This window comes from Hymenobacter cavernae (assembly GCF_014641455.1).
GTDB classification, from domain to species: domain Bacteria; phylum Bacteroidota; class Bacteroidia; order Cytophagales; family Hymenobacteraceae; genus Hymenobacter; species Hymenobacter cavernae.
In genome coordinates, this window is record NZ_BMHT01000005.1 from 57672 (window position 1) to 115342 (window position 57671).

Annotated in this window: 49 protein-coding genes (2 of these 49 cut by a window edge); 17 read left to right on the plus strand and 32 right to left on the minus strand. The window is 57.6% G+C overall.

Annotation, left to right across the window (positions count from 1 at the left end; genetic code table 11):
* The 3 genes from pheT to radC form a co-directional block, all read right to left on the minus strand.
* Positions 1-1785, minus strand: the 5' portion of a protein-coding gene (gene pheT, locus IEX74_RS13870; RefSeq protein WP_188814615.1) for a phenylalanine--tRNA ligase subunit beta. It extends 636 nt beyond the left edge of the window; only the first 1785 of its 2421 coding nucleotides appear in the window; it begins with the start codon at positions 1783-1785; its stop codon lies off the left edge, out of view.
* Positions 1786-2119: 334 nt separating this feature from the next.
* Positions 2120-2737, minus strand: a complete 618-nt coding sequence (locus tag IEX74_RS13875; protein ID WP_188814616.1) for a DUF1684 domain-containing protein — start codon at positions 2735-2737, stop codon at positions 2120-2122.
* A 133-nt stretch (positions 2738-2870) separates the two neighbouring features.
* On the minus strand, positions 2871-3614 hold the full coding sequence (gene radC, locus IEX74_RS13880; protein ID WP_188814617.1) for a RadC family protein: 744 nt from the start codon (positions 3612-3614) through the stop codon (positions 2871-2873).
* A gap of 1 nt (position 3615) precedes the next feature.
* On the opposite strand from radC, the gene IEX74_RS23375 reads away from it, so the two are divergent.
* The 6 genes from IEX74_RS23375 (at position 3616) to IEX74_RS13905 (ending at position 8087) form a co-directional block, all read left to right on the plus strand.
* Positions 3616-3738, plus strand: a complete 123-nt coding sequence (locus IEX74_RS23375) for a hypothetical protein (RefSeq protein WP_262892039.1) — start codon at positions 3616-3618, stop codon at positions 3736-3738.
* An 89-nt stretch (positions 3739-3827) separates the two neighbouring features.
* Positions 3828-5057, plus strand: a complete 1230-nt coding sequence (locus tag IEX74_RS13885; protein WP_188814618.1) for a metallophosphoesterase — start codon at positions 3828-3830, stop codon at positions 5055-5057.
* Positions 5058-5252: 195 nt separating this feature from the next.
* The gene (locus tag IEX74_RS13890) at positions 5253-5906 is read left to right on the plus strand and encodes a hypothetical protein (RefSeq protein WP_188814619.1); all 654 of its coding nucleotides are present in this window, start codon (positions 5253-5255) and stop codon (positions 5904-5906) included.
* A gap of 123 nt (positions 5907-6029) precedes the next feature.
* Positions 6030-6710, plus strand: a complete 681-nt coding sequence (locus IEX74_RS13895; protein WP_188814620.1) for a carboxypeptidase-like regulatory domain-containing protein — start codon at positions 6030-6032, stop codon at positions 6708-6710.
* Between the two features lie 61 nt (positions 6711-6771).
* Complete coding sequence (uvsE, locus tag IEX74_RS13900) at positions 6772-7686, plus strand: UV DNA damage repair endonuclease UvsE (RefSeq protein ID WP_188814621.1); 915 nt, start codon at positions 6772-6774, stop codon at positions 7684-7686.
* A gap of 35 nt (positions 7687-7721) precedes the next feature.
* Positions 7722-8087, plus strand: coding sequence for a hypothetical protein (locus IEX74_RS13905; protein ID WP_188814622.1), 366 nt, complete (start codon positions 7722-7724; stop codon positions 8085-8087).
* Positions 8088-8191: 104 nt separating this feature from the next.
* Here IEX74_RS13905 and IEX74_RS13910 read toward each other — a convergent pair whose 3' ends face one another.
* Both IEX74_RS13910 and IEX74_RS13915 read right to left on the minus strand, forming a co-directional pair.
* Positions 8192-8587: a hypothetical protein gene (locus tag IEX74_RS13910; RefSeq protein ID WP_188814623.1), complete on the minus strand. Its 396-nt coding sequence runs from the start codon at positions 8585-8587 to the stop codon at positions 8192-8194.
* A gap of 142 nt (positions 8588-8729) precedes the next feature.
* Positions 8730-9161, minus strand: coding sequence for a hypothetical protein (locus tag IEX74_RS13915; protein WP_188814624.1), 432 nt, complete (start codon positions 9159-9161; stop codon positions 8730-8732).
* A gap of 257 nt (positions 9162-9418) precedes the next feature.
* Between IEX74_RS13915 and IEX74_RS13920 the strand changes: the two genes are divergently transcribed.
* Both IEX74_RS13920 and IEX74_RS13925 read left to right on the plus strand, forming a co-directional pair.
* Positions 9419-11032: an arylsulfatase gene (locus IEX74_RS13920; protein WP_188814625.1), complete on the plus strand. Its 1614-nt coding sequence runs from the start codon at positions 9419-9421 to the stop codon at positions 11030-11032.
* Between the two features lie 23 nt (positions 11033-11055).
* Positions 11056-11973, plus strand: coding sequence for a hypothetical protein (locus IEX74_RS13925; RefSeq protein WP_188814626.1), 918 nt, complete (start codon positions 11056-11058; stop codon positions 11971-11973).
* Positions 11974-12026: 53 nt separating this feature from the next.
* Here IEX74_RS13925 and IEX74_RS13930 read toward each other — a convergent pair whose 3' ends face one another.
* The 15 genes from IEX74_RS13930 to IEX74_RS14000 form a co-directional block, all read right to left on the minus strand.
* Positions 12027-13163, minus strand: a complete 1137-nt coding sequence (locus tag IEX74_RS13930; RefSeq protein WP_229755296.1) for a formylglycine-generating enzyme family protein — start codon at positions 13161-13163, stop codon at positions 12027-12029.
* A 68-nt stretch (positions 13164-13231) separates the two neighbouring features.
* The gene (locus IEX74_RS13935) at positions 13232-14236 is read right to left on the minus strand and encodes a pectinesterase family protein (protein ID WP_188814627.1); all 1005 of its coding nucleotides are present in this window, start codon (positions 14234-14236) and stop codon (positions 13232-13234) included.
* Entirely contained in the window at positions 14236-15186 is a 951-nt protein-coding gene (locus IEX74_RS13940) for a pectinesterase family protein (RefSeq protein ID WP_188814628.1), read from the minus strand. The genes IEX74_RS13935 and IEX74_RS13940 overlap by 1 nt, the downstream gene beginning before the upstream one ends.
* On the minus strand, positions 15183-16001 hold the full coding sequence (locus tag IEX74_RS13945; protein WP_229755297.1) for a rhamnogalacturonan acetylesterase: 819 nt from the start codon (positions 15999-16001) through the stop codon (positions 15183-15185). Before IEX74_RS13945 ends, IEX74_RS13940 begins: the two co-directional genes overlap by 4 nt.
* 138 nt (positions 16002-16139) lie before the next feature.
* Complete coding sequence (locus IEX74_RS13950) at positions 16140-16922, minus strand: rhamnogalacturonan acetylesterase (protein ID WP_188814629.1); 783 nt, start codon at positions 16920-16922, stop codon at positions 16140-16142.
* A gap of 257 nt (positions 16923-17179) precedes the next feature.
* Positions 17180-18196 (minus strand): zinc-binding alcohol dehydrogenase family protein, encoded by a 1017-nt coding sequence (locus IEX74_RS13955; protein ID WP_188814630.1) that lies wholly within the window; start codon positions 18194-18196, stop codon positions 17180-17182.
* A gap of 130 nt (positions 18197-18326) precedes the next feature.
* Positions 18327-19115, minus strand: a complete 789-nt coding sequence (locus tag IEX74_RS13960; RefSeq protein ID WP_188814631.1) for an SDR family oxidoreductase — start codon at positions 19113-19115, stop codon at positions 18327-18329.
* A gap of 5 nt (positions 19116-19120) precedes the next feature.
* Positions 19121-19954 carry an amidohydrolase family protein gene (locus tag IEX74_RS13965; protein WP_188814632.1) on the minus strand — a complete coding sequence of 278 codons (834 nt, stop codon included), beginning with the start codon at positions 19952-19954 and terminating at the stop codon, positions 19121-19123.
* A 121-nt stretch (positions 19955-20075) separates the two neighbouring features.
* Positions 20076-20930, minus strand: coding sequence for a fumarylacetoacetate hydrolase family protein (locus IEX74_RS13970; RefSeq protein ID WP_188814633.1), 855 nt, complete (start codon positions 20928-20930; stop codon positions 20076-20078).
* 270 nt (positions 20931-21200) lie between these two features.
* The gene (locus IEX74_RS13975; RefSeq protein WP_188814634.1) at positions 21201-21965 is read right to left on the minus strand and encodes an SDR family NAD(P)-dependent oxidoreductase; all 765 of its coding nucleotides are present in this window, start codon (positions 21963-21965) and stop codon (positions 21201-21203) included.
* Positions 21966-22227: 262 nt separating this feature from the next.
* Complete coding sequence (gene pelA, locus IEX74_RS13980; RefSeq protein WP_188814635.1) at positions 22228-24267, minus strand: pectate lyase; 2040 nt, start codon at positions 24265-24267, stop codon at positions 22228-22230.
* A gap of 73 nt (positions 24268-24340) precedes the next feature.
* Positions 24341-25762 (minus strand): glycoside hydrolase family 28 protein, encoded by a 1422-nt coding sequence (locus IEX74_RS13985; RefSeq protein ID WP_188814636.1) that lies wholly within the window; start codon positions 25760-25762, stop codon positions 24341-24343.
* Positions 25763-25963: 201 nt separating this feature from the next.
* Positions 25964-27766, minus strand: a complete 1803-nt coding sequence (locus IEX74_RS13990; RefSeq protein WP_229755298.1) for a RagB/SusD family nutrient uptake outer membrane protein — start codon at positions 27764-27766, stop codon at positions 25964-25966.
* Positions 27766-30987 (minus strand): SusC/RagA family TonB-linked outer membrane protein, encoded by a 3222-nt coding sequence (locus IEX74_RS13995; protein WP_188814637.1) that lies wholly within the window; start codon positions 30985-30987, stop codon positions 27766-27768. Before IEX74_RS13995 ends, IEX74_RS13990 begins: the two co-directional genes overlap by 1 nt.
* Before the next feature lie 497 nt (positions 30988-31484).
* On the minus strand, positions 31485-33143 hold the full coding sequence (locus IEX74_RS14000; protein WP_188814638.1) for a glycoside hydrolase family 43 protein: 1659 nt from the start codon (positions 33141-33143) through the stop codon (positions 31485-31487).
* 294 nt (positions 33144-33437) lie between these two features.
* Between IEX74_RS14000 and IEX74_RS14005 the strand changes: the two genes are divergently transcribed.
* Positions 33438-34328 carry a DNA/RNA non-specific endonuclease gene (locus IEX74_RS14005; protein ID WP_188814639.1) on the plus strand — a complete coding sequence of 297 codons (891 nt, stop codon included), beginning with the start codon at positions 33438-33440 and terminating at the stop codon, positions 34326-34328.
* A gap of 171 nt (positions 34329-34499) precedes the next feature.
* Here IEX74_RS14005 and IEX74_RS14010 read toward each other — a convergent pair whose 3' ends face one another.
* Positions 34500-34784, minus strand: coding sequence for a hypothetical protein (locus IEX74_RS14010; RefSeq protein WP_188814640.1), 285 nt, complete (start codon positions 34782-34784; stop codon positions 34500-34502).
* 561 nt (positions 34785-35345) lie between these two features.
* Between IEX74_RS14010 and IEX74_RS14015 the strand changes: the two genes are divergently transcribed.
* Together IEX74_RS14015 and IEX74_RS14020 are read left to right on the plus strand one after the other, a co-directional pair.
* Positions 35346-35753: a hypothetical protein gene (locus IEX74_RS14015; RefSeq protein ID WP_188814641.1), complete on the plus strand. Its 408-nt coding sequence runs from the start codon at positions 35346-35348 to the stop codon at positions 35751-35753.
* A gap of 224 nt (positions 35754-35977) precedes the next feature.
* Entirely contained in the window at positions 35978-38524 is a 2547-nt protein-coding gene (locus tag IEX74_RS14020; protein WP_229755299.1) for a right-handed parallel beta-helix repeat-containing protein, read from the plus strand.
* A 64-nt stretch (positions 38525-38588) separates the two neighbouring features.
* Here IEX74_RS14020 and IEX74_RS14025 read toward each other — a convergent pair whose 3' ends face one another.
* On the minus strand, positions 38589-40307 hold the full coding sequence (locus tag IEX74_RS14025; RefSeq protein ID WP_229755300.1) for an FG-GAP-like repeat-containing protein: 1719 nt from the start codon (positions 40305-40307) through the stop codon (positions 38589-38591).
* A 284-nt stretch (positions 40308-40591) separates the two neighbouring features.
* Positions 40592-41254: an HAD family hydrolase gene (locus tag IEX74_RS14030; protein ID WP_188814644.1), complete on the minus strand. Its 663-nt coding sequence runs from the start codon at positions 41252-41254 to the stop codon at positions 40592-40594.
* A 490-nt stretch (positions 41255-41744) separates the two neighbouring features.
* Here IEX74_RS14030 and IEX74_RS14035 point away from each other — a divergent pair, with 490 nt between their 5' ends.
* A complete protein-coding gene (locus IEX74_RS14035) occupies positions 41745-42170 on the plus strand; it encodes a response regulator (RefSeq protein ID WP_188814645.1) in 426 nt (141 codons plus the stop codon).
* Between the two features lie 53 nt (positions 42171-42223).
* Here the strand turns inward: IEX74_RS14035 and IEX74_RS14040 are convergent, their stop codons facing one another.
* The 4 genes from IEX74_RS14040 to kaiC all read right to left on the minus strand — a co-directional run bounded on the left by IEX74_RS14040 (position 42224) and on the right by kaiC (position 46359).
* Positions 42224-43942, minus strand: a complete 1719-nt coding sequence (locus IEX74_RS14040; RefSeq protein ID WP_188814646.1) for a PAS domain-containing sensor histidine kinase — start codon at positions 43940-43942, stop codon at positions 42224-42226.
* Positions 43935-44264 carry a circadian clock KaiB family protein gene (locus IEX74_RS14045; protein ID WP_188814647.1) on the minus strand — a complete coding sequence of 110 codons (330 nt, stop codon included), beginning with the start codon at positions 44262-44264 and terminating at the stop codon, positions 43935-43937. Before IEX74_RS14045 ends, IEX74_RS14040 begins: the two co-directional genes overlap by 8 nt.
* Before the next feature lies 1 nt (position 44265).
* Positions 44266-44565, minus strand: coding sequence for a circadian clock KaiB family protein (locus tag IEX74_RS14050; RefSeq protein ID WP_188814648.1), 300 nt, complete (start codon positions 44563-44565; stop codon positions 44266-44268).
* An 84-nt stretch (positions 44566-44649) separates the two neighbouring features.
* Complete coding sequence (gene kaiC / locus IEX74_RS14055; protein WP_188814649.1) at positions 44650-46359, minus strand: circadian clock protein KaiC; 1710 nt, start codon at positions 46357-46359, stop codon at positions 44650-44652.
* Positions 46360-46927: 568 nt separating this feature from the next.
* On the opposite strand from kaiC, the gene IEX74_RS14060 reads away from it, so the two are divergent.
* The 3 genes from IEX74_RS14060 (at position 46928) to IEX74_RS14070 (ending at position 48068) form a co-directional block, all read left to right on the plus strand.
* The gene (locus IEX74_RS14060; protein WP_188814650.1) at positions 46928-47362 is read left to right on the plus strand and encodes a BLUF domain-containing protein; all 435 of its coding nucleotides are present in this window, start codon (positions 46928-46930) and stop codon (positions 47360-47362) included.
* An 82-nt stretch (positions 47363-47444) separates the two neighbouring features.
* The gene (locus IEX74_RS14065) at positions 47445-47711 is read left to right on the plus strand and encodes an antitoxin VbhA family protein (RefSeq protein ID WP_188814651.1); all 267 of its coding nucleotides are present in this window, start codon (positions 47445-47447) and stop codon (positions 47709-47711) included.
* Between the two features lie 78 nt (positions 47712-47789).
* Positions 47790-48068 (plus strand): circadian clock KaiB family protein, encoded by a 279-nt coding sequence (locus tag IEX74_RS14070; protein ID WP_188814652.1) that lies wholly within the window; start codon positions 47790-47792, stop codon positions 48066-48068.
* A 50-nt stretch (positions 48069-48118) separates the two neighbouring features.
* On the opposite strand, the gene IEX74_RS14075 is transcribed toward IEX74_RS14070, so the two are convergent.
* Together IEX74_RS14075 and IEX74_RS14080 are read right to left on the minus strand one after the other, a co-directional pair.
* Entirely contained in the window at positions 48119-50029 is a 1911-nt protein-coding gene (locus tag IEX74_RS14075) for a PAS domain-containing sensor histidine kinase (protein WP_188814653.1), read from the minus strand.
* Between the two features lie 73 nt (positions 50030-50102).
* Positions 50103-50555, minus strand: coding sequence for a BLUF domain-containing protein (locus IEX74_RS14080; protein WP_188814654.1), 453 nt, complete (start codon positions 50553-50555; stop codon positions 50103-50105).
* A gap of 282 nt (positions 50556-50837) precedes the next feature.
* Here IEX74_RS14080 and IEX74_RS14085 point away from each other — a divergent pair, with 282 nt between their 5' ends.
* Positions 50838-51281, plus strand: a complete 444-nt coding sequence (locus IEX74_RS14085; protein WP_188814655.1) for a DoxX family protein — start codon at positions 50838-50840, stop codon at positions 51279-51281.
* Positions 51282-51439: 158 nt separating this feature from the next.
* On the opposite strand, the gene IEX74_RS14090 is transcribed toward IEX74_RS14085, so the two are convergent.
* From IEX74_RS14090 to IEX74_RS14100, 3 genes are all read right to left on the minus strand, one after another.
* Positions 51440-52945, minus strand: a complete 1506-nt coding sequence (locus tag IEX74_RS14090; RefSeq protein ID WP_188814656.1) for a M28 family peptidase — start codon at positions 52943-52945, stop codon at positions 51440-51442.
* A 175-nt stretch (positions 52946-53120) separates the two neighbouring features.
* Positions 53121-55322, minus strand: coding sequence for a penicillin acylase family protein (locus IEX74_RS14095; protein WP_188814657.1), 2202 nt, complete (start codon positions 55320-55322; stop codon positions 53121-53123).
* Positions 55323-55511: 189 nt separating this feature from the next.
* On the minus strand, positions 55512-57383 hold the full coding sequence (locus IEX74_RS14100) for a M1 family metallopeptidase (RefSeq protein WP_188814658.1): 1872 nt from the start codon (positions 57381-57383) through the stop codon (positions 55512-55514).
* A 203-nt stretch (positions 57384-57586) separates the two neighbouring features.
* Between IEX74_RS14100 and IEX74_RS14105 the strand changes: the two genes are divergently transcribed.
* Positions 57587-57671: the 5' end (the start) of a YitT family protein gene (locus IEX74_RS14105; protein ID WP_188814659.1), read on the plus strand. It continues 800 nt past the right edge of the window; 85 of the gene's 885 nt are visible here — the first part of the coding sequence; its start codon is at positions 57587-57589; its stop codon lies off the right edge, out of view.

A 57671-nucleotide genomic window follows, 5' to 3' on the forward strand; every position in this document is an offset into this window, starting at 1 on the left:
GTCGGCTTGCAGGTGGTAGGTTTTGCCAAACTCGTACAGCTTCAAGTCGCGCTGACGGCGGTTGAGGTTGTAGCGAATTACTTCCAGGCCCGAGTGTAACACGCTGGGGCGCATCACGTTCAGGTCGGCGCTGTTGTAGTTCAGCACGCGCACCAGCGTTTCGTTCGGCTCGCCTTCTTTCTCGAAATACTGCGAGTTGGTGAGCGAGTTGGTGATGATTTCGGAGAAGCCTTGCCCGCTGAGCAGCCGCGCCGTATTCTGACGGATAACTTCCGGGTCAGGGTTCGGGAACTTAGCCAGGAACGAAGCCGAGTTGAAAGGTTGCAGCGCCACGTTGTTGTAGCCGTAGATGCGCAGGATTTCCTCGATTACATCGGCCTCGCGCGTTACATCTACCTTGTGCAGCGGTACGGTCAGATTCCAGTCCTCAGCACTTTCCTCGCTGATCTGAATATCTAGGTCCGTGAGGATCTGGCGAATACGCTCGGGTTCAATGTACTGACCAACTAAGCGCTCCACGCGAGCCAGGCGCAGGCGCACCGTAGCGGGCTGAACCGGCGCCGGGTACTCATCTACCACGGGCGCGGCGATGGTAGCCCCGGCTACCTCTTGCAGCAGCAAGGCAGCGCGTTGCAGCGCCACCGGCACCATGTTGGGGTCGGTGCCACGCTCGAAGCGGAACGACGCATCGGTTTTGAGCTGGTGCGTTTGGGAAGTGCGGCGCACGGCAGCCGGCGCGAAGTAGGCGCTTTCCAGGAACACGCGGGTTGTGGCGTTGCTCACGCCGGAGGTTTTGCCACCGAATACACCGGCCAGCGCTATCGGAGCACCATTAGCATCCGCAATAACCAGATCATCAGCCTTCAAGGTGCGCTCGACACCATCCAGCGTCACGAACTTCTCTCCTTCCGCAGCGCGCTTCACCCAGATCTGGCCGCCGGTAATCTGGTCGGCGTCGAAGGCGTGGAGGGGCTGACCTAGCTCATGCAGCACGAAGTTGGTCACGTCGACCACGTTGTTGATGGGCGACAGATCAATGCTGCGCAGGCGGCGCTGCAACCATTCCGGCGACGGACCAACCTGCACGTTTTCGAGCAGCAAACCGGCGTAGCGGGGGCTAGCTTGCTCATCTTCAATGGTTACAACGATGTTGCTGGTGGCAGTGTCGGGTGCTTGGAACTGGCTCACGTCCGGCAAGTGGCAAGGCTGCTGAAGCAGGGCGCGCAGCTCGCGGGCTACGCCGTAGTGCGAAGCGGCATCGGCGCGGTTCGGCGTGAGGCCAATTTCGAATACCGAGTCCGAACCTAGGCCGAAGTAGTCGGCGGCGGGCGTGCCGTTGGGCAGCGGCGTATCCAGCACCATGATGCCGGCGTGGGAGGTACCCAGGCCGATTTCATCCTCAGCGCAGATCATGCCCTCGGAAGCCGCACCGCGGATTTTCGACTTCTTGATCTTGAACGGCTCGCCTTGCGACGGGTAGAGCATAGCGCCTTCGAGGGCCACCACTACTTTTTGGCCAGCAGCTACGTTGGGCGCGCCGCACACAATCTGGCGCGGGGTGCCGTCGCCCACGTCTACGGTTGTGAGGCTGAGTTTGTCGGCGTCGGGGTGTTTTTCGCGGGTTAGCACTTCGCCGAGCACCACGCCGCGCAGGCCGCCCGGCACGCTTTCCAGCTCCTCAATGCCTTCCACTTCCAGCCCGGAGCCGGTGAGCAGCGCCCCGATTTCAGCGGCAGATTTATCGGTAGGAATGAGCGTACGGAGCCAGTCGAGGGAGATTTTCATCAGTTATCATTTAACATTTACCAATTACCATTTACCAATTAACATTGATCATTTATCCGTTACCATTTACCTCGCTCCGGCTAGTATGAAAGCGTGGTACTTGATAACTGTTAAATGGTAGATGTTAATTGGTAAATGGTAATTGAAAACGTCGCAAAGGTACAGATTTGCGCAGCCGCTGAAAAAGGGCCGTTGCGGGAGGAAGTTTGATATTGTAGAATCGTGTAGGCGGCGCGTTCTTGCCCTCGCCGCCTACACGATTCTATGCAGGCTGTTCAACGATTGAATATTCAGGCCTTAAATGTTCAACGATTGAACGTGCCATGGCGCGTTCCTACTCGTGAAATGACTTTTCGCCGGCTTTGATGGCGACTTTCAGCCGGTTGTCGGCGGGCGGCACGGGGCAGGCGTAGTCGTTGTTGTAAGCGCAATATGGGTTATAGGCCGCGTTGAAATCGAGCATGATTTCCTGATCGTCGGACCTAGGTTTGGGCGCGTCGAGGTAGCGGCCGCCGCCGTAGGTATCGAAGCCGTTGGTTTTGTCGGTGAAGGGCACGAAGAGCGTGGTGTCTTTGCCGTCGGCTTTCAGCAGGCAGGTGAGCTGCTGGGGCTGGTTGTCGAGCGTGAAGGAAGCGCGGCCCCAACGCAGGTACTTTTCGGCCTTGCCGTCGGTGAGCTGAATGAGCACGGTATCGTGCGCGACGAGTGGCTCCCACTTGGCCATGAAGCGGTAGGCTTTATCGGGCGCGAAGTAGCGCAGGCTGTCGAAGGTGGCACGCTGAGCAGTCAGCAGCGGCGAGGTATTGCCGCGGCGGAAAGCGTCGTTCTTCTCGGCCCTAGCTTTCCTGATGCCGGCAGCATATTGGTCGTTGCCCAGAACTAGGTCTTGCAGGAAGTAGCCGAAGATAAGCAGCAGCCCTAGGCCGATGAGGAGTTTGGGGTTGAGTTTCACGCGGCAAAGGTACACAAGCGCATGTAGCACAGTGTAACGCGAAGCCTGCGCTTCGCGCCTCGTTGAACGACTGACACCTAGGTTATAGCAACGATTTCGTTCAACGATACGCGAAGCGGGAGCTTCGCGCTACTCACAAGATTCCTTCGTCGGCGAAACTGTAATAACCTAGGTCGGTGTAGATGAGGTGGTCGAGCACGGGTAAATCCAGGAACTTGCCGGCCTCTTTCACTTTGCGCGTCAGGGCAATGTCGGCGGCGCTGGGGTTGCGGTTGCCGCTCGGGTGGTTGTGCACCAGGATGATGGAGCTGGCCAGCTGCTCCAGCGCGTGTTTGAAGATCAGCTTCGGATCGGCGACGGTGCCGGCCACGCCGCCCATACTGATGGGCTGCTTGCGCATCACCACGTTGGCGCGGTTGAGCAGCACCACCCAAAATTCCTCGTGGGGCAGGTCTTGCAGGTTGGGGCGCACGAGGTTGTAAATATCTGATGAGCAAGTAATAGTGGTGCGCTGCGCGGCCGCGCTTTCCTTGCGGCGCCGACCTAGCTCCAAGGCCGCCATGATGGTAATGGCTTTGGCCTCGCCGATGCCTTTGTGGCGCATCAGCTCCTTCACCGACAACCTGGCCAGCTCGTTCAGATCGTTTTGCACGGCATTCAGAATGAGCTTGGCTACATCCACGGCCGAAAGCTTGGCGGTGCCGGAGCCGAGCAGAATAGCCATCAGCTCAGCATCTGACAGGGCGGCGCGGCCTTTTTGCAGGAGCTTCTCGCGGGGCCGATCTTCCTCCGCCCAGCTCTTGATGCTGAAGCTGGCCGGCGCCTGATACGGCCCCGCTGGCGTTTCTTCTTCCGATAAAAGATCAACCGAATTCATTGTGCCCTGTTGTTGTTACCTGATTAGCGCCGCCCCAATGTACTTGCGGGAGTGGCGGCACGAACCTAGCTTCAACAACAGTGGTGCCATGAAGCCCGTTTGCGGACCTAGGTTCCTCTTCTAAAATAAAGTAAACTTTCTCCTCATCCGTCTACTCTCGACGTAAGGCGTTCCGGAAGCTGTTTTCGGCGCCGCAGGCTCCTCGTTTTTTCTATGTCACGCATTTTCTCTCCTTTGATACTCGTCGGCCTGGTGCTGGCCGAGTGGTATGGTTTACAAGCAGTTCGCGCCTTAATACAGGCTAGCTCGCCAACCGGGCGGCGCCTCACCACCGTTCTCTACCTGGTAGTCACGATTGGCATTTGGTTCCTGGGTATCTGGGGCATGATGGCCCGGCGCAACATACACGCCACCTACAAAGCGTACTTCGGCGGACTGCTGCTCGCCATGATTGCCGCCCAGCTGCTGATTGCGCTGCCGCTGCTGCTGGAAGACGTGGTGCGTCTGGGACGCTTCATTACCAGACAGTTCACGCAGCCTAGCGGCGTATCTGGTCCGGCCATTACGCGTAGCACGTTTATCAGTCAGCTGGCGCTGGTGCTAGGTGCTATTCCGTTCTTCGGGCTGCTCTGGGGCATGTTCAAAGGCGGCACCGACTACCAGATAAAGCGGGTCATACTGCGCTTTCCGAACCTGCCGGCCTCGTTCGACGGCCTCCGGATTGCCCAGATTTCCGACCTGCATACCGGCTCTTTTCAGTCGAAAGAACCGCTACAGCGGGCCGTGGCAATGATTAACAAGCAGAACGCCGACCTCGTGTTCATGACCGGCGACCTGGTGAATAACTACGCCCAGGAAGTTGAGGAGCACATTGATACGCTGGCCGGCATCAAGTCAACTCACCCGATCTTCTCCATTCTCGGCAACCACGATTATTCCGACTACGTGCAGTGGGAAAGCGCTGAGGCTAAACGTGCTAACCTGGACCGACTGAAGAACAACCACGCGAAAATTGGTTGGCGCCTGATGCTCGACGAAAGCCACACGCTGGAGCGCAACGGCGAGAAAATCGCCATTATCGGGGTGCAGAACTGGGGTACCAAATTCGCCAAGTATGGCAACCTAGCGAAGGCGCACGCCACTTCCGGTGATGCTCCGTTCAAGATCCTGCTCTCTCACGACCCCACGCACTGGGACGCCCAGGTGCGCGACTATCCCGACATCGACCTGACGCTTTCGGGCCACACGCACGGCGCGCAATTTGGTGTTAATCTGCCGTTTATGAAGTGGAGCCCCGTGCAGTATGTATACGAGCAGTGGGCCGGACTGTACCAGAAAGGCCAGCAGTACCTGTATGTGAATGTGGGGCTAGGTTTTCTGGGCTATCCGGGCCGGGTGGGTTTCCTGCCCGAAATCACGCTGTTTGAGCTGCGTCGGGCCTAGGTTTTAAGGTACCGAAATCATCCTACAACCTAGGTATAGGATAAAAAATTGCGACGAAAAAAGGCCGCTGGCAGAGTGCCAGCGGCCTTTTTCTGTTTCATGATTTCCTTCGGAGTAACTCCCGTTAAAACTCAGCCGTATATCCGCCAACGCTAATACAACTAGCGTTTTTTCTGTTCTTACCTCCTCTCCCTCATGAAAAAGATGATTCTGCTGCTGTCGTGCGCCGGGGCGCTAACGATGGCTTCCTGCTCGCAGGAAAAAACAACCGACACCGCCACTACCACCACCACGACGGACGCAACGGCCACCGCTTCCACGGACAATGATGCCGTGTATCACACTCGTGCTCAGCGCATTGCTCAGCGCATGGCCTCGGATATGAAGATCACCGATACGGCCGTGGTGTCGCGCATCGAGAACACCTACTACAACCGTTCGCGCCGTTTGGGCGAGCTGCAATCGAAGTACACGTCGGATACGACCGGCATGTCGGCGGATATGCGCGGCGTGTACACGGATACGGACACCGAGTTTAAAGGCATCTTCACTGATCCAACTCAGTATTCGGCCTACGAGAGCAGCCGCTCGACCTACGACGAGTCGAACTACATGGACGACAACAGCATGTCGGCTTCCGCCGATCAGTCGTCGGACGACGCTTCGGGTGTGGTAGTTGACAATTCTACGCCGATGAAAGTGAAGGACGAAGCCGGCAACAAGCTGAAAGTAAAGAAAGACGGCGACGTGAAACTGAAAGACTCGGAAGACAACAAGCTTAAAATGGACGCCGACGACGGCACCATCAAAGCCAAACCAGCCGACGGCAAGAAGCAGAAAGTAGAGTAATTCGCGCTTTTGGTCGGTATTTTCTGCCAACGAAGCCCGCACCTGCAACGGTGCGGGCTTTTTTTGGTTCTGTAGTTCGTTACCTTGCGTATTGGTTACCTTTATTTGCTTGTGCTGAATCGTTTGCTTCCCTTTTTCCCGGCTAGCTTACCGCGTTGGGTTTACCTAGTGCTGCCGTTGCTGTTGCTGGCTTCCGTTGCCGCTACAGCACAGGTGCGCGTCACGGGGAGCGTCTCGAATGCCTCGGATGGCAAACCCGTTCCGGGCACCACTGTGCGCATCAGCCGGACCAAGCAAGGCGTTATTGCCAATGCAGAAGGCGAGTTCAGCATCGACGTCGACAGCCCCTCCGACACGCTGGTATTTAGCTCCGTTGGGTTTCAGACGCAGCGGCTGCCGCTGGGGCGCACGGGTCTTTCACAGCTCATTATACAGATTAAGCTGGTGCCGGGCAACGTGCTGCTGGGCGAGGTGCGTGTGGAAGAAGGCCGCGCCGACCGCAGCCAGATTAATAAAGCCTTACGCAACATCCGGCGGCCTTCTACGGCCCCCACAAGCGCCGTGAAGCGCTTACCCAAGCCCCCGCCCCTTTTCCCGGTCGACTCTACCGCCCCGAAAGCGCCCAAAGTCACGATTCAGAGCCCGGTCAGCTTGATTTATGACCAGTTTTCGAAGGCGGGCAAAGAGCGCCGCAAGCTGGAAGAGCTGCAAGCCGCCGATGCCGCCCGGCTGAAAGCCGAGCAGGCCCGCAAAGAACGGGAGCGGTACAACCGCAACTTCAAAGATAACCGCGGCTACGAGTGATGTAGCGCGAAGCCTGCGCTTCGCGCTACAACCTCACCGGGCGCAGGCCGTAAGCCTAGGTATGAGAATCGGCTATCCTTGCGTCAACGAAACGCTTGACTGTACTTCCTCCTCCACATTCCGGCTGGCCTCTTACACCGATGAGCGCGTGGTGCAGACGGTGGCGACCAACCTAGCTTGCCTTCAGCGCATTCTGGAGTACAACGTGGAGCGCGGCCTGCTTTTTTTCCGCATTAGCTCGGGCATTGTGCCGTTTGGCTCCCACCCCATCAACACGTTTCCATGGCAGCACCGCTTCGCCTCGGAGTTTCGCCAGATCGGCGACTACATCAAGGCCAACAACATGCGCGTGTCGCTGCACCCTGATCAGTTCGTGGTGCTCAACTCGCCCGACGAAGGCATTGTGCAGCGCAGCATCGCGGAGCTGGTGTATCAGGGCAGCATGCTCGATCTGATGGAGCTGGACTCGACGGCCAAGCTGCAAATCCATGTCGGTGGGCTTTATGGCGACCGGGACCTGGCTATCAGCCGGTTTATTGCCACCTACCAAACCCTGCCCGAAGCCGTGCGTGTGCGCTTGGTGATTGAAAACGACGACCGGCTTTTCAGCCTGCAAGATTGCCTGCGCGTGCACGAAGCCGTGGGTATTCCCATTCTCTTCGACAACTTCCATCACGAGTGTCTCAACCACGGCGAGCCGATGGCGGAGGCCTTAAAGCTAGCAGCTGGTACCTGGCACCCTACCCACGACGGTTCGCTGATGATGGACTACAGCTCGCAGCAGTTTGGCGAACGGAAAGGCAAGCATACTACCTCCTTGGAGGAAGACCTGTTCCGGGAGTTCCTGCCGAACGTGGGCGACCTGGAGCCGGACATCATGCTCGAAATTAAAGACAAAGAAGCTAGCGCCCTGCGCGCTGTGGCTATTCTGCGCGAGCTAGGTCGGGTGCCGGCGCTGCCGGAGCCCGCGGCTTAAACTTCCTTTTACTTAGTTAATCCCCTACCTTCCTCATGGCTGACGACCAACAAAATGTAAGCGGTGCCGTCCACCTGGCCCAAACTGTTCATGCCTTGCAGCGGGGCCTGACCAGCATCCCGCTTAGTGATGCGATTACTAACATTGATACCTGGTTCGACCAGCTCCAGCGCAGCGGAGTTCCGGAATTGCAGAACGTGGCCCGTGAGCTAGGTAATCTGCAATCGTTGCTGAGTGCCGGTAACGCTGGCCTTGACGCAGGCGCAATTGGGGCTTCCCTAAGCCTGCTAGGTTCGCAAGCAACGGAGTTGGCTGTGCACGCCGACCCCGACGCGCAAGCCGAACTCCGTTCCCTCGGTGACCTGCTCTTGCAGGCGGGCGCTTCGCTCGCGCAACAGTAGCCGGCCCAAGTACCTTACTACAAAGCCCCAACTGTGTGCTACACAGCTGGGGCTTTTGCTTATGGCTAACCTAGGTTGTAGCGGCCAGTAACCAAGTGATGAAGCTAGGGTTGCGGTGGAGTTGCTGGCTGGGTGGTAAGGTTACTACGGGTTGACTTACCGGTTTGTGCCTTTGGAGTAGCGCTTGCTTTAGGAGCTGGCTTTGGGCTGCGCGCCGGATTCGATTGAGCATTTTTGGGTACTGCTATGTCGCCGGTACCGGTAGCGGCTTTTTGTATTTTGGCGTCGGTAGCCGTTTGGTCGCGCATATCAATGGTGGCCGGCTTGACCGAGCGTTGCATTACGGCCGGGTTTTGTTTAGTGGGTGGCCCCACGGGCGGCACGGCAGATTGAGGCAATGCCGGGTTAACGCCATTCTGAGTGGGCACAGTCGGTATATTCTGCGCGTGAGCCACAAGGCCACTGATCAGCAATGCTAGGGCTAAATACATCGTTTTCATTGTCGTAGAGCAGATTATTTATCATAAAAGCTGGTATACGCACTTAGCCTCTTCAACGGCTACCTTATTGACCATCAAACAAAAGGCCTCCGCTGTCGAATGACAACGAAGGCTTTTCAAAGAACCTGATTGCTCAGATTGCTTACATCGTCGAAGAAGACGACGACTTCATTTTGCCTTTGCCGGATTTGCCCGACTTCTTCATTTTCTTGTCGCTGCTCATCGAGCCCGAACCCGAGCTCATCGAGCCCGAAGTAGAGCTCATGGTGCCCGAACCGGAAGTAGTGCCCATCGAGCCCGAAGTAGAACCGCTAGTGGTACCCATTGAGCCCGAAGTTGTGCCCATCGAACCCGACGTAGAGCCGGCCGTAGTGCCGTAGGTGGTAGTGCCCGAAGTGGTCGAGCCAGCCGTGGTGCTCATCGTGCCCGAAGTAGTACCCGTTGAGCCAGAAGTGCTGCTCATTGAGCCCGCTGTAGTGCCGGCTGAACCTGAAGTGGTGCCGGTAGTAGTCTGAGCAGAGGCAGTAGTGATACCAGCAGCGAAAAGAGCAGCGAAGATGAATGTAGTTTTCATGTTGAGAGGTTGTGTTGAGAGAGGTTGGTGGAAGACACTCCGTCTTATGTAGGGCCATCTACGGCGAATCTGTGCGGTATGTTGGCTAATGCCATGATTTTGTTCAACTCCTAAGATTGGTTTGGCCGCAGCACCTTGTATTGAAGTAATTCAAAAACAAACTTTTACCGGTTGTTTCGTCCTGATTACAGCGTTTCCGTGCTGGAATGGTGCGTAGTACTTATACTTGCCAGTCTCTGAACTGCTAACCAACCTCTATGCTTTCTAAAAAGCTACTGCCGCTGGCGCTCCTCCTGGTTTCGGGCTTGTCGCTGAGCCTGGCTCCGCCTACCCAACCTGCCGCCAAGAAGCCCAACATCGTCATCATCCTGGCCGACGACATGGGCTATTCGGACATTGGCTGCTTCGGCTCCGATGCACGCACGCCCAACCTGGATGCGCTGGCGACGGGCGGCCTCAAGATGACCAACTTCTACAATGCCTCGCGCTGCTGCCCGAGTCGGGCGTCGTTGCTCACGGGGCTCTACCAGCACCAGGCCGGCGTGGGCGATATGGTGAACACGCGCCCGCAGCCCGCTTACCAGGGCTACCTCAATAAGAACTGCGTGACCATTGCCGAGGCGCTGAAAGTGGGCGGCTACAACACCTTCATGGCTGGCAAATGGCACGTAGGCCAAGCGCCCGAGCACTGGCCGGTGAAACGCGGCTTCGACCACTATTTTGGCCTGATCGATGGGGCCAACAGCTATTTCGAGAACCGCCCCTACCGGCCCAATCAGAAGCTGACGATTGCGCTGGATGACAAGCCCTACACGCCCGGCCCCGGCTACTACTCCACCGACGCCTACACTGACCACGCCCTGGAGTTTATTGACCAAAGCAAAAGCTCGGGCAAGCCGTTCTTCTTGTACCTAGCTTACCAAGCGCCGCACTGGCCCTTGCATGCGCGGCCGGAGGACATTGCCAAGTACAAAGGCAAGTTTATGGCCGGGTGGGACAAGCTACGTGAGCAGCGCTTCCAGCGTCTGCAAAACCTAGGTGTCGTTAATAAGAATACGAAACTCTCGCCCCGCGACGAGCGCGTGCCTGCCTGGGAAAGCCTGAGCCAGGAAGAAAAAGTGCGCTGGGACGAGAAAATGGCCGTGTACTGCGCCATGATTGACCGCATGGATCAGAACATCGGCAAGCTGCGGCAGAAGTTGCGCGACCTAGGTCAGGACCAGAACACGGTCATTATGTTCCTGTCGGATAATGGCGGCAGCAGCGAGAGTATCAAAGGCAACGGCTTTCTGCCCGAAATTATCGAGGCCAACAAGAAGCCGTCCAGCGACCCTAGCTCGTTTACGGCCTACGAGTTTCCGGGCGCCAACGTGAGCGACGTGCCGTTCCGTTTTTTCAAACACTGGACTTACGAAGGCGGCACCGCTACGCCGTTCATTGCCTATGGCCCTGGCATCGTGAAGCCCGGCCGCACCGACGCCACGCCCGGCCACCTCATCGACCTGATGTCCACCTGCCTGGACCTGGCCCAGGTGACTTATCCTAAAACCTATAACTCCAACCAGATCAAGCCTACCGAAGGCCTCAGCCTGGTGCCGGTGTTCAAAGGCCAGTCGTGGAGGGGACACAATGCCTTGTTCTTCGAGCACGAAGGCAACCGCGCCGTGCGCCAGGGCAAGTGGAAGCTGGTATCGGAGTTCCCCGCCAACAAATGGCAGCTCTACGACCTAGAGGCCGACCGCTCGGAGCTGCACGACCTGAGCGCCACCAATCCGCAGAAGGTGCAGGAGTTAACGGCTATGTACGACAAGTGGGCCACGCACGCCGAGGTTATTCCCTTTGAGAAGCTGAGCAAAGCGGGCGAGTATTAAGAAGGCTTAACTCCTTATTAGGAATGCGGTATGTTTTGCTCGGCTTGCTTCTGGTCTGCTGCTTACCGGCAAGCTATGGGCAAACGTACCCGACATTTCCGCGTCAGTACGTGTTGTTGAATCAGGGGCCGGCCGCCGTGCATCACGTCGTAACGGAGCGAACCACCAACGGCAAGCACTACCGCCTTGAGTTGCTTAACGTGTTGCTGCCGACTAGCCAGATTCAGCAGCTACAAGGCGAGCGTTTCGGCGCCACGTATCAGCCCAAGGATCAGATTTTGATAACGCTTGGCGTTTTACCTGATCTACAAACGGGTGAAATTGCGTGGGTACCCATCAATCCTGATACCCTAGGTAAGCAACGGAAGCTAGCTCCAACTGCGTTGTTTCAGAACGCCTGCGACAGAATTGCAGCGTATAAAAAACGCCCTGGCTTTTACCCATGCAAGCTCAGAAGGGATGATGTGGTGCCCATCGTCTTCCGAAATGGCCGCTATTGGACGTGCCGCAACACCGTTCTGACCGAATACTTCCTTGTGCACAATCAGCCGCTTGCCAAGCCTTATCAGAACGATGGCCTGATGATTAATATAGCTGCTCCTCTTTTTACCGAAGCAGAGTTTATGAAGTTTGTACAGGTGAACAGACCAACTACAGGAAGTGCCCAAGTCAAACTAACCTTCTGGGAAACGTACGGAGGTCATAAGCTGTTTTTAGGCAAGCATGTAGGCCAGACGTACGAGTTTTGGGAGCCCTCTTACATGATATCGGACGCTGGAATCACCTGCACAGGCGCCGAGGAGTTCCGGTATCAACCCGGCATAGGGATACTATCCGGCAAGTACTCATTCTATTTCGATCTTTGGCCGGTTGCTGGTCAAAGCAAAACGCCATTTTTCACGGTTACAGAGTTGGATGGCAAGAAATTACCGAAGCGCTAAGCTAGGCTCCCAAACGCTTTTTGTCTGGCTTTCAAACGCGCCATAGCGCGTTCCTACCGCACGCACCGAAACCCGACGTGCGACATGCCCGAATCGAAGGCCGTGCCGCGGCGGGCGCTGGGACGGTAGCTTTCGCAGTAACTCACGTGGCAGAGAAAAGAGCCGCCTTTGGTTACACGCTTCGGGATGGTCGGCTCGTCGGGGTCGAAGCTAGCCTTAGGCCCATCAGGGTTTTCGCACTGGCCTAGACTCGCGAGCTTGATGTGCTCGTCGGCGCGGTACCAGTCGGCGCACCACTCCCACACGTTTCCGGCCATGTCATAGAGGCCATAATTATTGGCGGCAAACGACTTGATGGGCGCCGTGCCGACGTAGCCGTCGGCTTTAGTATTTTGATTGGGAAAGTTGCCCTGCCAGATGTTGGCTTGCTTTTCAGTCGGCGGCGCGTCGCCCCAGGTGAAGCGCTTGGCCGCCAGGCCACCACGGGCGGCCCACTCCCATTCGGCTTCGGTGGGCAGGCGCTTGCCAGCCCAGCGGGCATACGCGGTGGCATCGTCCCACGATACCTGCACCACCGGATGATTCTCGCGGCCTTTCAGCGTGCTGCCTGGTCCTTCGGGGTGACGCCAGCTCGCGCCAGGCACCCAATGCCACCACACGGTGTAGTCGTCGAGCGGCACTGGCTGGCTTGGCGGCGTAAATACCATGGCGCCAGGAGCTAGGTTTGCTTCGGGAGGTTTGGGCGTGCCGGGCGGCAGTTGCGTTTTGAGCTGCTCCCAATCAACGGGACGTTCGGCGGTGGTTTTGTAACCAGTGGCGGCCACAAAGCGGGCAAACTCCGCATTTGTCACTTCGTGCTCATCCATCCAAAAACCCGCCAAGCGCACGTCGTGGGCAGGCCGCTCGTTCGGGAAACTCTGTTCGTCGTTGGTACCCATCTGGTACTGCCCGGCCGGAATCCAGGCCATACCGGCTGGCTTTGGACCTTTTGGCGGCTCCGACTTCATCTTGTCAGCAGCTAGCGGTTTGCTTGCGGTTTGCTGACCTAGCTTTGAGTCTGGCGCGTAGCACATGGTCTGGGTGGCGGGGGCAGTAACAACTGACTTTTCGGTCGAATCCGCTTGCTGGCAAGCCACCAAACCTAGCCCTAGCCAACCAAAACCCGCCGCAGTAATTAACCTGAAGAACATAATACAAATCTACTGTTGCAGGACAACTAACTCGGCGCAGCGGCTTTTTCTCTCACACCAGACCTAGGTTATTTCTTCGCCGGCTCCCAGGCTTCTGCGCCGGCAAAGATGTTTTTGAGCGTGTATTGCTTTGCTTCTTTGGCCGTGAGCTGGTGCGACCACGCCACCCGACCCTTTGGGTTTGCACCGGGGCCAGTGGAGTTATATTCCGCGTAATAGGCGGTTTTCTCGTTCTCGGGGTTGCGCCAGTTGTCCCAGCCCGCGGCCGTGATGTGTGCGCCCATTTCCGTGTTGATAAACACCGTTTTGGCATTCGGGCGCCAGGGCCGACCTAGGTACACTTTCTGCGCCTCGGCATCGGCGGTGAGCTTGCAGTTGAAGAACACGTAGCCGTATTTCTGGCGCTGCGTGGTGCTGGCCGCCGTGATGTAGGAGTTGCGCTTGCTGTGTAATTCACAGCCGTCGAACACGACCGTTGCAGTGCCGAACAGGAAATCCGTGGTGCCTTCAATGTAGCAGTTCTGGTAATACTGCCGGCTGTTCTCCACGGCCATAAAGAGCGTATCCTGGTTGCCCAGCATCCGACAGTTGCGGAACGTCGCCCGGTCGCCTTCCACGTGCAGCGCCACGGCTTGCCCCACCGGGCCGGCGGAATTTTCGAAGGTGATGTTCTCGGCCGTGAAATCGTTGGCCTGCACCAGCACCGTGTGCGAGCTGTAGGTGTTGTGCTTCTCCGCGTCGCCGGTGTGGTCGCCGTAGGTGATGATAACCCCGTCGCGACTCTCCCCGAGTAGCGTAACGTGCGTTTTGTGGGCGGGCACCACCAGCTTTTCGTGGTACGTGCCGTTCTTAATAAAGATGGTCACGGTAACCTGCGACAAGTCGCGCGAGGCATTCACCGCCTCCTGAATGGTTTTGTAATCGCCCGAGCCGTCGGGCGCCACCGTCATGCGCGTGACTTGGGGAGGCGGTGTAGTCGGCTTTGCAGCGGGTACGGACGTAGTTACCTGGGCGTATAGTTGCGGCGCAACAAGTACAAGGGAGCTAGCTAAGAGGAAGTTTCGCAGGGCCATTAGTCTTGGGTGGGGTTCCAGTTGCGCAGCACTTTGTCGCGGGTGTATTGCTTGGCTTCTTCGTCGGTGAGCTGGTGCGACCAAGGCACGCGCTGCTTTGGCTGAAAGCCTTTGCCTTTGTTCTGATACTCGGCGTAGTAGGCGGTTTTCTTGTTGCTTTCGTTGCCCCAATGGTCCCAGCCTTCGGGCTTGATCTGCGGACCTAGGTCGCAGTTGAGGTACACGGTTTTGGCATAGGGTCGCCAGGGCCGACCTAGGTAGAAGCTACCCGCTGGCGCGTCGCCCGTGATTTTGCAGTTCTTGAACACATAGCCGTAGCGCGTGCTGTCGGGCGTAGAAGCCGCCGTGACGTAGCCGTTCTTCTTACAGAAAATCGTGCAGTCCTCAAACCATGCCGTGCTGGAGCCGAAGATAAAATCTACGGTACCTTCGATGTAGCAGTCTTTATAATACTGGCGGCTGCCGTAGCCATACGTGTACAACGTATCCTGAAAACCCAGGAAGCGGCAGTTCCGAAACCTAGCTTTGTCGCCGGCCACCCACACGGCCACCGCCTGCCCGACCGGCCCCGAGGAGTTCTGAAACGTGATATTCTCGGCCGAAAAATCGCCACCGTAGATGTAAATGCTCGACGAGCCCGAGGTACCCTTGTCCTCCCCGAAGATGTTCTTCTTCTGGTTGTAGTCGTCGTAGGTGAGGATGGTTTGAGCTAGGTCTTCGCCAATGATTTTTACCAGGTTTTTGGAGCCAGCCAGCACCAATTTTTCCTTATACACGCCTTTTTTGATGAAGATAGTCGTGACTTTCTTCCGAAAATCGGGCACGGCGTTGAAGGCTTCCTGCACGGTTCGGTAGTTGCCGCTGCCGTCCTGAGCCACAACAAAATCATAGGCAAAGGCGCGGCCAATCAGCAGCCAGCTAAGGCACAAAAGAGCAAGCAATTTCTTCATGGGGTGGTGGGTTGGGCGTCTTTGCCTTTGGTGGGCGGCACGGCGTTTTTGGGCAGCGGCTTGGCAAAACGCTCAGCCAACGGCAAGTGTTGGGCTTTAATCTCGTTCACGGCCAGCTGCGCCATTTTGCGGGCACCTAGCTCGGTGAAGTGCGTGTTGTCTTCCCGGCCGTACGGATAGTTGGGGTGGTCGCCGGGGGCTAGCTGCAAATACAGCAACTTCGAGTTTTCGACGCCAAACTGCTGCACCAGTTCACGGCTCATTTTATCGAGGTCGATGAGCGGCACTTTGTACTGTTTAGCCACTTCGCTGGTCACGCGCGAGTAGGCTACGTGTGTTTCCTGCTGGCGGCCATCCTTATCGAACTTGCGTCGCGTGATGGGCGTGAGCAGCACCGGGTTCGCCTTTTTGCGCTGCGTCTCGGTCACGAACTTAATGAGGTTTTTGCGGTAATCTTCCGGCGGTGTGTAGCGGTCGGGGTAGTTCTCAGCTTCGTCGTTGTGGCCAAATTGGATGAACACGTAGTCGCCTTCCTGCAACGCATCCACAACGGGCTGCCAGCGGTTTTCGGCTAGAAACGTGCGCGTGCTGCGGCCGTTCTGCGCCCGGTTATCCACCACCACTGTCGAATCGAAGAAGGTGACCAGCGGCATGCCCCAACCCGTTTCCGGGAAAGTCTGCCTGACCTTGTTGGCCATCGTCGAGTCGCCGATCAGGTAGAGCTTGATCTTTTTGGGGCCAGGGCCGGCAAAAGCCAGCAGCAGCAAGAGGCTGAGCGGCCAGGCTTTTTTGAGGAAAGAGGAAAGCATTTTCATAGCAAATAAAGAAGAAAGTCATTCCGACCAGCGGGAGGAATTTCGCGTGCCAAAGTAACTTCCTGATGATTGAGATTACCACTGCACGCGAGATTCCTCCCGCTGGTCGGAATGACTTTCTGGCGTGTTGGCTGGCAACTACTTCGCCTGCGCATCTACCACCTTCGCGGCTTGACGCTGCACAATGTGGCTGGCTAGGTCTAGCTTCAAGGCGCGAATATCCGCCAGCACGATCTGCGCCATTTTACGGGCACCTAGCTCGTTGAAGTGCGTGTTATCTTCCTTGCCTTCCGGGTAGTTGGGGTGCTCGCCGGGCACCAGCTGATTGAACAGCAGCTTCGAGTTTTCGACGCCGTATTGCTGCAACAGCGCCTGACTTTCCCGATCTAGGTCGATGAGAGCTACTTTTTGCTCCTGCGCGGTTTTGCGCACGATTTCGGAGTACACTTCGTGCGTTCCTTCGACCTTGCCCGTTGCGTCGAACTTGCGGCGGGCCACGGGCGTGATGAGCACCGGCGTGGCTTTCCTGGCGCGCGTTTCGTTGATGAAGCGAATGAGGTAGTTCTTGTAGTCGGCTTCGGGCGTGTAGGTTTTCTTGGTGGGCACCTCGTCGTTGTGACCAAACTGGATGAACACGTAGTCGCCTGGCTTGAGCGCGCTGGCAACTGGCTGCCAGCGGTTTTCCGCCACGAAGCTCTTGGTGCTGCGGCCGTTCTGGGCACGGTTGTCGACCGTTACGGTTTCGTCAAAAAAGATGGCGAAGGGCATCCCCCAGCCCGTTTCGGGGTAATTCTTCACCTCTTTTATCGACATCGTGGAGTCGCCGATCAGGTACACGGTAATCTTATTGGGCGGCGCGGTAAACGCCGTCAGCAGCAGCAAACCCAGGGCAGCGACACTCGTCAAAAAACGGTTGGACATGCGAGTAAGATTGAGGGGGAACACAGCGAAGGACGGTGCATTTTAAGCGTGAAATGCGCTACCCGGCAATAATATTTACGCAAACGTTCCCGGAGTTCAGACCTAGGTTTTGCAAGCATAGATAATAAAGAACGTCATGCTGAGCTTGTCGAAGCATCTCGCGTGCAATGGTAATCTTTGTTGATAAGGTTACTACTGCGGTAGAGATGCTTCGACAAGCTCAGCATGACGTTCTGCTGTTTATAGCACCTAGCTTTCTACTCCAACTCTACCATAGCCTTGATAACGCCCGTGGCGGGATCAAGCCAACTCGCAAACTCCTGCTGCACCTGCTCAAACTGCACGCGGTGCGTGATGTAGGTAGTGGGGTCAACCTGCCCGGCTTTCATGGAAGCAATGACGTGCTCAAAATCCTCGCGGGTGGCGTTGCGGCTGCTCATCAGGGTGGCTTCGCGCTTGTGAAACTCGGGGTGCGAGAAGCTGATTTCGCCTTTCTGCAAACCCACCAGCACGTAGCGCCCACCGTGCGCCAGGTACTGAAAGCCGTTGTTGATGGCCCGCTGGCTGCCGGTCGCATCAATGACTACCGTGGGCATGTCGCCGCTGGTGATTTGCCGGAGCTGCTCGGTTACATCTGATGATAAGGCGTTTACGGTGTGCGCCACACCTAGCTTCTCTTTGCAAAAAGCCAGGCGTTGCTCGTTGATATCCATGGCAATGACGTGGGCGCCGGCAATGCGCGCAAACTCCATGATACCTAGGCCAATAGGGCCTGCACCTACCACCAGCACGTACTCGCCCGGTCGTACGTTGGCACGCCGCACGCCGTGGGCGCCAATCGCCAGCGGCTCGACCAGGGCTAGCTCGTCGTAGCTCAGCCCTGCGCCGTGCACCAGCGAATAGGAAGGTACGGCGAGGTACTCGGCCATGCCGCCATCGATGTGGACGCCGCACACGTTGATCTGCGTGCAGCAATTCGGCAGACCCGAGCGGCATGCAATGCAAGTGCCGCAGTTGAAATACGGGATAAACGTGACGGCCTCGCCCACAGTGAAACCTTCCGCCGCACCTGCATCGGCCACTTCACCGGCCAACTCATGCCCCAGCACGCGCGGATAAGCAAAGAACGGCTGCGTGCCTTCGTAAGCGTGCAAATCGGTACCGCAGATGCCAATGCGCTTGATTTTCAGGAGGCTATAGCCCTCCGGCGCCACTGGCGTTTCCCGTTCGGTGTAGGCGAACTGGCCGGGCTGTTCGCAAACTAATGTATTCATTCTATTAAGCGTGTAGGAACGCGCCACGGCGCGTTCGATGTCCGCGCTATTTTGCGCTAAAGGTTAATAGGTAAGCAGTTATACTATCGCAGCCGCTCCGTTCAACGGTTGAACGCGCCGTGGCGCGTTCCTACGCATTAGCCAGAGCGCGGTCGAGGTGCACGTAGCCGCCATCAACGTGGACGATCTGGCCGGTGGTGTGGCTGGAGCACGCCGACAGCAGAAAGGCCGTGGTGTTAGCAATTTCCTCGGCCGTGGTCATGCGGTTTTCCAGCGGAATTTTGCTCGTGATTTCGCGCAGCTTCTCCTCCGGGTTGGGCAAGGTTTGAATCCAGGTTTCGTAGGCGGGTGTCCAACACTCGGCCACCACGATGGCATTCACGCGGATGCCGTATTTGAGCAGCTCCACGGCCCACTCGCGGGTGAGGGCGTTGCGGCCACCGTTGGCGGCGGCGTAGGCGGAGGTGTTGCCCTGGCCGGTTTCGGCGGTCTTGGAGGTGATGTTGAGGATGGCCCCTTTGCTCTTTTTCAGCTCGGGCAAGGCGTGGTGGGCCATGAGGTAGTAATGCACCACGTTCTTGTGCAGACTCGCCATGAAGCGCTCATAATCACCATTTTCCAGACCCACTCCGTCGTTTACGCCGGCATTGTTCACCAGGCCGTCGATGCGGCCGAACCGGGCCACGACGGCTGCCACGGCTTGCTCGCAGGCCGCAGGGTCAGCTAGCTCGGCGGCCACTTGCCAGGCCATGCCGCCCGTGGCTTCGATAGCCGCTACCGCATCCTGGTTGTCTTGCTCCTTGCGGCCGACAATCACCGGAATAGCGCCTTCGCGGGCCAGCACCCGGCTGATTCCTTCCCCAATGCCCTTGGCCCCGCCAGTGACAATAATCACTTTATCACGCAGTTGTAAATCCATTCTTTTTACAGCTTATAAAAGGAAGTAGCGTTGCCGCCCCAAAATTGTGCTTGCTCCGCGACGGAGAAGCCAGCCAGGTAATCCTGCACCAGACCTAGCATTCGGTCGTAGCCGCCGGCCACTTCGCACACGGGCCAGTCGGAACCAAACATGACTCGGTTCGTTCCAAATGCCTCAAATACGACATCCAGGTAAGGTCGAAAGTCTTGCGGTTGCCAGTGCTGCCAGTCGGCCTCCGTTACCATGCCTGATACTTTGCACCACACGTTTTCGTGGGTTGCCAGAGCCTGAATATCCTGTTCCCAGCCTTCTATCTTTTGATCTTTGATGTAAGGCTTGGCAATGTGGTCGAGCACAAAGGGCTGATCGGGAAAGCCGGCTACCAGCTCGGTGGCGTAGCGAAGCTGATCGGGAAAGATGAGGATGTCGTAGGTGTAGCCGAACTCCCGCAACGCCTCAATGCCGCGCTTGAAATCGGGCGTGAGCATGAGCGCCCGGTCGGCCTCGCCCTGCAACACATGCCGAAAGCCTTTCAGCTTTTCAAACTGCCGGTAATAACCCAGGCGCTCCGTGATGTTCGCAGCCCGCAGATCAATCCAGCCAACTACGCCTTTGATAAAGCTATAGTTATCAGCATTTTGTAGTTGAAAGTCGTTTTCTGCTTCCGACTGATCCGACTGCACCACCACAGAGCCGGCAAAGCCGTGGCGCTGCAAAATCGGACCTAGGTCCGGCGGCAGCCGGTCGCGACGAATTGCGGCCATGTCGTCCGTAATCCAGCTGTCGCGCACGGGGTCGAACTGCCAGAAGTGCTGGTGAGAATCAATTTTAGGGTTCATCGTAAGAGTGTAGCGCTGAGCTCCGGCTCGGCGCACGAGCGAAGCGAGTATCAGGGGTAAGCTGACGATTGGTAGACGCGTAGGAACTCGCTTTGCTCGTGCGCCGAGCCGGAGCTCAGCGCTACTTCGTGTAGGCTTTCAGCTCTTGGCGTGAGGTACCCAGGCCGTCGATACCTAGCTCCACCACGTCGCCGGGCTTCAGGTACACGGGCGGCTTAAAACCTAGCCCCACGCCGGCCGGCGTGCCGGTCGAGATGATGTCGCCGGGCAGCAGGGTCATGAATTGGCTGATGTAGGAAATCAGAAAAGGCACCTTGAAAATCAGGTTGGCGGTGGTGCCGTCCTGCATCATCTGCCCGTTTACCGACAGCCAGAGGCGCAGGTTGTCAAGGTCACCTAGCTCGTCGGGCGTGGCCAGAAACGGGCCCACCGGCGCGAAGGTGTCGCAGCCCTTACCCTTATCCCAGGTGCCGCTGCGCTCCAGCTGAAACTCGCGCTCCGATACGTCGTTGTGCAGGGCGTAGCCGGCCACGTAGCTCAGCGCGTCGGCCTCTTCCACGTAGGACGCTTTTCTGCCGATAATCACGGCCAGTTCTACTTCCCAGTCGGTTTTCGTCGAGTTTTTGGGGATGATGATAGCATCATCCGGGCCCACCAGCGCGGTAGTCGACTTGAAGAACAGCACCGGCTCGGCGGGCGGCGTGGCGCCGGTTTCCTTGGCGTGGTCGGCGTAGTTCAGGCCCACGCACACGATTTTAGAAGGCCGCGCAATGGGCGCACCCAGCCGCTCAGCGTCGGAAATGCTCGGTAGTTTTTCTTTGCTGGCGGCCACGAATGCTTCGAGCCGGGCCAAGCCATTATCGGCAAAAAACGCCTCAGTGTAGTCTTCGCCAAACGCGCTTACATCGTATTTCTGGTTGTGCAGAATGACACCGGGTTTTTCCTGGCCAGGCTGGCCGTAGCGGATTAATTTCATGTTTACTAACAGGAGAGATGATGAGGAATGTCTGTCGTCTGTCATCCTGAGCTTGCGAAGGACCTTCCTCGGATTAACGACAAATCTTATTAAATGCCCAGCACCCTTCGCTAAGCTCTCAAGCTAGCTTTGGTGCAGCTATGAAAGAGGGCTTTGAGCTTTAAAAAGAGCTTTTCGCGTAAGAGAGGGAGGTCCTTCACTCCGCTGCGCTGCACTCAGGATGACAGGCGACAAAAACCAAGCACTAGGCACTAGACACCAAGCACTAATTCAATTATTCAGCTTGATAAAGCCGCCGTCTACCGGGTAGTCGCAGCCGGTGATGAAGCCGGCTTCGTCGGAGCACAGGAACAGGGCTAGGTTTGCTACTTCTTCGGGCGTACCCATGCGGCCAATCGGCTGACTTTTCGAGAGCTTATCGAAGATTTCTTCTTCGCGGCCGGCGTAGTTTTTGGCAATAAAGCCATCCACGAAGGGCGTGTGCACGCGGGCCGGCGAGATGCTGTTGCACCGGATTTTGTCACCCAGGTAGTCGCGGGCGATGGACAGCGTCATGGCGAAAATGGCGCCTTTGCTCATGGAATACGCAAAGCGGTCGGTGATGCCGACGTGCGCGGCAATGGAAGCCAGGTTGACGATGGTTCCGCCGCCCTGCGCTTTCAGGTGCGGCACGGCGGCGTAGAGGCAGTTGTAAGCGCCTTTCACGTTCACGCTGTACACACGCTCAAAGTCGGCCTCGCTGGTGTTTTCCACGTTGCCGACGTGCGCAATACCAGCGTTGTTGACGAGAATATCCAGCTTACCGATCTGCTCAAATACGTGCAGTACCTGTTGCTGCTCAGCAACATTCGCCTGGTGTACCTGCGCCTTGCCTCCCTCCTGCTCAATCTCGCCCACGACCTGCGCCGCCGCATCCGGGTTTAATTCCACGATGTGCACCGTGGCGCCCTGCCGGGCAAATAGCCGCGAAATGGCGCGCCCAATGCCACTACCACCGCCGGTAATTACGGCGGTCTTTCCTTGTAAGCTAAACATGAAGACGAAGGACTAGGATGTACGTTTGGGCTGGCTAGCGCTTCGGAAATTCCGCACGCCAACCAGCAACAGGCGCTAAGTAAAGTTTCTTTCCCAGCCTAAGTCTACTGTACTGTCATGAATTGTAGCGCGAAGCTCCTGCTTCGCGCATCGTTGAACAATGAAGCTAACACGACAACCTAGGTACGAGTCGTTCAACGAGACGCGAAGCAGGAGCTTCGCGCTACAGTCGTTCTGCGACGCGCGGACTACAGAGTCCGCGCTACTTCTCCCACTTCTGCCGCCACGCCGGATACTCTTTCGTCAGCAGCGTTTCGGGCCAGGTGCCCGCGTAGCCGTAGCCCGTGCGGCGCTCGTACTCGATTTCGGCCAGCGAGTTTTTCTTCTCGCTGTTGCGGCCCACGTAAATCGGCTTGTTCGTTTCCAGGTCGTAAAAGCGCGCCCAGATGGTAGAGCTAGGTTCCGGCTCGATTACCCGATCAAAGCCTTTCGGCTGCTTTGGGTCTTTGATGGTTTTGATGGTGTAGCCAGGCATTTTCACCTCTTGCAGCCAGGCCACGGCGCTGTCGATTGACTTTTTAATCTCCGGCGACGGATTGTCGATTTGCATCAAGAACTCCACAATGCCCACCGTTTCGCTGCCGCTGAGTGAGGGAAGCTCGAAGTTACGGGCCTTGGCGGGCTGTAGGGTTTTCTCGTCGTATTGCGCGCACCAGGCCGTGAGCTTGCCATGCTGCACATACTGCGTTTTCAGGATGCAGTCGATGCCGCGCTCCACGGCTTGCTGGGCTTTCAGGCGCAGATTCTGATCGACACTGGCGTAGTCGCCTTTGCGCTCTGTGATGGCGCGCAGCAGTCGCAACACCCGAATCATGGCGTCGTCGTTGTAGGTAATCTGGTGGTGGTAGCCGCTGAGGTCGGGGTAAAACTGCGGAAAGCCGCCGTTCGGGTACTGCATTTTCAGCAGGTAGCTGATGCCTTTTTCGGCGGCCTTGCGGTACGCCGGGTTGCTCGTGGTGGTGAAAGCGTGCAGCAAATAAGTGATTTCGCGGGTCGTGGCGTTGTTGTCGATGGTGGCATCGTTGCGGCCGGCATCGTCGGTGAGCGTGGCTTTCTGCACAGTACTCAGCGGCTGGTTGTAGTCTACGTGGTGCTCGCCAATGGCTTTCGGCCAGCCACCATCAAGGCGCTGATAAAACAGCATGCGCTCGGCCGTGCTGTCTTTCGCCACGGACCTAGGTTCGGGCAGCTTCGGCGCTTTCGGGTCCACGTTCCAACGGCCGCCGAAGGTCCAGTTGGCGGTAATTTGCTGCGGGGTGGGCGCGTTGGCGGCAGAAGCCAGGTTATCGCGCAGCCAGGCGTAGTCGCCGCCTTCGCGGTGGCAGTTGGCGTAGTACACGCGCCGGCCCCACATCGGCGCCGAATCGCCCGACGGGGCGGGGTAGATATCCGCGTCGGCCATGTTCTGGTCGAAGCGGCAGTTGATTAAGTAAAACTGCGAGTCGTGGTGGTAGCGACCTAGCTTCCAGCCTTTGTCGCCGATGAAAGTGCAGTTCTTCAGGACGGTTTTGGCGTCCTTGTTCATCGAGCCATCGTGCCAGATAGCGGCGTTCAGGTTGTGGCAGATAAAGCGGCAGTTTTCCGCGTAAGCCCAGCCGCGGGGGCAATAAAAATCCACGGAGCCTTCCATCGTGCAGTCGGCGAAATAATACAGGCCATCTTCCTTGTCCCAGGGGCTCACCGTGTCGTTGCCGAGGGTGCGAAACGTGCAGTGCCGCACGACTAAGCGCGTGGTGTTCAGGCCCGTGTACAAGGCCATCTGGTGGTCAGCGCTGTTGATGGTGATTTTACCGCCGGGGCTGTTCGGGCAAGCCAGGGTCTCGCCGTTCGGGTGGTCGGCGCCGTAGCTGTTCACAACGGTTATTTGCTCCAGCGTCATGCCCGGACTATCGCGCAGGTTCAGCGTGGCGACATCCCAACGACCCGCACTGGCAGCATCGCAGCGGAAGTAGGCATTGGCCTGCGAAATCGTGATGATAACGCCTTTTTCGCTCTGCCCGCGCAGCACCAGTCCCGGCTTGCCGTCGATGGTTACTTTCTCGCGGTACGTGCCGTTTTTAATGAATACGACGGGCAGCTGCACGGCACCTTTCGGCAGACTATTAATCGCCCCCTGAATCGTACGGAAATCGCCGGAGCCATTCTGAGCTACTACTAGTTGGCGCTTGGCGGGCATTTTGGCAGTTGCGCCGAAAGCTCCGCCAACGAAAAGCGTAAGCAGAATAAATAGGTACCTAGGCATTGTCTCTTTCTGCGTTTTTATGACGCTGTATATTCCCCGAAGCGTTTAGCACTGTCCGCAATTCTTGCCACATTTAGCCTAGCCTGTAAGGCTGCGTGGGCGTCGGGACGGGGTCAGGGAGCTTGGGCGGGTCGATGGTGGTGGCGCCTTCCAGGCCGGAGCCGGTCACGTTGCTGATGCTCAGCAGCGGACCGGTGTAGCCGGTCACTTTTATGTCGCGGAGCTTGGCCTTTTTGATGTTGGCCAGGGAAATTCCTTTGGCGCACGTGCCGGTTACGTTGATGAAGGAAAAACCATCCAGCGGCTTGTTCGGGTGCACGGCCGTGCCGTCTATCAGCACCGGCACGTCTTTCACGCGAATGTTGGAAAACTGCCAGTTCCGGACCGTCGGAATGCCTTCGTCGCCGGGCACGGGGTTCTGATCCTGGAGGCCGCTGCCAAGCATGTTCAAGCGCAGAAAACCCGCCACGGTGCCCGCCACGTCAATATCATCAACAATAATATCCTCAATGAAAGCGCCCCGGCCGGGCCGGGTTTTGATGTAAATGGCGTGCGTTTGGGCAAAGGTGAATTTGCAATGCTCGATGCGCACATTGCGAATGCCGCCCGAGGTTTCGCTGCCAATCCCGATGCAGGCAAAAATGGAATCGGCAAAGGTGCAGTTGCTGATGTGCACATCTTCGGTGGTGTGCAGCAGCGAGTAGCCTTCCATGCCGCGCCCCGATTTCAGCGAGATGCAGTCGTCGCCGGTGTTGATGTCGCAGCCCTCGATGCGCACGTGCTTGCACGAATCGATGTCGATACCGTCGCCGTTGCCGCCGGTGCTGCGGATGATAAGGTTCTTAATAACAATGTTTTCGCAGTAAGTCGGGTGCAGGCACCACATGCGGAAATAGTCGGTCGAGAAATCCTCGAAACGCATAGTGTTGCAGCCGATCGGCTCAATAAGCGCCGGATGGCGCAACGGCTTTTCAGCCGTGGGCCGACCACCTAGGTCGTGGTGGCCCATGATCTTGCCCGGCCCAACCACGCCAATGTTGTTGGCTTCCACCGCGTAAATCAGCCCGACGTGCCCCGGAATCCACTTGCCTTCCCAGCGCACCTGCATCACCGGATAATCGGCGAAATCGGGCGAGCCGAGCAGCACCGCGTCTTTCTCGAAGCGCAGAATGGTATTCGATTTCAGGGCAATAGCACCGGTAAGGTAATTACCGGCCGGCACCACCACCTCGCCCCCACCCAGCACCCAGCACCGATCCAGCGCCTGCTGAATGGCCACCGTGTCTTTGGTGGAGCCGTTGCCGGTAGCGCCAAAGTCGCGCACGTTCAGCGTGATTTTGGGCGTACCTAGGTTGGCTGTTTTGCTGGTGTCGGCTTGCGCCTTCGTCGCGGAAGCAGCTGTGCTGCAACTAATAAGAGAAGAAGCGACGGGCGCGGCTAACAAGCCCTGACCTGCCATTTTCAGAAAACGTCGACGCGTATTGTCTCTTGCCATTTTATACAGTTTACGAACCTAGGTTGAAATATATAGAACGTCATTCCGACCAGCGGGAGGAATCTCGCGTGCTGAAGTTGTAGTGCTAATCTTCGATGATTAGAGCTAGCATTGCACGCGAGATTCCTCCCGCTGGTCGGAATGACGTTCAACGAAGCAGTAGAGATGCCTCGACCAGCGGACGCCAGATGAGGCATGACGCTAATACCCCGCGTTCTGCTTCACATTCGGGTCGGTGTCGATGGTGCCTTGCGGATACGGGAATAGCTCCTTGCCCGCGCCCGGCTTGTACTCCGAAGCTAGGTTGGCGATGAGGGCGTCCGTTATGGCTGCGCGCCATTGCACGGCCGTGGTGCCGGTGGGCGCGGTGGCGGGTGCCGGCCGGAAGAAGGAGCGCGCATACTGCACCGCGCCGTTCGTCACGCGGTAGTATTCGGTGAGGGGCACGTTGGCGTAGCGGCCGGTGCCGTTTTTCAGGGCCGTGAGGTTGGTTTTGGCTTCGGCCAGCTTGGTGCTGAGTAGGTTCCAGCGGATGAGGTCGTACTTGCGGATGCCCTCGCCACCTAGCTCCAAGAACCGCTCGTTGGCAATGAGGTCAAACATAGCGGCTTTGCTGCCCGGCAGCGTCAGCTTGGCTACTTTGGAGGCATTGGCACCGTAGCCCCGGTCGCGCACTTCCTGCACGGCGGCCAACGCGGCGGCCGTAGGTCCGTTCAACTCATTATCGGCTTCAGCAAACATCAGCAGCACATCCGCGAAGCGGATCAGGGGCCAGTTGTAGCCCAGGTAGTTGCCGGTACCGGCCAGCGCGGGCGTGCGCCAGTGCCGGCGAAATTTGCCGTCGGTGGCAGCAGTCAGGGCCACGCCGCGCTGCTGGTTGTTGCTTTCCACGGTGTATAGCGTCACGGTAATGTCGCGGCGCAGGTCCAGCGAGTCGAAGGCATAGAAGTAGGTGGGCAGCGCGCCAATAGAGCCGGTCGAGCTGCCGAACGTCGTGGCAGCGTTCTGGCGCGGACCGTTGTAGTAGCCTAGCTTGCTGTCGGAGGCGGCGCTGGAGGCGCCTTCGGCTACCTCAAAAATAATTTCGTGGGCAGGGTCAAACTTCAGCTGATTGACCGTCATCCACAGGTTCTCAAAGCTAGGATTGAGCGTGTGCTCGCCGCGCTTGTTCATCAGATCGAGGCATTCCTGGCGAGCAATCCGGTAGTAATCAAGGTAGTCGGGCTGCCGCTTCATTTCCAAACCATACAGCGCATAACCGCCCCGGTACATCGCCAGCCTGGCCCGCAGTGCCTTCACGGCGCCTTTGGTAATGCGCTCATTGGCGGCACCCGCAGCAGTGCGCCACGGCACCAGCTTCTCGGCTTCCAGCAGGTCGGCAATCAGCTTATCGTAGGTGGCGTTGCGGTCGGCATTCGGCAGCTTCAGGTCGGGGTTGTCGACGGCCGGAATGAACGGCGCGGGTACGTCGCCCCAGTTCCGGATGGCCTCAAACAGATACTGCGCCCGCAGCGTCAGTGCCTCGCCGTAGAGGCGGTGCAGCGCGGCCGTATCGGCAGCCGTGCCGGTGGTGTACACCGCCATTTTCGGGATCTGCTGGATGCAGATATTGGCCCGCTCAATGCCTTGGTAGAGATTATTGAACGGGTTCGTGATTTCATTGTTCACGGGCAGCGCCGCGTAGCGGGCAATACCTAGGTTGCCGGCATTGAAGGCCTGCCCCGGAATGGCCTGCATCTCGTCGGAGTCGTACGGATAATACAGGTTCAGGCGGGTGCCGTAGCCGGTGTCGCCCGAGAGCATATCATACGCCCCGATTACGGCGCTGGTGGCCCCGGCCACGTCCAGAAAAGCCACCTCCGTGGTTGAATACGCCACGGGGTCGATTTCTAAGTAATCCTTGCAGGCGGTGGTGCCCAACAGCCCCGTCAGCACGGTAGCGGCCGCAATGGTCGAACGGAATAGAAAAGCTTTCATCTTCTGACGCTGAGTAGGTTGAGACATTACAGAGAGAGGTTAAGACCAACCAGCAGCACGCGGCTGCGCGGATAGCCGGCGAAGTCCATGCCCGGCGTGAGCGGCGAGTTGCGGCGGGTGTTCACCTCCGGGTCGTAGCCCGAGTACTTGGTGAAGGTGTACAGGTTATTGGCCGTCACGTAGAAGCGCAGCTGCGTGAGCTTGATGCGCTGAATCAGCGTTTTGGGCAGCGAGTAACCTAGGGTGATGTTGTTCAGGCGCAGAAAGGAGCCGTCTTCAATGGCCCAAGAGTGCACAAAAAGCTGGCGGGTCGGCTGCCATATTTTGGCGTTCTGGTTGACTTGCCGCGAGGTTTCCGGGTTCGTAATCAAGGCGCCGTTGGCGTCGATGGTACGGTAGCGGTCCTGCATCACGCCCAACATATTGGTGAAGGGCGAAACAGCCGACGTAAACTCTAGCTTGTTGGCGTTGTAGATATCGTTGCCCACCACAAAGTTGACGAAGATGCTGGCGTCGAAACCTTTATAGGTAAACTGCTGGTTTAGGCCGCCCGTTAGCTTGGGGTTGGCGTTGCCGATAACGGTGCGGTCGAGGTCATTCACCACTCCGTTTCCGTCCAGGTCTTTGAGCTTCACAATGCCCGGTGCCACAGTTTGGCCCTGCACGGCCACGTCGCTGGCCACGCCCGAGCGCAGTGTCCAGGTTCTGGTGGTGGCATTGTAGCCTTCAAAGTCGTCGACGGTGTACCAACCATCGGTCACGTAGCCGTACATCAGACCCACCGGGTCGCCCACGCGGGCCAGGTAGTCGGTGGCAATAGCCGTGCTGGCCCAGCCCGAGGAAATGCCGGGAATGTTGGTAATCGGACCTAGGCTTTCGATGCGGCCCCGGTTCAGGGAGGTGTTGGCGGTAGCGGTCCAAGTGAAGTTGCCGCCTTGCAGGATAGAGCCGCTGAGTTGCAGCTCTACGCCACGATTAGAGGTTGAGCCGATGTTTTGCAGCTGGCTCGTGTAGCCGGCCACCGGCGGAATTGGCACGCTCACGAGCAGGTCGCGGGTGGTGTTCTTGTACACGTCGGCAGTGAACTGCACGCGGTTGTTGAACAGGCTCAGATCTAGGCCCACATTGCGCGACACCGTGGTTTCCCACTTCAGATTGGTGTTCGGCAGGCCGGTAGCGGTAGTACCTAGCACCACCGTTTCATTCAGCGCGTATTGCCCGCCGCCAACCTGGAATAACTGATTGTATAAGAAGTCATTAATACGATTATTGCCGGCCAGACCGTAGCTTAGGCGCAGCTTCAAATCCGAAACCGGCGTCACCGATTTCATGAATTCTTCGCGCGAAATCCGCCACGCCACCGAGGCCGCCGGGAAGTAGCCTACCCGCTGCCCCGCCCGGAACTTGGAAGAACCATCAGCTCGCAACGTACCCGTAATCAGGTATTTATCATCGAAGGAATAATTCAGGCGCGTAAAGCCCGAGAGCAGGCGCGAATCCACGGGCCGGCCGCTAGTCGGGTTGGGCTGCACCGAGGTGGTTGAGGGCAGCACGCCTTGGTTGATGTTGGCAATGGCCCGCTCCGCCGTGATGTTCAGCGGCAGGAAGTTGACCTGAATGTTCTGGGTCGTATTTACCTGCGTATAAATCTCCTGCCCCAGCAGCGCATCAAGCGAATGTTTTTTCTTCTTCAAGCTGTAAGTCAGCACGTTAGATTGGTTCACGGTTGTCAGCTGACCCGACGCAATGGCGGCGTATGGCTGGGTATTGAAGCCGCCGCCCGGCTGCCGGATAGCCGGCGAGTAGCGCCCCGCGAAGGTTTCCACCATCGAGTTCGTCATGTCGAAACCGACCGTCGAGCGGAAAACCAGGTCCTTGGTGAAGCTGAAGGCAATGTTGCCACCTAGGTTCAGGTTGCGCCGCTTATCGCGCCGATAGTCGTTCTGAATGGCAACTACCGGGTTGATGAGTGAGGCCGTCGTGGAGAAGGCCTCATCGAACACGTTCGGGTCCAGAGCGCCGGGCAAGTCAACAGCCAACGGCAAGTAAATCACGGCGTTGCGCAGGCGCGACGTCGTATTGGAAAGGGTCGAGGAAGTACCTAGGCCATTCTGCACCTGATCGTTGAAGCGCACGTTCAGGCCGAAGCTGAACTTGTCGCTGACCTTATTCTCCAGACGCAGGTTAACCAGGTTGCGGGTAAAGTCGGAACCTAGCTGAATGCCTTGCTCACCGTTGCGGGTCAGGCTCAGCGAGTACGTCATGTTTTTGGCGCCACCGGCAATCGACAGGTTGTGCGTTTGCTGGAAAGCATCGCGGCCGAATACTTTATCCTGCCAATCCAGAAAGGGCTGGCTGCGGGCCCGTTGCAGCGTGTCGCCGGTGAAGTTGGTGCTGCCAAAGAACGTCTTGTACGAAGGCAGCGTGTTCGCCGATAACGCCCGCTCATACTGATAATCAACGAAGTCGGCGGGCTGCATCAGGTCTAGCTTGCGGCTGAGCTGGCGCAGGCCGGCAAAGCCGTTGTAGGTGATGACCGTGCGGCCCTCACGCCCGGTTTTCGTCGTGATGATCACAACGCCGTTGGCACCCCGCGCCCCGTAGATGGCGGTAGCCGCCGCGTCCTTCAACACGTCAACGGAGGCAATATCCTGGGGCGAAATCACATTCAGTGCATTTTCAACCTGCACGCCATCAACAACATATAAGGGCGAGTTATCCTGCGTGATGGAGCCGCCGCCGCGCACCCGAATCTGCACGTTCTGGTTGCCGGGCGTACCTTCCGACGAAGTCACCTGCACACCGGCTAGGCGGCCGGTCAGGGCTTCCGCCGCCGAGTTGACGGGCACGTCCTTGATCTGCTGGGCACTGACGGAGGAAACCGAACCCGTCACGTCGCGGCGGTTTACCTGCTGATAGCCAATAACAACGACCTCCTCCAGCGCTTTCGTATCGGGGCTGAGCTGCACCGTCACGGTGCTGCGGCTGCCCACCGCCACGTCTTTCGCGGTGAAGCCCACGTAGCTCACGCGCAGCGTCACGTCGCTGTTACCCGGCACACCGATGCTGAACTTGCCATCGGCGTCAGTAGTGGCCCCGATGGTTGTGCCCTTCACGACCACCGTGACGCCGGGCAAGGCCTCCCCTTTTTCCGTCGAGGTCACCGTTCCCTCAATGCGTCGCTCCTGCGCCAGCGCGGCCAGCACCGTGCTAAGCAGCAGCCAAACCAACAGTAAATGCTTCTTCATGTAGTGTGGTATTAAAGGTGAGAAATGAATAGTGCGGCGTGGTAAACTGAGAGGGAATGCTGTCGTGCCAAAGCAATAGCAGGACCTGCTGCGTAGCTCGGTCAATGGCTCGCCTGAAGTAGGAAGCGTGCTGCGGGGGCAGTTTTTGCAGACTTCTAATGCGGCTTTTATCGACTCATTATCTGAGCCATACATTAGGCTGCTTAATGTTAAAGGGCTTGCTTCTGGAAAGGAAGACCAACGAAAGGAATATTTATGCAAACGTTCCCGGCAACGTTTCCGGAAACAATACCAGCAGCACCTCTTCCACGCTTCACGGCAGAATCAGGCTCTTTGCGCCTTTAGACTCAACTATTCAATTTGGCAAATTAGATAGATATAATTGCATTTACCCTTTACCCACGAAGCAACTGGTAGTTGAAAACAAACAGGCCGCTTCCTCCCGGCAGTCAGAAGAAGCGGCCTCACATTGATTGACCAGACCTAGGTTCGCACTTCTACTCGACACGGAACCAGTCAACATCCGCGCTGCCGGCGTCGTTGAATTTGACGGTGCGAGTGCAGAATAGCCCCATTTTGGCCCCAATCCAGCGGCCTTCGCGGGCCTGAAACTCAGTACCTAGGTCCTGAAAGCGCTGCCCATCAAAGCTATAGCTGAACTGGCATTTGGCGCCCTGCTTTACGGCTACGCGCAGGTAGATGGGCTGCCCGGCCTGTGCGGCGGGCACCTCAACGGCAGCGGCAGTCGTTTCGGGGGCTAGCTTGTCGGCGTTCTTGCACACCGTTTGGCTGAGTTGCAGTTTGCCGTTCTGGTTGGTGAGCGAGAGATACGCATAATCCATTCCCATGATGATCAGGCCCACTTTCTCGCCCTCTATTCTGGGTGTAAACGTGAGCTTCGTAGTCGTGGTAAAGACATCGGCTGGCAGCTTCTGCATCAGCAGGTTAGGCACTTGCCAGAAGTTCCTGAAGCCTTCCGGCAACATCACCGAGTATAAGCGCAAGTATCCCTGCGGCCCGTTCAGATAGGCCCAATAATCCTGCGGATTGGCGTGCCACTGCCATTGCAAACCTAGGTCGTTGGTGCTGAATTCGTCGGAAGTGGGCGGCGTGGCGAGCGGCTGGGCTTTGCCTTTGATTTTGGGCTTGCGATACGTGAGCACCGGCTGGCCTTTGCCGTCGCCATCCGGGTCTTCACCGATAACGGGCCAGTCGTTTTTCCACGTCATGGGTTGCAGGTGCACCACCCGGCCGTACGGCCCCTGATCCTGGAAGTGCATAAACCAGTCCTCGCCCGTGTTGGTATCGACCCAGGCGCCCTGGTGCGGCCCGTTGACGGGCGTCTTGCCCTGGTCCATCACAATGCGGTCTTCGTAGGGGCCGAACACGTTTCTGGAGCGCATCACCGCTTGCCAACCAGGCGTTACGCCGCCGGCCGGCGCGAAGATGTAGTAATAGCCGTTGCGCTTATAAAACTTGGGGCCTTCCAGCGTTGGGTGCTGCGCGTGGCCGTCGAACACCAGTGCATCGTCGCCGATTAGCTGTAGCCCATCTGCACTCATTGGGCTTACCGCCAGAATGGTTTTGATGCCCGCCCGCGAACCGGCAAAGCCGTGCACCAGGTACGCCTTGCCGTCTTCATCCCACAAAGGGCACGGGTCAATCCAGCCTTTCGCTTCTTTAACACAAACGGGCGCTGACCACGGCCCGGCCGGGTTCGTGGCCGTCGTCACGAAGATACCTAGGTCGGGGTCGGGATAGTAGATGTAGAACTTCTTGTTGTGGTAGCGAATGGCCGGCGCCCACACCCCATTGCCATGCTGCGGCTCCTGGTAGCGCGCAATGGGCGGTTGCTGCCTGAACACCGTCCCGATAATCGACCAGTTCACCAGGTCTTTGGAGTGCAGAATCTGCAAGCCGGGTGCGCAGTTGAAACTGGAGGAAGTCAGGTAGAAATCGTCGCCTACGCGGATGGCGTCGGGGTCGGAATAGTCGGCGTAGAGCACCGGGTTTTTGTAAGTGCCATTACCTAGGTCCGGCACCCACACTTCCGATAAAGAAGAGGTCGGCGGCGCCGAAGTCTGAGCGTTGGCGCAAGGAGCCAGCAACAGGCAGGCTGCGGCTAGCTTGGTGAGCAAGGGAATACGGATGAGCATCGGAATAAATGCAAAGGGAAAGTGCCTGGCGTAACAGCGCGTGCACTGTGGTACGGACCTAGCTTGCGGGCAACGTACCGAAACTTTTTAGGCCTTCTGCCCGGCGGGTAAAAGGTAGGAGGTATTTGCCAAACTGAGCAGCCAAGCACGTTTTTCAGCTTCACCGAACATAGCGTATTACCTATATTAAATAGGACAAAACTTTGTTAATGATAATATTCCGGTAACTTACCCTTGCCAGGCAAGTCGCAACTTTGCGGGCGCTTTCACCATCATCCTTCCCCAACCCTCGCTATGAAACAAACTTTTTACCGTCTCCTGACCCTAGCCATGCTAGGTTCCCTGGCCGTTTCCTGCTCGCACGACGATGTAGTAGCGCCAAACAGTGCCGTTTCGGCAACCTCTCAGCTGCAAGACGCCACGGCAACGCGCGACGGCAACCTGGCTATGGGCAACCCTAGCGGTGCCACGGCCAGCACCACCAACTACAGCAACTACCTGCTCACCAAAACGCAGTACACGATGAGCTACCACCGCGACCAGGGCAAGCCCAACTGGGTGAGCTGGCACCTGAGCAGCGCCTGGCTTGGTAGCACGGCGCGGCAGGATAACTTCGCGGCTGATAACACGCTGCCCTCGGGCTGGTATCGGGTGGGCAGCACCAGCTACAGCGGCTCGGGCTTCGACCGTGGCCACAACTGTCCCTCCGCCGACCGTACCGGCTCGGTGGCCGACAACTCGGCTACCTTCCTGATGAGCAATATGATGCCGCAAGCCCCCAATAACAACCAGCAGACCTGGGCCGGGCTCGAAAACTACTGCCGCACGCTGGTGAATGCCGGCAATGAGCTCTACATCATCTGCGGGAGCTACGGCAAAGGTGGAACCGGCTCCAACGGCACCGTGAGCACCATTGATAATGGTCGTGTGACGGTGCCGTCTAACTGCTGGAAAGTGGTGGTGGTGTTGCCGGTGGGCACCGGCGACGCGAGCCGCGTAACGAGCAGCACCCGCGTTATTGCTATTAATACGCCCAACAACAACAGCGTCAGCTCTTCGTGGGGAAACTACCGCACCACGGTAAACGCCATTGAAGCAGCCACGGGCTATGATCTGCTGTCGGCGGTGTCGACGGCCGTGCAAACGACCATCGAGGCGAAGGTAGACAGCGGACCAACAAGCTAAATTTCAGCGGATTTCAGGGTTGAGACAACCTTAGGTCCGCCGCATTTCCTGAATTTTCAAGCAAGAAGCCTCAGCCCGTTGGTTGGGGCTTTTTGCTTGCGGAATAGGTGAAGCACTCCGGAGCTGCCGAGCGCGGTGCGTCACCTGGGGCAGCTCGCAACTTTGGAGAAGCTAGCTATTGGCTTTTGCCAGCAAGACCACTTCTCTGGCTTCCGCTCCCGCCGGATTGCGCACCCGGTGCAAGCACACCGTGGCTTCTTCCAGCAGCGCCTCCAGATCCAGCCCCGAATGGCGCTCAATGATCTGGTAGCAGTAGTTTTGGAGCTGAGCCTGTTGCGCGGCCGTAAGCTTGAGCGCAAAGTAGTACTGCTGAACCCATTCAGCTAGCAGGAGGCCGGCGTGACGCACATCGAATTCCTGCAAACAAGTCGTTAGTTGAGTTTCTGTAACGGACATAACTAATAAGGTGTGGGAGCAGCTTTTCAAAAACAGCGCCATATATTATAAAAGTTATATTCTTCCGTTTAATAACTAAAAACCTCTTGTAAACCATTACGTTACGTTCAGCAATATTCCAGAGCAGCATATCGGATAAATTCAAATTCTCTAATAAAAGTCCTACCTAAGTTCCTTTCATAATCCCAGTTCTGAGCTGAACAGTATTTGGTAAAGGCGCCGGTAGGCAGCTGCATATCGGTTAAAAACAATTTTTGCGTAGTTAACGCACTAATTTCCCGTGTTATATGGGAGTGAATCCAATTTACTTCGAAGTAGATTTGGGAAGTAAGATCAACCTGATACGCCTATGGTGTACGCTCCCCTATGCTCTTGTGCTAGTTGTGTACGCTGGTCGGCTGGCAAGCAGGCTTACTCACGAACAATGTGCAGCGTTAGGCGTGACAAAGCTGATCTAACGTGCGATTATGTTGTCTGTAGCCGAATGCAAGGGTCGCTGCTCAACTAACGCTTCCTGCTGATCCCGCTCTCCCATTCTCACCTCGTTTGCTCTTCACAAAAATGCCTTATCCACAAGTATTTGTAGTAGTTGACACGCCATCTCTCGTACTCTCTGTCGATGAATCCAGCCAGCTCCTGCACGCCGAATGGAAGGGCCAGCACGACGTGGTGTCGGTGCTGGCGGGCTGCGCGGCCATGCGTCAGTGCCTGTCCCGGATGCCATGCGACAAGGTTCTGGACGACAGCAGCCAAGTCGACAGCGACTGGGAGGAAGTTGCCGATTGGGTCAGTCAGCATTTTTTTAGCATCATCGCCCGCCAAGGCGTCCGCTACTACGCCTGGATCGGCTCCTCTGACGCCGCTATTCGTAAGTCGATGGAGCTAGCCGTCCAGCATTGCTCGCAACCTAGGGTCGCCTTATTCGACGACGTTGCTGCGGCGTCTGCTTGGCTTAACGCGCAAGCGTGAGCGCCTTTACCCAAGCAGCTGCTTCCACATACGGAAATCCCAAGCCAATCAGCCGCTCGAAGCGGCTTTTCTGGTTTTCGGCCAACTCGTACCAAATTCTCCTTTACTTTCGTTGGACGAGCTAGTCAGGCTTCCCGCCAAGACCTAGGTCAGCCAAAGCGCTGCTTTTTGGGTAAAGAGCAGCGCCCGGCTTTCGCCCTCTTTCCCGAGACAATCCGCGCCTCATGCCCTCGCTCCTGCCTACGTCAGCCGCTCCTGCACTTACTGTCCCTACTACTCCCGCTGTTTCGGCCAGGGGTTGGCTTGGTACTTCAGCGGGAATAGCGACGAGCTTGCTATCAACAAACTGCTCGGCAGCTACGTCGGAAGAGGCTGCTGTAGCAGCAGCGCCGGTTACCGAATGTGTTATTTTCAACTGCACGCCGTCGGCCCAACCGGGCGAGGCCATTAGTCTGCAAGGCAGCTTCGGCCCTACGGCCGAGGTGTACCTGGCAAAGGGCAGCGGCGGCTTTCAAAAGCTAGCCCCTATCCAGAGCGCCGATGGCAAAACTCAGGCGCAGGGCGCAGGCAGCGTGTTGGTGGAAGCGCCAGCCGGAACCGGGCCGGAACTGTACCGGCTGTACGTGCAGGAGAATGAGCAGAAGAGCCCGCCGGTGTACGTGAACCGGGCCAGGGGCTTGTTTCTGGATTCGCCGGAAATTGTGCCGGGCGAGTACCTACGGATTTTTGGGCAGAACCTACAACTGATACCTGGCAAAACCAGGGTGCGCTTTGAGCCCAAAAGCGGCGGCAAAAGTCTGCTAGGGCAGGTAAACAGCGTAGGCAGCGACGACCGCAAGCTGGTGTGCCACACGCCGGCTGGCCTGGCCCACGGCGCCGAGTATGTGCTCTACGTAAGCAACGGGCTGGGCGGCAGCGATGCCGAAACCAGAGTCGAGCAAACCGTAAAGACGTTGCCGGCGGGCGTCGACTACTTCCACTTAGGGGTCGGGTGGGCGCCGGGCAAGTACAAAACCACCATCTACAACGCCAGAACCAACCCCGACAAACCCACCTTGGGCAACGGCACCGCCAACGACCTCGACGCCATCAACGACTCTATTCAGAAAGTCTGGAAGATGGGGGGCGGCATCGTGCGCCTGCCGGCGGGCACCTACAAGCTGAGCTTCACGGGCTACGGGCTGCATCTGCTGTCGGGCGTGGTGCTGATGGGCGACGGGAAGAACCAAACCAAGCTAGTGGTGCACGGCAACACCAGCCCGAACCCCAAGCAGCAATCCTGGACGTTTCTGCTGACCGACAGCCCCGCCGACCTGTATGGCACCTGCCGGCGCGGCGGCCTCTGCAACCTCACCTACGAAAACCAAAGCACGCCCAGCGTCACCAATCCGTACAACAACATGCTGGGCAAGGGCGTGGAATTTTTTATCAAAGGCTGCCGCTTTACCCTGAACGAATCGGCGTGGCTGGAAATGGCCGAGCACCAGAAGCTGGCTATTATCAACAACGAATTCACGCAGGGCATCAACTTCGCGGCGGGCATTCACGGTCCCTTGCGCCTCGACGGCACCAAGCACTGGGTGGTGCGCGGCAACACCACGACCTACGCCGTAGATGGCATCAACATCAATAGTGCCGACGGCGGCGTGTTTGAGAACAACACGGTGTACCGGCTCGGCGGCATCAAGTACCCGACGGAGCGCAACAACCAGCCGCTTCAGGTTGTGAACCACGTGCTGATTATGAACTTCACGCGCAACGTGGCGGTGCTCAACAACACGTTTAAGGTGAAGAACTGGCCCACCGTCAACATCAACGACGGCGAAACCATCATCAGCGAAGGGATTGGTACTCAGCGCCAGGAGCAGGACACGGGCACGGCCACCGGCGGCACGGCGACTACCTTGCAAGACCGTAGTAAGAACTGGAAGTCTGCGTTTCCGCCGCATCAGGTGGTGTCCATCGTGTATGGGCGCGGCGCGGGACAATGGCGCTTCATCAAGAGCCGCACCGGCACCGAGCTGACCGTAGACCGCGCCTGGGACCTAGCTCCTGACGCCACCAGCCGCTACAGCATCTTCAACTGGACGGCGCACAACTGGCTGGTGCAGGGCAACACGCTGGAGGGCAACCGCCGCGGCATCACCTTGTATCAGGGCGCGGTCAATCAGGTAGCCCTCATTGATAACCGACTGACTAACAACGGCGCTATCGATTTTACGCCTATTCAGCAGGGGGAAGAAAAGCTGGAGTTCAACCCGCATTGGAACAACGAGGTGATCCGCAACACTGTGAACGTAGCCAACGACCCCAGCAACGGCGGCTTCATCGGGGTGCACGCGGTGCTGCACGCGCAGGCCAAGACCTTCGGCATTGCCGTGCTCGACTTTGTGATGCGCGACAACACGCTCGTTGCCCGCACGCCCAATGTACAGACGGTGGTAGATGCCAATTACCCCAATGGCCTGTTTGCCTACCACGAGTGGCATCCGGGCCCGCAACCATTTATGGATGAAGGGATTCCGGCCGTGCTCGGTACCATCATCGAGGGTAATACGCTGGAAAATACCGACCGGGACGTGTACCTCTCGGCCGGCTCTTACCAGACGCTGATTCGCCGGCCGGCCAAACCTAGCTCTGCCAAGTCGGCCACCGGCAACGCCGGCCTGAACAAAGCCAGCGCACCGGCCGCTCCTTCGCCCAATCTCATCCACGACGATATCTTCACCAACGCGGTCGGCCACGGCTCGGTGCGCACGATTATTTTGTAACATACAGATGCCGGCCCACGAGCTAGTTTCGTGGACCGGCATCTGTATGTTAGGTCATGGTTTGTTATTCCACTAACAAACGCGAAGCTAGGTTGCCTTGGCTGGTGTTCAGTTGCAAGGTGTACAAACCCGGTGCTAAGCTCGGCAACGTTAGCTCAGTCGTTGTTCCGGTGGCGCGCAGCAGTTGCGCTAGCACCACTTGGCCCAGGGCATTCATAATGCTTACCTGCAAGCCTTGACTCGTGTATCCGCTGGGCAGTTGCAGGCGTACGCTCGTGTGCGCCGGGTTTGGATATAAGCTCAGCGCCTGTAGTTTTTGCCCCGATGCCGATGCTAGCACCTGGGTGTTTAGGCGCACGCTTACTGAACCACTATTCGGGTTATTGTTGACACTGGCCAGATCCAGCGTGCCGTTGCCATCCAGGTCACCTAGCCCTATGGCGTAAGGGCTAGTGCCAACGGCAATTTGCTGGCTGCTTGTGAAGGTGCCTGTGCCATTATTCAGGCATACGCTTATGGTGTTGTTGCTGACATTAGCAGCTACAAAGTCCAGGTCGCCATCACCATCTACATCGCCGGTGGTCACGTTGCGGGGAGAGCCGCCAGCAGCTACTTCTTGGGTGCCGGAGAAGACGCCGCTGCCATTGTTCACCCGTACGCTCACGGTACGGCTATTAGCCGTGAGCAGGTCCAGGTCGCCGTCGCCGTCAATATCGGCTAGGGCAATGGCCGATGGTCCCGTACCTACGGCTACTTCTGAGCCACCACTGAAGCCTCCATTTCCGTTGTTCAGCACCACTCGAGCCTTGCTCTCATAGCTAGCCGTAGCCACAACATCTAGGTCGCCATCGTTGTCTAGGTCGCCCACAGCAGGAGCCACCGTAAGCCTTACACCTACAACGATGCCGGAGCCCCGACTAAAGTTACCATTGCCATTGTTGAGGGCTTGGTGTACTTCACTTCCTTCGGCACCTCCAGCCAAAACATCGAGGTCCCCATCAGCGTCGATATCAACAAGCAGTACATTCACAAAATAGCCGCCGGCTCCGATAACCTGCCTGACTGTGAAAGTACCATTCCCGTTATTTAACCCGACGAACAAGCCATCGGTGAGGAGAATGCCTACTACATAGTCGAGGTCACCGTCAGCATCTAAGTCCCCTATTGCCACACTATTACCCCCAACACTAGTACCGCTCGTCACAAAAGTGCCGTTGCCAGTGTTGAGATAAACGCCTCCGCTGGCACTAATCAAGTCGAGGTCGCCGTCGTTGTCTAAGTCGCCCGTCTTTATGTCTACGCCGCCGTACTGTGTTAATTCGGAGCCACCGGCGAACAGGCCGCTGCTAGGCATGGTCGCCGTCGTAAACTGAAAGACTTGCCCCTGAGCCAGGTTCTGCCCGCTGGTGTTTTGCACGGTCCGGGCTATGGTAGACGATACGATTTCACCTGGTTTAAAACTCGTGGTTGGTTTGAACGTCAATGAATTACCGTTGATAGTGGTCGTACCAGCCTTTTGCCCGCCTGCTTGTAAGCTGAATACTTTCAGCGCGTTTTGCGTAGCGGTGCTGTTGTTCAGTGGTTCGCTGAAGGTAGCAGCTACCGGCGTGGTACGCGGGGCAGCTACGGCGTTGCGGGTGGGCATAACGCTCGTTACCACCGGAACTTGGGCCTGCGCTGGCGTAGCGGCTAATGCGAGGAGCACTAATCCTGTGCTCAGGGCGGCAGTTAATCTGCCTTTAGTTGAAGCCGCAGGATGGCTTATGGGAGTAGATGTAATCATGATTGTGGTATGGTGAAAGAACAGAACCAAACGAGTCAGACGCTTTTGGGAAGGAACGGACATGCACCTAGGTAGTAGTGCACAGAAGGCTTCTAAACCTACGCTCTATCCTCTGAATAATATCAACAATTTATTTATATATTCCTGTCCTACTGTTTGTTAAGCTAATTCACAAGCAGTTAAAAGAGCTTTCTGGCTTCTTTATCCATCCCATAAAAAAGCCCTGCATTTCGCATAGCAGGGCTCCGCCACTTGGGCTAAGTCATTACTCGTTCATTCAACCATTACTGCGGCGTAATGGCTTTGATCTTCTCGGCGTTCAGCTCGTCAAAATGATGAATCACCTGATCGGCCAAACCTAGGTCTTGCAGAACCGAATGCTCGCTGGCGTAACCGATGCAGTAAACGCCCGCCGCTTTAGCCGCGGCAATGCCGTTGGTCGAGTCCTCGATGATGATGCACTCGTTTCGGGGCGTTTGTGAAAGCGCCACAGCGTGGTTGAAGATTTCCGGATTGGGCTTCGACTCCGTAAAGTCTTCACCGCTAATCAGGTGCGAAAAGTACGGGTACAGCTCAAAGCGCTTGAACACGCGGGCAATCGTTGCTTTCGAGGCCGAAGAAGCGAGCAGGAGCTGCACGCCTTGCTGGTGCAGATCTTCAATCAGCCGGCGCACGCCGGGCAGCAGGTCGAGGCTCGTATCCTCATCGAACTGCTTGTTGAATAGCTCGCGCTTGCGGTTCATCAGGTCCTCTACTTCTTCGCTGAGCCCAAACGCCTTCTTGATGCGCTGGTACATGTTGCGGGTCGAAGAGCCGAGAAACGTGGCGTACATCTCGTCGGGAACGTTAATACCTAGCTCACCGAAGTGAGTGAAGAAAGCGTTGCGGTGAATGGGTTCGGTGTCGATAACAACACCATCCATATCGAAAATAACAGTCCGGATCATTCGCGGCAGGAGGTTAGATACAGCTATGCGGGTAAAGGTAGCGGAAAGCGCCCGAGCAGACCGCAAGGTTGCAGGTGCGCCGCCGAAGTGTCTTAATTTGGTACTTTATTGTTTTCTTTGAAGGTCTCCTTGGTGAGCAGCCACCTTATGTCGTATTCCTTCGCTGCATCTTCCGCCGTTATTTTCCTTAATAACCTATTCAGCAATAGCGCCTTCGGGTATTTGGCGCAGAAGAGCCTAGCTTCGGACTACGGCGTTGTTGCCGGCCGTATCCGGCCAGCGGCATGCACTTGAATCCTTTCTGCGCGTATACTCCTGATTGTGTAGGGAGGTTCAGCGGCGGCGCTCGCCCCTAAATTTAAAACAGAATGTAGCGGTTGGCTGCCCGCTGCTTAGCCCCTGTCCCACTCACCACCAAATGGCTTTCCGATCATCTCAGAAACACCAGGAAAGCTCTACTATCTGAACGAACTACTTACCTTCGCTTATCGTGGGAAAACTACCCTGCATTTTGTTAGTCGACGACGACCCGGTTAACAACTTCCTCAATCAGCGCCTGCTGGAAGGCCTCGCCGTGACGGAGCAGCTGATCGTGGCACTGAACGGGCAAGAAGCCTTCGATATGTTGCAGCACCACTGCCAGCCCTCCCCCGACGGCGCCTGCCCCGCCCTGATTCTGCTGGACGTGAACATGCCCGTGATGAACGGCTTCGAGTTTCTGCAAGCCTACCAGCAGCTGCCGCTGGCCCAGCAAAAGGCCATCGTCATTGTGATGCTCACCACCTCGCTGCACCCGGCCGATGCGGCCCGCGCCCAGCAGTTGTGCGTATCCGACTTCCTGAGCAAGCCCCTGACCAAGGACAAGATAAATGGCGTGCTCCAGAAGTACTTCAATAATATCCTTACGGAGAAATAGCAGGCTCATTGCTGTTTATCAGCAGCTTACCTTTTCAATAGCTCCAACCTAGGTTACTGTTTGAAGTACGCCGTGAAGGTGGAGCCCATACCTAGCTCGCTGGTTACTTCAATGCGGCCGCCGGCATTTTCCATGATTTTTTTCACCATGTACAGCCCAATGCCAGTGCCTTCCACATGGTCGTGGAAGCGCTGAAACATGCTGAATAACTTAGAGTTATCAACCGTGTTCAGACCTAGGCCATTGTCCTGCACATCCAGCACGGCATAGTCATCCACGCTGCGGCACCGGATGCGCACATACGGTGGGCGCTCCGACGAACGGTATTTAATGGCGTTGCTGAGCAGGTTATACACTACGCTGCGCAGGTTTTTTTCGGAGAAGTTAACCGTCGGGCATGTCTGCACGTCGATATCCAGCTGTACGGCCGACTCCCGGAGCAGCGGCGTCAGATCCAGCAGAATCTCCTTAATAATGGTTTTCAGATTGACCGGCGTAATGGGCTGGTTGTTTTCTTTTTGCAGCTTAATCACCTCCGTTAGGTGCTCGATAGTGCGCTTGAAGCGGTCGACCGAGTCCTGCATCATATCGGTGAGCGGCTGCACTTCCTCGTTGCTCACAATATCGGCGGGCAGCTCCGACAGCAACGCGTGCAGCAAGCCCTCAATGTTGTTGATCGGCGCTTTCAGGTCGTGCGAGGCCGTGTAGATGAAGTTATCGAGGTCGGCGTTGATGCGCTTTAGCTGCTCGTTATTCTCCTGCAACAGTTTCTGCGCTTGATCGATACGCTCCTGGGCTAGCTTCTGCTCGTGAATATCGGTGCAGGTACCAACCCACTGCACAATCTCGCCGGTTTCGAAGCGCGACGGCAGCGCCCGACCTAGCATCCAGCGGTAATTACCCGCTTGGTCACGAAAGCGGCACTCTATCTCAAACGCGTTGCCGGTTTGCAGGCAGTGTTCCCAGCACGCCTTCACGGGCGTCACGTCGTCGGGGTGCAGGTACTGCGGATGCAGCCACTGCATTGTGGGCAACTCACGCTTCTGCCCAACGTAGTCGAACCAACGGCCATTGAAGTACGTCACCCTTCCCTCCGAATCGGCTGTCCAGGCTATTTGCGGAATACCTTCCAGAATGCGGCGAGTTTCGGCGGCGGCTTGCTCCATGAGTAGCCACTCGGCCTCCTGCCGCTTAAGCTCTTCGTTTTTATGGGCAATCAGTGCGTTTTTTTCGGCTACCAGCGCCTGAATGGCCTTGATCTTTTCCTGCGCTGATAAGTCCGTCACAATCACCGCCAGCACGGGTGTGTCGTTGAAAGCCAGCAAATTCATTGACACCGACGAGGGCAGCAGCGAACCATCGGCCACTTGCAGCGGCAGTTCGCCTTTGCCCTTACCCGTCCAGCCTTGTGCCACCAGCTCCGCGCAATACGCCTGAAAGCTAGCCGGCACGAAGCTGCCAAAGGAAGCCCCGATTACCTCCTCCAGTCCGCGTTTCAGCCAGCCCGCCAGGCAGGCATTGCAGTACAAGATGGTGGCATCATGGCTCAGCAGCAGCGCCCCTTCGTTCATCTGCTCGATGAGGGTGCGGTAGCCTTGGTCGGCGCTTTGCAGCGTGAAGATCTGCGGGCCGTCGGCGCCCTGCACCGCCAGTGCATCCACAGCACCCGTGCGGATGGCCGTAATCAGCTCCTCAGCCTCTTGCAGGCGGTAGCGCAGCTCCTGATTTTCCTGCGCTAAATTCCCGTACCCGTTTGTGGGGTCTTCACTCATGACCATTTTCACGTAGAGCACCAGGAAAAATACCTAGGGCCGTCAGCACCTGTTCACGCTCCGATAAGTCGCCAATCAGTCGGCGCAGAGGCACAGGCCGCTTCTTGATGAGCGTCGGCGCCGCAATGATCTGCTCCTGCCGGGCTAGGTCAGGCTGCTGGTAGATATCAATGATCAGCAGCTCGTAGCGCCCTTTCAGGTGCTGCTCGCAGATTTCCTTGATGTTGCGCACAGCTCGCGTGGAGTTGGGCGTGGCACCGGTAATAAACAAATGAAGTACGTACTCAGCTGCCGTCTGCTCCAGACTTCCTTCCCCTTCCATTCTACCGCGGACCTTTACCTTCCAGTGGCCGGATATCCAGCCCGACCAGCACGCGTTCCTGGTTCGACAGGTCACCGATAATTTTGCGGATGGGCTCCGGTACCTTGCGCACCAGCGTCGGGATGGCCAGAATCTGGTCGCCCTCCGCTAGCTGCGGATGTTGCAATAGATCAACGACTTCGAGCTGGTAGCGTCCTTTTAAGAATTGTTCGCAATACTTGCGCAAGTTGGCTAAGGCCGTCACTGACTTGGTGGTTTGACCGGCTACGTACAAACGTAATTCCCAGGTTTCCTCTTCCATGAATGGGGTAATGTTGGCGAGTCCAGTCTTTTATGACAGCACTAGTAAATTAAAACTGAGCAGGTGGGTAGTCAGTAAACCTAGCTACTCCTTCTTGGCGGGCGTGGCAATCTGCTTGCGGCCTTCCGTTAGCTTTTCCAGCCGCACCTGCTCCTCCTGATTGATTTGCCGCAGCTCTTCTTCCACCGATTCGAACTCCGTCCGGAGGTTGTCGATGGTAGCTTCCAGCACGCGGCGCTTGCGCGCCAGTTCCCGGTCTTTGCGTTCGGCTTCTTGCTGGGCAGCCAGTTCCTGCGCCTGCTCCTGCATCTGCTGCGTGAGGCGGCCGGCGCCCGTCACGATGCCGCTCGGGCCAATCACAACGTCGAGCAGCTGAATGCCATGATCTGTAACGACGAACTCACGCACTTGGTTGGAATGCGCCATGCCGCGAGCCTTCAGAATGCTGATGCCGCGGTTTCGCTCGCCCACGCCTTCTAAGTCGCGCACACTGATCCAGGTATCCACCAGCGACGAAACACCTTCTTCCGTCATTTCCTGCTGAATATTCCGGCCGTTAATCAGCGACGTGAACAGCGCGGTGATGTTGTTCACTTTGAGATAATCAATCAGGCGAGTGAGCATGCTGCGCACCTCGGCAATGTTGCCCACGGTCACCAAGTTGCTGATGGGGTCGATGACGACGGCATCGGGCCGGAACTCGCCGATGAGCTTGTGCAGCGTGACCAGGTGCTTTTCTAGCCCGTTGAGGGTGGGCCGGGAGGCTTCGATGCGGAGCAGCCCTTGCTCCACCCACGGACCTAGGTCGACGCCCACCGAGCGCATGTTGCGGATCAGCTGCTGCGGCGACTCTTCGAAGGCGAAGAACAGGCAGCGGCGCTGGTGCCGGCAGATTTCATTGGCGAAGCCAGCGGCAAGGGTGGTTTTGGCCGTGCCCGCCGTGCCCGTTATCAGCACGCTGCTGCCTTTGTAAAACCCTTTACGTCCGAACATTTCATCCAGGGCCGGAATGCCCGTGGACACCACCTCATCGGATACTTCGTGAGCTAGCTTCAACGACGTAACCGGCAGCACAGAAATACCTTCTTCGGTAATCAGGTACGGGTATTCGTTGGTGCCGTGGGTGCTGCCGCGATACTTCACAATACGCAAGCGGCGGGTTGTGATTTGGTCGATGACGCGATTATCGAGCAGAATCACGCAGTCCGATACGTACTCTTCCAAGCCCTGCCGGGTCAGGGAGCCTTCGCCGCGCTCGGCGGTGATGATGGTAGTAACGCCCTTGTCTTTGAGCCAGCGAAACAGCCGCCGAATCTCGGAGCGCAGCACGGCCTCGTTCGGGAAACCCGAGAAAAGCGACTCGATAGTATCGAGCACCACCCGTTTGGCCCCGATGGAGTCGATGGCGTAACCTAGGCGGATGAACAAGCCTTCCAGGTCGTACTCGCCGGTTTCCTCAATCTCGGAGCGGTCGATGTGTACATGGTCGACTTTCAGCTTTTTTTGTGCCTGTAAGCCGGGCAAATCAAAACCCAGCGAGGTTACGTTAGCGGCAAGCTCCTCCCCCGTTTCCTCGAAGGCCATCAGCACGCCGGGCTCATCGTACTCCAGAATTCCGCGCACCAGAAACTCGATGCCCATCAGGGTTTTGCCGCAGCCAGCGCTGCCGCACACCAGTGTGGGGCGGCCTTTGGGCAGACCTCCTTCTGTAATCTCATCCAGCCCTTCAATGCCGGTTGGGGCTTTGGGCAGCTGAGGCAGGATGGCAGCAGAAGAAGTTATAGCGTCTTGCATAAAATGGAGAAGTCTTGAAAGAAGGTAAGCTCATCCGGAACAGACTACCGGATGAAAGCCAGATCGGTTCAAAACCGGGTTGACGTGTTATAGTAAAGAAAATAAGCGCGCAGATGTTAGCTGAACGACCACTGCACTGTGTTCTGCCAAAGAGGGCTTGCCTGGGTGGTACGGCAAAAACAATCCCTGCGGCAATGCGCAACAAGGACAATCGGATGGCCCAACGAGTTTCAACCAACGCTCGGCCAGGTCGCACTTTAGTTACACTAGGCCCCTAGGTCATTAAAGGTACTACTAAAAATGCAATGGGTAATTGGAGCCGCCGTCGTGGCCGACAGCAACGGCGCAGCAGGCACTGCGGAAGTACAACCTAGGTTTGCCGCTATTGCACAAAGCCGTTTTTTTAAATCTGTAGAGGTCAGGCAGCTGCCTTGCCAGATGCGATTATTATGCTGGGTGCCCGGCTAATTCAGTGCCGGTTTTCATCTGCTGCGTAAATTGCCCCGCCAAGTCTGGTTTATCTCTCCTTTCTCCAAACAGACAGCCACCGTGGCGGTCCGCTCTTCTTATGGCTCTGCACCACATCATTTACCTCAGTACGGCCATTAGGCAAATGCCCGACCCCGACCTACAGGAACTGCTGACGCAGGCGCGCTCGTTCAATGCCGCCCACGATATCACGGGAGTTCTGCTGTACCACAAGCAAAATTTCGTGCAGGTGATTGAGGGCGATGAGGCCGTAGTGCGCCCGTTGTACGAGCGCATTCGCCAGGACGCCCGCCATACCGGCGTGATGAAGCTGGCCGATAAAGAGCTGGCCCACCGTAGCTTCGGCGAGTGGTCGATGGCTTTCCAGCCGGTAGATACCAGCGCGATGAATACGCTGGCCGGCTTTGCCCACCCCGAGCAACTCGCCCAGCACATCGGCACCGATGAGCAAGGCGCCTCGCTGCTGGCCCAGATTGTGCACCTGACTTTCCACCAGGACTCGGAGTTGCGGTAAGCCGACGCGCCGCGGTGCACTCGTAAAATAAAAATGCCTACGAGGTCGATACCAGGCCGGCGGTGCTGCGTTTGAAGCTGGTATGGCTAGCAAGTATTTCAACCCTTTCCCCCCGGATTTATCTGCTGAGGAGCTGGCGGCCCGTCAGCAGCGGCAGCGCCAGGCCGAATGGGGCGTGGCAGTGGCCCAGCTAGGTGGCGGCGAACTATCGGCTTACGTGCTGGCCGATTTGCAGCGCTACATCGATGGGGAGCTGACGCTGGATGAGGTTGCAGAGCTGACGAACCGGCCTAATTCGCTTTCACCCGCTTATCAGGCTCTGGTCACGCGCGCCAAATTATCGGAGTAGGTGTAGAAGATCTATCGAAGATCGAGCAAGAGAAAATGCCCTAGGGCGCAAATGATCGGCCAACGGCCTATTACGCGTATGGAGTTAAAGCTATTCGTAGCCGGTGATGGACCCCGTTCGCGCCAAGCAATTGAGACTATTCAGGGAATCTGCGACGAACATCTTGCCGGACGCTGCAAGCTGACAATCATCGACTTACAGCAACACCCGGAGGAGGCCGACAAGGAAAATATCGTGGCACTGCCTACGCTGCTGAAAGTAGCGCCGCTACCCGTGTGCCGATTGATAGGCGCGCTGGCGGTAAAAAGCCGGGTGTTGGCCGGCCTCGGCATTGATGCGGGTGGCACTACAACATAAGCCGGAACCTAGCTTTCCATTCGCCTGACATGACATCCTAGCTTACCGGCTCATTCAAACCAATAGACGGTGAAGGCAGTCCCCTCGCCGAGGGTACTCGTTACCTCCAGGTGGCCGCCGCGGCTGCTGATGATGCGCTGCAACAGATACAGCCCCACCCCTGCGCCCGCCAGCTGCGGGTGCTGCCGCTCAAAGAGCTGAAACGCGGGGTCGGAAGCATCTTTTAGCCGCATACCCAGGCCGTTATCCTGCACCATCAGCACAGGCTGCCCGACCGGCGACAAGTGGCTGGCGACCGTGATATGCGGCACTCGCTCGGGGTGCGCAAACTTGAGCGCGTTGCTGAGCAGGTTGTGCAGCACGCTCCGCAGGTTGGCGCGCCCGTACACCAGCGTAGGAGCCGCTTCGAATTCCAGGATGATATTGGCCTGCGCCTCCTGAATCTGGGTTCGCAGGCCGAGCAGCACTTCTTCGGTCACGCCAGCCAGCTGAATTGGCTCGGTGGGAGCGGTGAGCTGCCGCTGCGCCTGCACCGTGGCCGCCAAATCGTGCAGCGTGGTGTCGAGCTGTTGCAGGGCTTCATCCACCATGCCAAGTATCACTTCCTGCTCCGGGTCGTCGAACGAGGCCGTGCGCCGCAGTTCGTCAAACAACCCCCGCAGGTTGTGCAGCGGCTGCTTCAAATCGTGCGAGGCGGCGTACACGAACGTGTCCAGGTCGCGGTTGGTGCGCGCCAGCTCGTCGTACTGCGTTTGCAGCACTTCGCGCAGGCGGTGCTGATCGTCGACATCGGTGCAGGCGCCGAACCAGCACGGCCCGCGCTCATCGGTGAGCTGCCGCGCCCGGATGAGGTGCCAGCGGTACTGCCCATCGTGGCGGCGCATCCGAAAGAGACCCTCGTAGCTTTCACCAGTAGCCACGCAATGTATCCAGCGGCGGGCGGCTCCTGCCTGCTCAGCCGGATCGAGCAACCCAACCCAGCCCGTAGGACCTAGCTCTTCGCCCGTCAGGCCAGTGTACTCGGCCGTGTGCTGGTTATAATAATCAATCAGGCCCTCGGCGGTGGCAGTCCAGATCAGCTGCGGAATGCTGTCGGCCAGAAAGCGTAGCTCGGCTTCGCCTCGGCGTAGCGCGTCGGCCAGCGCGCGCTGGTCGTGCACTTCCGTCATGGCCCCGTGCCAGTATGCGGGCTTGTCGGGTTTATCGTGGGTGCCGTGCAGTTCGGGCAGCGCCCGGCTCAGCAGCCAGCGGTACTGGCCATCGTGGCGACGCAGGCGATATTCGTAGCTCCAGCCGGTTCCGGCGGCGCGGGCGGCTTCCGACTGGTAGAGCACGCGCAGCCGGTCGTCGGGGTGAATCAGCAGCGGCCAGATGGCATTCAGGTCGGCCGTGGGCGGCTGCCCCGTGAAGTAGTACCATTGTGGGCTGACGTATTCGCACCGCCCGTCGGCATCGACGGTGAACGTGATTTGCGGGGCTGTTTCGGTGAGCACACGCAGGCGCGCATCAAGGCGGCGCGTTTCCAAAGCTAGCTCGTGGGCCCGCTGGCGGGCTTCCTCCTGCGCCGTCACATCTACGGCAAACAGCAGCAAGCCGCGTTCTTCCTCGTTCTCGCTCTGTATCGGCTCAAGGGCCAGGTCATAGTAGCGTGGTGTCGGCGCATCCCCAGCAGGACCAGCAAGAGGCAGGCAATAGCCTTTAGCCACATACGGGCGCCCCGACTGACGCACCTGCCGCATTACCTCCAGCAAATCATGCGGTATCACTTTGGCGTGCTCGGCGAACGGCTGCCCCTCGGGCGTCTCACCACCCAGCAGCGCCTGCATCGGCGCATTCACAAACCCATAGCGCAGCTCCGGACCTAGCAACGTAGCAATGCCGGCGGGCATGTGTCGCAGAATGTCTTGCAGCTGTTGGTCGCGCATAGCAAACGGGCGGGAGAAAAGAGAGGCGGCGGACATCAGAACGAAGGCTTTTTAGAGCTAGGAGCTCTGGTTGGCCTAGAAATGGGGGATGGAAAAGAGGGGCGCGTGGTTAGACTGATGCCGTAACCGAATCTTGCGAACTAATACCAGGTCCGAATACGGCCTGCCGTACCAGATCCACGAGCATCGCGTCGGCAATGGCGAGCGTACCCGGCATAGCAGGTACCTGGTGCGGCAGAAAGAAGCCGGCCAGCTCGTGAAATGCTTCCGACTCCAGGGGATGAAAAGCCATGGACCAATCGGCAAAGCTGCGCTGCTTAATCGACTTTTCGACCAGCTTGTGCACGTGCGAGTGCCGACCATCGCGGGCAATTTTCTGAAACAGCGCTTCAATAACAGCCGGCTCGCCTTCGATGAGCTGCGCAATGTTGCCGTGACTGTAAAACAGGATACCGGTCACGTTGTCGCGGGCATTGTCGCGCCGGCACTGAGCCAGCAGCTCCTGCAAGTCTTGGTCAGATAGCGGCCGGACGGCCCGGCTCATATAAACGAGGTGATTCATGCAAGTTAAAAACGAGTCAGCCGCGCGGGCAAGCTCAACTGTATCTGAAAGGTGCGCAAGGTACGGAATAGCCCTAATTTAAGTTCTGCAACCCTGCCCACAACACGGTCCGATGACCTAGGTTCCGGGCCGCCGGACTACGCGCAGCCAGTCCCATGCTTAAGTTGCTGCTCTCCCGCAAAATTATAGCCGGAACAACGCCTTGGTCACGCTTGGTTCTCTGCACCAGGTTCGTTACCTTACAATTATGTAAACGGTCATTCGTCTCCTCACCTCTCAGCCATGGAAACCACCCACCAGTTCCCCACCCCCGTATCCCTCCACCCCGTTGCGCATCGGCACCTAGGGTTAGGCATCACCCGCATCATTCTGGGCGTTTTCCTGCTGATAAAAGGGATGCTGTTTGCCGAGTATGCTTCCGACGTTTTTCAGGTGGTGAGCACCACGCCTTTCCTATCGACGCACTACAGCAAAGCGACTATGCTCGCTGGCATTACGCACCTGATTGGCGGCGCGCTGCTGACCATTGGCTACCAGACCCGCATAGCGGCCCTCTTGCAGGTTCCTATTCTGCTCGGCGCTGTGTTTTTGGTTAACATGCGCAATGGCATCCGCCTGGATAATATTGAGCTGTGGATTTCGACGGGTGTGCTAGCCTTGCTCATCCTGTTCATGATTAAAGGCGCCGGCCGCCCCTCGCTCGATGCCGCGCTGAACTGCGAATAGCTAGGTCTGGCTGTAATTAGCCAGAAATAAATAAAAATGAGTCAGGCTGAGCTTGTTGAAGCATCTCGACCGCAGTAGTAATTAGATTACTTTAGCGGGAGAGATGCTTCAATAAGCTCAGCCTGACTCGTTTTTATTTAGCTAGCTGATCGTTTCCTTTACCGCTCCAGCTTGAAATCTTTGTCCGGCGTGGGGCGCTGGTCGCGGTTGGCGACGGTCCAGCCGGTCAGGTAGATCCAGCGGGTTACGTTGGCCAGCTTCGCAATGTTGATGCGCTCGGGCTCGTCTTTGGGCGTGTGGTAATCCTTGTGCAGCAGCGTCGTGTAGCAGATCGACGGAATACCTAGGCGGGCGTATGGCAGGTGGTCGCTGCGGAAATACCAGCCTTCCGGGTGCGTGGGTTTATCCCACAGCGTATCAAGCTTGAACTTCGGGCCGGCCTGGTTGGCGGCCATAGCTAGGTTCACGAGGTCGGCGGAGTTGCGGTGCGGGCGCTGCGAGCCGAGCAGGGCGGCGCTGTCGGGTGCGTTGCGGCCGATCATCTCGGCGTTGAGCACGGCCACAATGGCTTCGCGGGGCACCGTGGGCGTGGCCGAGTAGTAGCGCGAACCGATCAGCCCGCGCTCTTCCGCCCCATGATACACGAACAAGGCCGAACGGCGCGATGGTTTTTTCACGAAAGCACGCATAATGGCGAGCGTGCCGGCCGAGCCGGTGGCGTTGTCGTCGGCGCCGTTCCAGATGGAGTCGCCGTCGATGGCCTTGCGCACGCCGTCGTGGTCCTGGTGGGTGCTGAACAGCACGTACTCGTTTTTCAGCTTGGCGTCGGTGCCGGGCACTTTCGCCACGATGTTCACCGAAGGATAGAGGGAATTTTCCACGTTGATGTTGGCCGTAAACTGCTGGCCGGCCTGCTGTACCCACGCTAGGTCGGTGGCCGGCAGCCACACGGTAGGCGCCTGTTGCGGCACTTTGGTGTTGGGTCCGCCGGGCAAGTCGTAGCGGCCCCGCTCGTAGCCGGTGCTCCAATGCACGAACAAATCCTGCGCCCGTGCATCCGAAACGTAGACCACAGCTACAGCACCAGCCTTTACCAGCTCCGCCGATTTATCGCGCATGGTCATGGTCATGTAGCGCCGAAAGCTCAGATCAGCAGGCGGCGTACCCGAAAACAGGATGGCTACGGCCTTGCCTTTGATGTCGACTTTGGCCAGTTCGGCGGGCGTGCCGGTGCCCACAAACACGAGCGGCGCATTCACCGTGGCGGGGCTAGGTGCCAGCACAAATGCATCTTGGCCGTGCGTGAGCTTGTGGCTGCCAATGCTTAGCTGGCTGGTCTTGGTGATGCGCAGGTGCTGAATATTGAAGAACTGGAAATATGTGCCGTCGTCGCCGGCGGGCTGCGCTCCAATGGCGCGCATCTGCTCGGCTATCCAGGCGGAGGCTTTCAGCTCATCGAGCGTGCCGCCTTCCCGCCCCCGGAAATGGTCGCCGGCCAGCGCGAATAAATCATGCTTCAGGTCAGCTTCGCGAATGGCATCTATGGCGTTGGCGGAGTTGGTCTTGCTGGTTAGCGAGGCCTTTTTCTGGGCAAAGCCGCTGAGCGGCAGAGCTAGGCTGAGGCCCGTCAGCAGCCCAAGCGTAATCTTGTTGAGTTGTTTCATGCGTGAGGAGAAAGAATAGAGTTGGTTGTGGTATTGAGCCGTTGTAGCGCGAAGCTCCTGCTTCGCGCATCGTTGAGCGATAATCGTTGGTGCAGTATCTGGTTTGGGTCGTTCAACGATGCGCGACGCGGGAGCTTCGCGCTACGACGTTCTGACGAGGCGCGCTACGACCGCCTTACAGCTCGCCGGGATAGTACGTTTTCTCGGCGTGCTGCCGAACGTCTTCCGGGTAGAAAAGCACGTCTTTGAAGTTCTCTTCGCAGTATAAAGCGGCTTGATCGGTGAAGTGCGGCGAGCTGGGATGGCTGCTTTCCCCACCCGTGAGCACCGACCTAGCTTTGATGCGCGGCCCAAACTCAACCACCGCAATAAAGCTGTTACCGACGGTGCCGTAGCGCTTTTTGGTGCCTGCTTGCGTCTTCGAGCCATACGCCGCCAACGAACCCCACGCCGATGAGGTAAAAGCCACCGGTAAGCTAGGTTTCTGGTCGTCGTAGGTTTCTTCGAGGTTGCCGGTCAGGCGCTGAAAGCGGTTCACCTCGCCCCAGGGCATTTTCCAGGTGCCAAAGTCGTGGGTCAGCTCGTCCAGAGTTTCTTGCAAGGCCGTTACTTTCTCCTGCGGGTTAGTATTGCGGATGGTGAACCCAGTAAACGCAATGTAGTCTAGCTTCTGATCGGCAGCCACGCGGCCGCGGGCCAGCCGCTGAAGGCGCTCGGCCCAGTAGATAGCCAGCGTTTGGGCCACCGAGGTTTTGCTGTAGCACTTGTTCCAGTCGCGCAGCAGCTTCATGGCTTCCACTATGTCGCCCTGGGGCGGATTGGCGCCGTCGGAAACCGACTGAAAATCGGAAACCAACGCGGGTATCAATTCCTCAAACGCAGCTAGGTGCGGGTCTTTGGCGGCCGCAATCAAGGTATCCAGCGTGAACACCGACCTGCGGCTCAGCACGCGCACGGCATTGATGCCGCGGTAGTTTTCGGCGTCGGGCGCCATGTACAGCGGAAACTGCTGCTTCGAGGGGCTGCTCGGGCCCGACACGGTAAAGGGCGTCGAGTTGCAGTTCTGAATCCAGCCGCTGGCCGGGTTGTGCACTTGCACCAGTTCTTCTACTTTGTGCAAGCCCTGCCACTCGGTTTTTGGGTTGCTGCCATCCACGGGCTGGCTCCAATCAAAGCTAGGGTCGCGCTTGGGCATGAAGTTGCCGTGCCAGTAGGCGATGCTGCCTTTGCTGTCGGCGAATATGGTGTTGTTGGAAGCGTTGCCGTTAAGCTTCATCACTTCCCGGAAGCTCGCATAATCGGTGGCTTTGGTGCGCAGGTACGACTGTTCCAAGGCTTCTAAGGGCGTATCCATCATGCGCACCGTCACCCACTTGTTATCCGTTTGCTGGCCAACTACCGGGCCGTGGTGCGTGCGATAGGTGGTAAACTCTTTTCGCAGCGTTTGGCCGTCTTGCTTGTAGGCCAGGCTCACTTTCTGCACTTGCACCGGCCGCAGCTTCTTGCCGTAGCGGTAGTAGAGCTTGCCGTTTTTCTCCTCAATGGTTTCCAGGTATTCGTCCATCGAGTCGGCGTTGCTGGAGGTGTGCATCCAGCCGCAGTTCGGGTTGAAGCCTTGGTAGACAAAGAACTGTCCCCAGGTCACGGCACCGTAGGCGTTCAGGCCCTGCTCGCTCGTCACCTGCACCTCGGGGCGGAAGTAGAACGACGTGTGCGGATTAATCAGCAGCATGGCGTGACCGGTGGCGGTACGGGCAGGCGCAATGGCAAACCCATTCGAGCCCACCGGCTCCCGATCTAGCTTCTCGAAATCGTTGTCAATCCAAGAAGTCGATTTGCGCTTCTGCCCATAAAACGCCTTCATGCGCTCCAACGACACCACGCTGATGTTGCCGCCGATGCTGCCTTCGCTGAACATGAGCGGCATCCAGGGCTGAAACCGCGTCAGCAGCTTGGGCTTCACGGTGGGGTGCGTGTAGAGGTAGTAGTTGGTACCGGCAGCAAAGGCATCCAGCAGCTGCTTCATCCAGGCCGGACTTTTCTTGTAAATCGAAATAGCTTGGGTGCTGTCAAGGAAAAGCCTAGCCCGCAGATCATTATACAAACCGGCTTCGCCTTGTACTTCGGCAAGCCGCCCGATATTGGTGATGTAGTTGTCTTCTACCCGCGCAAAATCGTCTTCGCACTGCACGTAGAGCAGGCCAAATACCGCATCGGCGTCGGTTTTGCCGTATACGTGCGGCACCCCCCAATTATCACGTACAATCGAGATTTGCTTGGCTTGCTGCTGCCAGCGGGCAATTTCGTCGGGCTTGAAGGCTTGCGCCGAAACGCTGAGAGAAGCGAATAGAATAAGCGGCGTGAAGAATTGTCGCATGGTTTAGTTGTGTAGGAAGTATAGCTTACTATTGGCCAAGGGTTTACACTAAGCCAGGTCTGATAAGAACGTCATTCTGAGCAGCGCGAGGAATCTCGCGTGCAGTCGTTGCAGTGGTAAGCCCTAACGATTAGAGCTAGCATTGCACGCGCTGCTCAGCATGACGTTCTTATCAGACCTAGGTTGGCGCTACTTCGCCGCCCACTTATTGTCTTTCTCGTTGGCATCCACGAATATTCCGCCGGCTAGCTCAATGGATTTTACTGCTTTATCGGCGTTCAAGGGCACAGTAGCGTGGCGCTGGTCGGCGTGCCAGATGGCGGGCGTTTGGTGCAGCACTTCGCTGCTGCCGTCGGCATAGGCTACTTTCACATCCACCGGCACCGCGAAGCCGCCGATGTTTTGGATGGTTAGAGCATGATTCTTACTCGTCTGATCAACCTTCTCCACAGCTAAGTCGATGTAGTAATTCGTAAAAAACCAGTTTTGAAAAAACCACGTCAGGTCCTGGCCCGAGGCGCTGCTCATCGAGTTGAAGTAGTCCCACGGAATGGGGTGCTTGCCATGCCAACGGTCCATGTACTCGTGCAGACACTTCTTGAACAGCGCGTCGCCAAGCATGTCTTTCAGGGCTAGGTAGCTAACCGAGGGTTTGCCGTAGGCATTGGTGCCGGCGCCGCGCTTCAGCTCATCGGCTGGGGTGATGGTGGGCAGATCCTGGTTGGCGGCCGGATTGCTAACCCAGCCCATTCGAAACTGCCGGTATAGGGCATCAGCCTTTTGCTCGCCCCGCTCAGTCCGGCCGATGAGCAGCTCAAAGGTGGTAGCCCAGCCCTCATCCATAAACGGGTAGCGGCTTTCGTTGATGCCCATGTAGAACGGGAACCAGGTGTGGGCGATTTCGTGGTCCTGCACGAACTGGGCAAACTCCGGATCTTCCTGCGGACTATCGTTCACCATCATCGGGTATTCCATGTCGGCAAAGCCTTGGAAGGCGGTCATCTTCGGAAACGGGTAGGGCACGCCCGGCCAGTTGCGCGAAAACCAACCTAGGGCGTTCTGCCCGTTCTGCACCGATTGGTGGAAGTCCTTGGTGGCGTCGGCGTAGGCGGCTTGCATGCTGGCTCGGCGCTTAGTGGCGGGGTCTACTATCACGCTGGCCGCATCCCAGACGTAGTGGTCGCTCAGTCCTACAGTCACGTCCGAGATGTCGCGAGCCGTCCACACCCAGGTGTTGAGGGGTTGCCGGGCGGTGATGTTCCTGGCAGTCAGGTCGGCAGCGGTGGCCACATGAATCACCTCGTCGCTGGTCATCGACTTGGCCAGGCGCTTAGCGGCGGCGGGTTGCAGCACTTGCTTGGGATTTTGCAGCGTGCCGGTAGCCCACACGATGTAGTTGGCCGGAACCTGCACGCGCAGCGTGTAATCGTTGAAGTCGTTGTAAAACTCCTTGCTATCCACGAACGGGATACGGTCCCAACCCGCATAGTCGTCGTAGACGGCCACACGGGGATAGAAGTACGCCAGAAAGTAGGTGGTGGGGTCAATCTGGCCCTCGCGCCCGCTCTGCTTGGAGAGGGGAAAGTGCCAGCTCACCTGCATGTGCACTGAGTCGTGGGGTAGTAGAGGCCGGGGTAACGTTACCACCTTCACGGTGGCAGGGCCGGGCCAGTTGGTAGGCCGCGCCTGCCCGTTCACGGTAAATGAGTCAATCTGCACGCCGGTAGTCAGGTAATCGGAACCGGCGTCGGCGTCGCGGGCCGCGCCGGCCTGGTGAATGTTCTGAATCAGCCGGAAGGTGAGCGTTTTGAGCGTGTCGGGGCTATGATTGAAGTAGGTGATGGTTTCGCGGCCCCGGATGTCGCGCTCGGGCGGCATGGCGCGCACCGTGATGTTGTAGCGGGCCGTGTTTTGCCAGTAGTTCTTGCCGGGCCGACCGTCGGGCGAGCGGGTTCCTTTCTGGTAGGCCCGTTGAATGTCGCGCGGCATGTACAAAGATTGCGCTTGGGTGTGCAGCGACAAAGCGCACAGCACGAGCAAGCAGCTGAAAAAACGAAGCATAAACGTGGAACAGAGTAAGAACTTGGCCGAAAAGCTACTCAAAGTCTCCGGAGCGGCAGCAAAGGCTGCTTTGCAGAGTCTGCTTCGGGCAAGATAGCCGGCAAAAGAAGCGCTTGTCTGTACTGCTTGAGTTTCGGTACTAACCGAACAATGCCTAATTCGCTTTGCCTAACTTGCCTTCTGTTCTTTCCATCCTACGCACCATGCCTACTACGCTACCCGCCCCGTCATCCATCGCTACCCACCTCAAAGATTTCGCGCTTGTGGTACTCGGCATCCTGAGCGCGG

Excerpts from the sequence above, each read along its gene's own strand:
- IEX74_RS14050 (WP_188814648.1), bottom strand. The coding sequence starts at position 44,565 with ATGGAAGAGGAAACCTGGGAATTACGTTTGTACGTAGCCGGTCAAACC.
- IEX74_RS14045 (WP_188814647.1), bottom strand. The coding sequence starts at position 44,264 with ATGGAAGGGGAAGGAAGTCTGGAGCAGACGGCAGCTGAGTACGTACTT.
- IEX74_RS14065 (WP_188814651.1), top strand. The coding sequence starts at position 47,445 with ATGGCTAGCAAGTATTTCAACCCTTTCCCCCCGGATTTATCTGCTGAG.
- IEX74_RS13885 (WP_188814618.1), top strand. The coding sequence starts at position 3,828 with ATGTCACGCATTTTCTCTCCTTTGATACTCGTCGGCCTGGTGCTGGCC.
- IEX74_RS14015 (WP_188814641.1), top strand. The coding sequence starts at position 35,346 with ATGCCTTATCCACAAGTATTTGTAGTAGTTGACACGCCATCTCTCGTA.
- IEX74_RS14090 (WP_188814656.1), bottom strand. The coding sequence starts at position 52,945 with ATGAAACAACTCAACAAGATTACGCTTGGGCTGCTGACGGGCCTCAGC.
- pelA (WP_188814635.1), bottom strand. The coding sequence starts at position 24,267 with ATGCCTAGGTACCTATTTATTCTGCTTACGCTTTTCGTTGGCGGAGCT.
- IEX74_RS13935 (WP_188814627.1), bottom strand. The coding sequence starts at position 14,236 with ATGGCCCTGCGAAACTTCCTCTTAGCTAGCTCCCTTGTACTTGTTGCG.
- IEX74_RS13970 (WP_188814633.1), bottom strand. The coding sequence starts at position 20,930 with ATGAAATTAATCCGCTACGGCCAGCCTGGCCAGGAAAAACCCGGTGTC.
- IEX74_RS13905 (WP_188814622.1), top strand. The coding sequence starts at position 7,722 with ATGGCTGACGACCAACAAAATGTAAGCGGTGCCGTCCACCTGGCCCAA.
- IEX74_RS13940 (WP_188814628.1), bottom strand. The coding sequence starts at position 15,186 with ATGAAGAAATTGCTTGCTCTTTTGTGCCTTAGCTGGCTGCTGATTGGC.
- kaiC (WP_188814649.1), bottom strand. The coding sequence starts at position 46,359 with ATGCAAGACGCTATAACTTCTTCTGCTGCCATCCTGCCTCAGCTGCCC.
- IEX74_RS14025 (WP_229755300.1), bottom strand. The coding sequence starts at position 40,307 with ATGATTACATCTACTCCCATAAGCCATCCTGCGGCTTCAACTAAAGGC.
- IEX74_RS13995 (WP_188814637.1), bottom strand. The coding sequence starts at position 30,987 with ATGAAGAAGCATTTACTGTTGGTTTGGCTGCTGCTTAGCACGGTGCTG.
- IEX74_RS14100 (WP_188814658.1), bottom strand. The coding sequence starts at position 57,383 with ATGCTTCGTTTTTTCAGCTGCTTGCTCGTGCTGTGCGCTTTGTCGCTG.
- IEX74_RS14080 (WP_188814654.1), bottom strand. The coding sequence starts at position 50,555 with ATGAATCACCTCGTTTATATGAGCCGGGCCGTCCGGCCGCTATCTGAC.
- IEX74_RS13965 (WP_188814632.1), bottom strand. The coding sequence starts at position 19,954 with ATGAACCCTAAAATTGATTCTCACCAGCACTTCTGGCAGTTCGACCCC.
- IEX74_RS14005 (WP_188814639.1), top strand. The coding sequence starts at position 33,438 with ATGAAACAAACTTTTTACCGTCTCCTGACCCTAGCCATGCTAGGTTCC.
- IEX74_RS14000 (WP_188814638.1), bottom strand. The coding sequence starts at position 33,143 with ATGCTCATCCGTATTCCCTTGCTCACCAAGCTAGCCGCAGCCTGCCTG.
- IEX74_RS14010 (WP_188814640.1), bottom strand. The coding sequence starts at position 34,784 with ATGTCCGTTACAGAAACTCAACTAACGACTTGTTTGCAGGAATTCGAT.
- IEX74_RS14040 (WP_188814646.1), bottom strand. The coding sequence starts at position 43,942 with ATGAGTGAAGACCCCACAAACGGGTACGGGAATTTAGCGCAGGAAAAT.
- IEX74_RS13925 (WP_188814626.1), top strand. The coding sequence starts at position 11,056 with ATGCGGTATGTTTTGCTCGGCTTGCTTCTGGTCTGCTGCTTACCGGCA.
- IEX74_RS14095 (WP_188814657.1), bottom strand. The coding sequence starts at position 55,322 with ATGCGACAATTCTTCACGCCGCTTATTCTATTCGCTTCTCTCAGCGTT.
- IEX74_RS13890 (WP_188814619.1), top strand. The coding sequence starts at position 5,253 with ATGAAAAAGATGATTCTGCTGCTGTCGTGCGCCGGGGCGCTAACGATG.
- IEX74_RS13975 (WP_188814634.1), bottom strand. The coding sequence starts at position 21,965 with ATGTTTAGCTTACAAGGAAAGACCGCCGTAATTACCGGCGGTGGTAGT.
- IEX74_RS13915 (WP_188814624.1), bottom strand. The coding sequence starts at position 9,161 with ATGAAAACTACATTCATCTTCGCTGCTCTTTTCGCTGCTGGTATCACT.
- IEX74_RS13950 (WP_188814629.1), bottom strand. The coding sequence starts at position 16,922 with ATGTCCAACCGTTTTTTGACGAGTGTCGCTGCCCTGGGTTTGCTGCTG.
- IEX74_RS14060 (WP_188814650.1), top strand. The coding sequence starts at position 46,928 with ATGGCTCTGCACCACATCATTTACCTCAGTACGGCCATTAGGCAAATG.
- IEX74_RS14075 (WP_188814653.1), bottom strand. The coding sequence starts at position 50,029 with ATGTCCGCCGCCTCTCTTTTCTCCCGCCCGTTTGCTATGCGCGACCAA.
- IEX74_RS13930 (WP_229755296.1), bottom strand. The coding sequence starts at position 13,163 with ATGTTCTTCAGGTTAATTACTGCGGCGGGTTTTGGTTGGCTAGGGCTA.
- radC (WP_188814617.1), bottom strand. The coding sequence starts at position 3,614 with ATGAATTCGGTTGATCTTTTATCGGAAGAAGAAACGCCAGCGGGGCCG.
- IEX74_RS13945 (WP_229755297.1), bottom strand. The coding sequence starts at position 16,001 with ATGAAAATGCTTTCCTCTTTCCTCAAAAAAGCCTGGCCGCTCAGCCTC.
- IEX74_RS13955 (WP_188814630.1), bottom strand. The coding sequence starts at position 18,196 with ATGAATACATTAGTTTGCGAACAGCCCGGCCAGTTCGCCTACACCGAA.
- uvsE (WP_188814621.1), top strand. The coding sequence starts at position 6,772 with ATGAGAATCGGCTATCCTTGCGTCAACGAAACGCTTGACTGTACTTCC.
- IEX74_RS13960 (WP_188814631.1), bottom strand. The coding sequence starts at position 19,115 with ATGGATTTACAACTGCGTGATAAAGTGATTATTGTCACTGGCGGGGCC.
- IEX74_RS13910 (WP_188814623.1), bottom strand. The coding sequence starts at position 8,587 with ATGAAAACGATGTATTTAGCCCTAGCATTGCTGATCAGTGGCCTTGTG.
- IEX74_RS13990 (WP_229755298.1), bottom strand. The coding sequence starts at position 27,766 with ATGTCTCAACCTACTCAGCGTCAGAAGATGAAAGCTTTTCTATTCCGT.
- IEX74_RS14020 (WP_229755299.1), top strand. The coding sequence starts at position 35,978 with ATGCCCTCGCTCCTGCCTACGTCAGCCGCTCCTGCACTTACTGTCCCT.
- IEX74_RS14030 (WP_188814644.1), bottom strand. The coding sequence starts at position 41,254 with ATGATCCGGACTGTTATTTTCGATATGGATGGTGTTGTTATCGACACC.
- IEX74_RS14070 (WP_188814652.1), top strand. The coding sequence starts at position 47,790 with ATGGAGTTAAAGCTATTCGTAGCCGGTGATGGACCCCGTTCGCGCCAA.
- IEX74_RS14085 (WP_188814655.1), top strand. The coding sequence starts at position 50,838 with ATGGAAACCACCCACCAGTTCCCCACCCCCGTATCCCTCCACCCCGTT.
- IEX74_RS13985 (WP_188814636.1), bottom strand. The coding sequence starts at position 25,762 with ATGGCAAGAGACAATACGCGTCGACGTTTTCTGAAAATGGCAGGTCAG.
- IEX74_RS13920 (WP_188814625.1), top strand. The coding sequence starts at position 9,419 with ATGCTTTCTAAAAAGCTACTGCCGCTGGCGCTCCTCCTGGTTTCGGGC.